The organism is Clostridium sp. BL-8 (genome assembly GCF_002006495.1).
Lineage (GTDB): Bacteria > Bacillota > Clostridia > Clostridiales > Clostridiaceae > Clostridium.
This window is the reverse complement of sequence record NZ_LZZL01000007.1, coordinates 1-57,671: the sequence shown is the minus strand read 5'-3', so window position 1 is coordinate 57,671 and position 57,671 is coordinate 1. Positions and strand designations below refer to the sequence as shown.

The 57,671-nt window shown below is 30.2% G+C and carries 48 protein-coding genes (1 of these 48 running past the window's edge); 13 read left to right on the top strand and 35 right to left on the bottom strand.

What is annotated here, in order from left to right; all coding sequences use genetic code 11:
• The 12 genes from CLOBL_RS03135 to CLOBL_RS03080 form a co-directional block, all read right to left on the bottom strand.
• Positions 1-697 carry the start of a cellobiose phosphorylase gene (locus CLOBL_RS03135; RefSeq protein ID WP_077857680.1) on the bottom strand. 2,006 nt of this gene lie to the left of the window's left edge, so 697 of the gene's 2,703 nt are visible here — the first part of the coding sequence; it begins with the start codon at positions 695-697; its stop codon lies beyond the left edge, outside the window.
• A gap of 36 nt (positions 698-733) precedes the next feature.
• Entirely contained in the window at positions 734-1,771 is a 1,038-nt protein-coding gene (locus tag CLOBL_RS03130) for a LacI family DNA-binding transcriptional regulator (protein ID WP_077857679.1), read from the bottom strand.
• A gap of 62 nt (positions 1,772-1,833) precedes the next feature.
• Complete coding sequence (locus CLOBL_RS03125; protein WP_077857678.1) at positions 1,834-4,992, bottom strand: hypothetical protein; 3,159 nt, start codon at positions 4,990-4,992, stop codon at positions 1,834-1,836.
• A 75-nt stretch (positions 4,993-5,067) separates the two neighbouring features.
• A complete protein-coding gene (locus CLOBL_RS03120; protein ID WP_077857677.1) occupies positions 5,068-8,037 on the bottom strand; it encodes an amylo-alpha-1,6-glucosidase in 2,970 nt (989 codons plus the stop codon).
• 65 nt (positions 8,038-8,102) lie between these two features.
• The gene (locus CLOBL_RS03115) at positions 8,103-8,813 is read right to left on the bottom strand and encodes a DUF624 domain-containing protein (protein ID WP_077857676.1); all 711 of its coding nucleotides are present in this window, start codon (positions 8,811-8,813) and stop codon (positions 8,103-8,105) included.
• A gap of 136 nt (positions 8,814-8,949) precedes the next feature.
• Complete coding sequence (locus CLOBL_RS03110) at positions 8,950-9,801, bottom strand: carbohydrate ABC transporter permease (RefSeq protein WP_077857675.1); 852 nt, start codon at positions 9,799-9,801, stop codon at positions 8,950-8,952.
• Between the two features lie 12 nt (positions 9,802-9,813).
• Positions 9,814-10,719, bottom strand: coding sequence for a sugar ABC transporter permease (locus CLOBL_RS03105; protein ID WP_077857674.1), 906 nt, complete (start codon positions 10,717-10,719; stop codon positions 9,814-9,816).
• A gap of 73 nt (positions 10,720-10,792) precedes the next feature.
• On the bottom strand, positions 10,793-12,145 hold the full coding sequence (locus CLOBL_RS03100) for an extracellular solute-binding protein (protein ID WP_077857673.1): 1,353 nt from the start codon (positions 12,143-12,145) through the stop codon (positions 10,793-10,795).
• Positions 12,146-12,492: 347 nt separating this feature from the next.
• A complete protein-coding gene (locus CLOBL_RS03095; RefSeq protein ID WP_077857672.1) occupies positions 12,493-14,094 on the bottom strand; it encodes a response regulator in 1,602 nt (533 codons plus the stop codon).
• A 46-nt stretch (positions 14,095-14,140) separates the two neighbouring features.
• Entirely contained in the window at positions 14,141-15,982 is a 1,842-nt protein-coding gene (locus CLOBL_RS03090) for a histidine kinase (RefSeq protein ID WP_077857671.1), read from the bottom strand.
• Positions 15,983-16,003: 21 nt separating this feature from the next.
• The gene (locus tag CLOBL_RS03085) at positions 16,004-17,638 is read right to left on the bottom strand and encodes an extracellular solute-binding protein (protein ID WP_077857670.1); all 1,635 of its coding nucleotides are present in this window, start codon (positions 17,636-17,638) and stop codon (positions 16,004-16,006) included.
• 332 nt (positions 17,639-17,970) lie between these two features.
• Complete coding sequence (locus tag CLOBL_RS03080; protein ID WP_077857669.1) at positions 17,971-19,629, bottom strand: nucleoside kinase; 1,659 nt, start codon at positions 19,627-19,629, stop codon at positions 17,971-17,973.
• A gap of 378 nt (positions 19,630-20,007) precedes the next feature.
• On the opposite strand from CLOBL_RS03080, the gene CLOBL_RS03075 reads away from it, so the two are divergent.
• From CLOBL_RS03075 to argF, 9 genes are all read left to right on the top strand, one after another.
• The gene (locus CLOBL_RS03075) at positions 20,008-20,712 is read left to right on the top strand and encodes a DUF421 domain-containing protein (protein WP_077857668.1); all 705 of its coding nucleotides are present in this window, start codon (positions 20,008-20,010) and stop codon (positions 20,710-20,712) included.
• Positions 20,709-21,089, top strand: coding sequence for a DUF4363 family protein (locus CLOBL_RS03070; protein WP_077857667.1), 381 nt, complete (start codon positions 20,709-20,711; stop codon positions 21,087-21,089). The genes CLOBL_RS03075 and CLOBL_RS03070 overlap by 4 nt, the downstream gene beginning before the upstream one ends.
• A 289-nt stretch (positions 21,090-21,378) precedes the next feature.
• Positions 21,379-22,602 carry an argininosuccinate synthase gene (locus CLOBL_RS03065; protein ID WP_077857666.1) on the top strand — a complete coding sequence of 408 codons (1,224 nt, stop codon included), beginning with the start codon at positions 21,379-21,381 and terminating at the stop codon, positions 22,600-22,602.
• Entirely contained in the window at positions 22,602-23,993 is a 1,392-nt protein-coding gene (gene argH, locus CLOBL_RS03060) for an argininosuccinate lyase (protein WP_077857665.1), read from the top strand. The genes CLOBL_RS03065 and argH overlap by 1 nt, the downstream gene beginning before the upstream one ends.
• 70 nt (positions 23,994-24,063) lie before the next feature.
• On the top strand, positions 24,064-25,098 hold the full coding sequence (gene argC, locus CLOBL_RS03055; RefSeq protein ID WP_077857664.1) for an N-acetyl-gamma-glutamyl-phosphate reductase: 1,035 nt from the start codon (positions 24,064-24,066) through the stop codon (positions 25,096-25,098).
• 23 nt (positions 25,099-25,121) lie between these two features.
• Complete coding sequence (gene argJ, locus CLOBL_RS03050; protein ID WP_077857663.1) at positions 25,122-26,345, top strand: bifunctional glutamate N-acetyltransferase/amino-acid acetyltransferase ArgJ; 1,224 nt, start codon at positions 25,122-25,124, stop codon at positions 26,343-26,345.
• 15 nt (positions 26,346-26,360) lie between these two features.
• Positions 26,361-27,218: an acetylglutamate kinase gene (argB, locus tag CLOBL_RS03045; RefSeq protein WP_179117672.1), complete on the top strand. Its 858-nt coding sequence runs from the start codon at positions 26,361-26,363 to the stop codon at positions 27,216-27,218.
• A 220-nt stretch (positions 27,219-27,438) separates the two neighbouring features.
• Complete coding sequence (locus CLOBL_RS03040; protein ID WP_077857662.1) at positions 27,439-28,623, top strand: aspartate aminotransferase family protein; 1,185 nt, start codon at positions 27,439-27,441, stop codon at positions 28,621-28,623.
• 129 nt (positions 28,624-28,752) lie between these two features.
• Positions 28,753-29,673, top strand: a complete 921-nt coding sequence (gene argF / locus CLOBL_RS03035) for an ornithine carbamoyltransferase (RefSeq protein ID WP_077857661.1) — start codon at positions 28,753-28,755, stop codon at positions 29,671-29,673.
• 145 nt (positions 29,674-29,818) lie between these two features.
• Here the strand turns inward: argF and lepB are convergent, their stop codons facing one another.
• Genes lepB through CLOBL_RS03020 form a run of 3 tightly spaced genes read right to left on the bottom strand, consistent with a single transcriptional unit; the run spans position 29,819 to position 30,996 of the window.
• On the bottom strand, positions 29,819-30,415 hold the full coding sequence (lepB, locus tag CLOBL_RS03030) for a signal peptidase I (protein ID WP_077857660.1): 597 nt from the start codon (positions 30,413-30,415) through the stop codon (positions 29,819-29,821).
• A 39-nt stretch (positions 30,416-30,454) separates the two neighbouring features.
• Positions 30,455-30,664 carry a helix-turn-helix transcriptional regulator gene (locus tag CLOBL_RS03025; protein WP_077857659.1) on the bottom strand — a complete coding sequence of 70 codons (210 nt, stop codon included), beginning with the start codon at positions 30,662-30,664 and terminating at the stop codon, positions 30,455-30,457.
• Between the two features lie 11 nt (positions 30,665-30,675).
• Positions 30,676-30,996 carry a DUF6442 family protein gene (locus tag CLOBL_RS03020; RefSeq protein ID WP_077857658.1) on the bottom strand — a complete coding sequence of 107 codons (321 nt, stop codon included), beginning with the start codon at positions 30,994-30,996 and terminating at the stop codon, positions 30,676-30,678.
• Positions 30,997-31,268: 272 nt separating this feature from the next.
• Here CLOBL_RS03020 and CLOBL_RS03015 point away from each other — a divergent pair, with 272 nt between their 5' ends.
• Complete coding sequence (locus CLOBL_RS03015; RefSeq protein ID WP_077857657.1) at positions 31,269-32,354, top strand: GIY-YIG nuclease family protein; 1,086 nt, start codon at positions 31,269-31,271, stop codon at positions 32,352-32,354.
• A gap of 147 nt (positions 32,355-32,501) precedes the next feature.
• On the opposite strand, the gene hypF is transcribed toward CLOBL_RS03015, so the two are convergent.
• From hypF to CLOBL_RS02955, 12 genes are all read right to left on the bottom strand, one after another.
• Positions 32,502-34,799 (bottom strand): carbamoyltransferase HypF, encoded by a 2,298-nt coding sequence (hypF, locus tag CLOBL_RS03010; RefSeq protein ID WP_242953776.1) that lies wholly within the window; start codon positions 34,797-34,799, stop codon positions 32,502-32,504.
• 210 nt (positions 34,800-35,009) lie between these two features.
• The gene (gene hypE, locus CLOBL_RS03005) at positions 35,010-36,017 is read right to left on the bottom strand and encodes a hydrogenase expression/formation protein HypE (RefSeq protein WP_077857656.1); all 1,008 of its coding nucleotides are present in this window, start codon (positions 36,015-36,017) and stop codon (positions 35,010-35,012) included.
• Positions 36,018-36,049: 32 nt separating this feature from the next.
• Positions 36,050-37,132 carry a hydrogenase formation protein HypD gene (gene hypD, locus CLOBL_RS03000; RefSeq protein ID WP_077857655.1) on the bottom strand — a complete coding sequence of 361 codons (1,083 nt, stop codon included), beginning with the start codon at positions 37,130-37,132 and terminating at the stop codon, positions 36,050-36,052.
• The gene (locus CLOBL_RS02995) at positions 37,119-37,343 is read right to left on the bottom strand and encodes a HypC/HybG/HupF family hydrogenase formation chaperone (protein WP_077857654.1); all 225 of its coding nucleotides are present in this window, start codon (positions 37,341-37,343) and stop codon (positions 37,119-37,121) included. Before CLOBL_RS02995 ends, hypD begins: the two co-directional genes overlap by 14 nt.
• 59 nt (positions 37,344-37,402) lie before the next feature.
• Positions 37,403-38,134, bottom strand: coding sequence for a twin-arginine translocase subunit TatC (gene tatC / locus CLOBL_RS02990; protein ID WP_077857653.1), 732 nt, complete (start codon positions 38,132-38,134; stop codon positions 37,403-37,405).
• A gap of 37 nt (positions 38,135-38,171) precedes the next feature.
• On the bottom strand, positions 38,172-38,906 hold the full coding sequence (locus CLOBL_RS02985; protein WP_077857652.1) for a twin-arginine translocase subunit TatC: 735 nt from the start codon (positions 38,904-38,906) through the stop codon (positions 38,172-38,174).
• 6 nt (positions 38,907-38,912) lie between these two features.
• Complete coding sequence (tatA, locus tag CLOBL_RS02980) at positions 38,913-39,116, bottom strand: twin-arginine translocase TatA/TatE family subunit (RefSeq protein ID WP_077857651.1); 204 nt, start codon at positions 39,114-39,116, stop codon at positions 38,913-38,915.
• A gap of 103 nt (positions 39,117-39,219) precedes the next feature.
• Positions 39,220-39,882, bottom strand: coding sequence for a hydrogenase nickel incorporation protein HypB (gene hypB / locus CLOBL_RS02975; RefSeq protein ID WP_077857650.1), 663 nt, complete (start codon positions 39,880-39,882; stop codon positions 39,220-39,222).
• A 6-nt stretch (positions 39,883-39,888) separates the two neighbouring features.
• The gene (gene hypA, locus CLOBL_RS02970; RefSeq protein ID WP_077857649.1) at positions 39,889-40,230 is read right to left on the bottom strand and encodes a hydrogenase maturation nickel metallochaperone HypA; all 342 of its coding nucleotides are present in this window, start codon (positions 40,228-40,230) and stop codon (positions 39,889-39,891) included.
• A gap of 20 nt (positions 40,231-40,250) precedes the next feature.
• Complete coding sequence (locus CLOBL_RS02965) at positions 40,251-40,709, bottom strand: HyaD/HybD family hydrogenase maturation endopeptidase (RefSeq protein ID WP_077857648.1); 459 nt, start codon at positions 40,707-40,709, stop codon at positions 40,251-40,253.
• A 3-nt stretch (positions 40,710-40,712) separates the two neighbouring features.
• Positions 40,713-42,131 (bottom strand): nickel-dependent hydrogenase large subunit, encoded by a 1,419-nt coding sequence (locus CLOBL_RS02960; protein WP_077857647.1) that lies wholly within the window; start codon positions 42,129-42,131, stop codon positions 40,713-40,715.
• Between the two features lie 107 nt (positions 42,132-42,238).
• Entirely contained in the window at positions 42,239-43,213 is a 975-nt protein-coding gene (locus CLOBL_RS02955; protein WP_077857646.1) for a hydrogenase small subunit, read from the bottom strand.
• Between the two features lie 574 nt (positions 43,214-43,787).
• Here CLOBL_RS02955 and CLOBL_RS02950 point away from each other — a divergent pair.
• Positions 43,788-44,417: a flavodoxin family protein gene (locus tag CLOBL_RS02950; RefSeq protein ID WP_077857645.1), complete on the top strand. Its 630-nt coding sequence runs from the start codon at positions 43,788-43,790 to the stop codon at positions 44,415-44,417.
• A 415-nt stretch (positions 44,418-44,832) separates the two neighbouring features.
• Here the strand turns inward: CLOBL_RS02950 and CLOBL_RS02945 are convergent, their stop codons facing one another.
• The gene (locus CLOBL_RS02945) at positions 44,833-46,203 is read right to left on the bottom strand and encodes a glycoside hydrolase family 1 protein (protein WP_077857644.1); all 1,371 of its coding nucleotides are present in this window, start codon (positions 46,201-46,203) and stop codon (positions 44,833-44,835) included.
• Between the two features lie 147 nt (positions 46,204-46,350).
• Between CLOBL_RS02945 and CLOBL_RS02940 the strand changes: the two genes are divergently transcribed.
• Complete coding sequence (locus CLOBL_RS02940; RefSeq protein ID WP_077857643.1) at positions 46,351-47,040, top strand: GntR family transcriptional regulator; 690 nt, start codon at positions 46,351-46,353, stop codon at positions 47,038-47,040.
• A gap of 235 nt (positions 47,041-47,275) precedes the next feature.
• Here the strand turns inward: CLOBL_RS02940 and CLOBL_RS02935 are convergent, their stop codons facing one another.
• The 4 genes from CLOBL_RS02935 to nagE form a co-directional block, all read right to left on the bottom strand.
• On the bottom strand, positions 47,276-48,748 hold the full coding sequence (locus CLOBL_RS02935; RefSeq protein WP_077857642.1) for an amino acid permease: 1,473 nt from the start codon (positions 48,746-48,748) through the stop codon (positions 47,276-47,278).
• A 194-nt stretch (positions 48,749-48,942) separates the two neighbouring features.
• Positions 48,943-49,980, bottom strand: coding sequence for a nucleoid-associated protein (locus tag CLOBL_RS02930; protein ID WP_077857641.1), 1,038 nt, complete (start codon positions 49,978-49,980; stop codon positions 48,943-48,945).
• 84 nt (positions 49,981-50,064) lie between these two features.
• Positions 50,065-51,048, bottom strand: coding sequence for a 2-keto-3-deoxygluconate permease (locus tag CLOBL_RS02925; protein ID WP_077857640.1), 984 nt, complete (start codon positions 51,046-51,048; stop codon positions 50,065-50,067).
• Between the two features lie 242 nt (positions 51,049-51,290).
• Positions 51,291-52,733 carry an N-acetylglucosamine-specific PTS transporter subunit IIBC gene (gene nagE, locus CLOBL_RS02920; RefSeq protein WP_077857639.1) on the bottom strand — a complete coding sequence of 481 codons (1,443 nt, stop codon included), beginning with the start codon at positions 52,731-52,733 and terminating at the stop codon, positions 51,291-51,293.
• Positions 52,734-53,212: 479 nt separating this feature from the next.
• On the opposite strand from nagE, the gene CLOBL_RS02915 reads away from it, so the two are divergent.
• Positions 53,213-53,701, top strand: coding sequence for a PTS glucose transporter subunit IIA (locus tag CLOBL_RS02915; protein WP_077857638.1), 489 nt, complete (start codon positions 53,213-53,215; stop codon positions 53,699-53,701).
• A gap of 37 nt (positions 53,702-53,738) precedes the next feature.
• Here CLOBL_RS02915 and CLOBL_RS02910 read toward each other — a convergent pair whose 3' ends face one another.
• The 3 genes from CLOBL_RS02910 to CLOBL_RS02900 all read right to left on the bottom strand — a co-directional run bounded on the left by CLOBL_RS02910 (position 53,739) and on the right by CLOBL_RS02900 (position 57,541).
• Positions 53,739-54,593 (bottom strand): PRD domain-containing protein, encoded by an 855-nt coding sequence (locus CLOBL_RS02910; protein WP_077857637.1) that lies wholly within the window; start codon positions 54,591-54,593, stop codon positions 53,739-53,741.
• Between the two features lie 539 nt (positions 54,594-55,132).
• The gene (locus CLOBL_RS02905; protein ID WP_077857636.1) at positions 55,133-56,422 is read right to left on the bottom strand and encodes a PTS sugar transporter subunit IIC; all 1,290 of its coding nucleotides are present in this window, start codon (positions 56,420-56,422) and stop codon (positions 55,133-55,135) included.
• 30 nt (positions 56,423-56,452) lie between these two features.
• Positions 56,453-57,541 (bottom strand): MupG family TIM beta-alpha barrel fold protein, encoded by a 1,089-nt coding sequence (locus CLOBL_RS02900; RefSeq protein WP_077857635.1) that lies wholly within the window; start codon positions 57,539-57,541, stop codon positions 56,453-56,455.
• Between the last annotated feature and the right edge of the window lie 130 nt (positions 57,542-57,671).

The window sequence follows — 57,671 nt, the reverse complement described above, 5'->3', positions numbered from 1 at the left end:
ATTCTTCTACTATTGGACAAAAACTTACTGGCTTTTCTCTATCACCTGTTGCTGCAACAACGCCATAAACAACAGTATTTTTCTTATGTCCTCTTTCATCAAATGTCAATGTTGGATTCACTATAATTCCATCTTCTGTGGTTTCTATTCTATTTAAAAGAGATGTCACATGTCTGTGATCTCTAATATTATCTGCAGAACGGCAATATAATGGTATTGCTACAGTTGGTGTTACTTTTTTAGAATTATCACTTGTATTAGTAATTGTTACCTTCATTAATTCTATTTTCTCATCATTAGAAGGTACAAAAGATATTATTTCACTTTTTATACCATATTTCTTTGACTTCCTAGTCATCTTATGCCACATAATTCCTGCTTCTAATTCTGTTTCTTCTTTATCCTCACTAAAAGCTTCTGCTTGCTGAGCTGCTGAAATTCCTGTAGCTGACCATGCACCTATACCTTCAACATATATCCAAAAATTTCTCGATGATTTATTATTATGAAGCTCTTCACTACTTACTGGTGCAAGTAAAAATGTGTTTTGCCCCATCTTACAATCTCCATTTAAAGTTGGAGTTATACTAGACATAACTCCAGCCTCATTTGCAAGTGGAAAATACAAATAGCTATTATTTTCTGGATTTTTAAGCTTAAATGTTCCTTTATTATTTACAAATTTACAATTTGCCATACCGCGAAAACCACCTTTACAATGTTTTATTAAATATTATTTTTTATTTGTTTCTACTAAATCTAATTTCTTACAAGAATCTCTTTCAATAAGCTGCACTGGTATAATTTTATTAATTTTGAGTTTAGCTTTTTCATTAATTTGCTTTACTAATAAATCAACTGCAGTTTTTCCAATTTCTTTACGATCTTGTCTTATAGTTGTTAATTTAGGTGTGATATATCTCGCTAACTCTATATCATCATACCCTATTATTGAAATATCATCTGGCACACTTAAACCTTCCTCTTTTAATGCATCTATTGCTCCAATTGCTATCTTATCTGCTGATGCAAAAACTGCTGTTGGTATTTCTTTAAGCTTTAGTAAACCTTTCATTGCACTATAACCACCACTAACATCAAAATTTACTCCATCTGCAATATATCCATCAAGTATTTCTAAATTAAATTTCTTCATAGCTTTTTCATAGCCTTTTCTTCTTATTATGCTTGGCCAGTTATCTAATTTATTTGCACCCGTTATATGTGCAATTCTTCTATGTCCCAAATCATATAAATGCTTAATAGCCAAATAACAACCTTCTAAGTTATCTGAAGTTACTGTTGATGTATTTTTATTAATTATATCTATTACTACAATAGGGAAATCACTTTCTATAAGCTCTAAAGTTTCTTTATCATATGGGTCCGTGCAAATTATAGCGATTCCATCTACGCATCTATATTTGAAATATTCTAAAAAAGTATCATTCTTTAATCTATCGTTTTTAGAGCCAAATAATAATGAATATCCGTGCTTATCTGCTTGATTTTTAAAAGCTTCTATTACTCCTGAAAAGAAAGGATGATTAAGTCCAACTCCAAGATTTTCAAAATATACAATACCTAATGTCCATGTTTTCTTGGTTGATAAGAACTGAGCTTGTGCATTTGGCAAAAATTTTTCCTCATTAAGAATTTTTTGTATTTTAGCTCTGGTTTTATTACTTACATCAGGATAATTATTTATTACTTTTGAAACTGTAGTTGGAGAAACTCCTGCTATTTTTGCTATTTCATAAATTGTACTCATGCTGTATATCTTCCCTTCTATAAGCTTTACATTATCAATTTATTAATTATTTTCCTACTCTCTTATAAAATAGTAGCTTGAATTTCTGCTATTTCACCATTTCTAATCTTTTCAGCTAACTCTCCACATACTTCATTTCCTTTAAATTTACTCATATTATTGTCTGCATCAACTAAAATAATTTCTTCTATTATTCCTTTTTCAGATCCAAAAGTGTCCTTATTATTTTTATTTAAATAAACAAGCTTAGTATTTCCTAATATTGTAGTAATCAAAGCACTATCTTTAAAGAAATCTTTTGTTAAAATAGGATTTAGCCTAAATTTCAAAATTCCATCTTCATATACAAATAAATTTTCTCCAACCATCATTAATTTCCAAATATTAAGCATTTCTACAGTTGTACCACTTAATCTTGCTACAAATCCTCTTCCATGAATTCTTTCATCTGGATTGCTGCTACTTGCAATAAACGATGAATTTTCTAGTATACTCCTTCCATATATTTTGGGATTCATAAACGGCGGTATTGCAGTTCTTATATCCTCAAAGAATTCTTCGTATAATCCATTTTTTATTAATTCTAAAATGTACTTAAATTCCATGTGCATAAATACTGATTCTCTTTCAAGCCAACCAGCTGTAAAGCTTCTTGCTCTCCCAATTTCAAAAGATACATCTTCTAAGGATTCTGAAGTTTTGTACATTTTTAATTTTTTATCATAGACATTACTTTTCTTAATAGATTTATATAATCCGTGCCTTTCAACATAATCTAATTTGGTCTTAAAATATCTGGTAGGACCTTCTAAAAATAGTGGTAAGAAATTAATTTTAAACTCTAATGGTTTTATTACTCCTTTATTATCTATTTCATATTTAGCTACATCATAATACATAAATGTAGGAATGTTACCTTCATTCATGTCCTTTAATTTCTCAATTCCCAAATCAATCTTAGAAAGCATTTTGTTAATTATACTTTCAATAGCTGTGACTTCTAAACATGAATTATTTCCACTTATTGAATATTTGATTTTTTCTCTATATTCTTCTCTTATTGTAGAAACCTTGTCCCAATATTCTAATTGAGTTAATTCCTCATTTAAATTTAATAAAAGAACTTTTTCTACTTCACATATAGATTCATAAAATTCTTCTGGCAATTTTATTGAATCTTCTACAACGTCTAAATTTTCTTTTATAAATAACAATAATCTTTTTAACTCTGCAGTTTCCGAAAAATTTGATCCAAGTAATCCGGGAAGTCCATTCATAGCATCATTCCAACCTGGTTTTCCAGCTTCCATCTCTATTCCAAATCCCATAGGATCTAAAGTCATAAATTTAATTCCTGCAAGAATTAATACCTTTGCAAATAAATTTGTTTTATATAAATTGCCATGACAATCAAAAATCCAATTATCGTATATATTATCTTTTTTTGCTAAAGATGCATATTGCCTAACTTTTCCCTCTTCAATACTATATTTATCTTTTCTAGGTAATACGTATTCTGGAGAATTATAAAATTTATAATTTTCATCCTTAATTAATAATTCTTTTACCTTATCTGGATAAATATTTAAGTACTCTTCTATCAAATCGAGATTATAAGTCCAGTGGTCACTCCAGAATCCTTCTCCAAATTCTATTTCTACAGTTTCACTACACATTTCTATAATATCGTTCATGATTTCATTGATTTTTTTACTTTCAATTCCGTTTATATTTCTTAATGAAGAATACAATTCCCCTATAGTAAATTTATCAACTAAAGTTTTTACCAATTCTTCACTTTCATATACATTAACCAAATTTAATATATTTTCTCTTTTGCTTTCATCTACATAGAATTTTTTCCCCTTAATGACCAAAGGATTATAACCATCAAGCTGTATCAAATCACTAAATAATTTAATATTTTCTACTCCTGTAAATGAGTGAATATATACATCCATTCTTCTATTTTGATTTACATCTCTAAAGTTTCCATTTCCCTGAGAATAGAAATTAGGCTCTATACTAAAAAAATTATAGTCTCTTTCTAAATCTCCATGTTTTCTAGAATATACATAATATATCTTTTTATCTCTATTCCCAAACTCTAATGGATATCCGCCTCTTAAAACATTATCTATATAGCATTGCTTTACATATTCATCAAATAGAGGGTATGCGGTTTTAGTATCCACATGCTTACTAATATTATCTATTAGTTCATTACTTTCACTTATTTTTAAATCAAAGTAACTTTTTTTGCATATTTTCTTTAATGATTTATTAACATCATCGCTATTATTCATATATCCTATATAGCTATATATACATGTTATATTATTTCCTTCTAAGAATGTTGATTTTCCTGTAAACGCGCAAGGAACTTTATTGTAAGAAATATTATTAGTATTTAGTAATGCTCCAATAGTATTATTTTTAAATTCTACTGGTTCTTTTAAGGATGTATCGTATCCAAATATATTTTCCGAATCAACTATTGGTTTTAATATATCTTCATTTTCATCAAAGGCTACATAAAAATAACTATTTTCTACTGTCCCAACTTGAGTTGTATCTTCAGTAGAAGATCTTAACTTATACACAGCAGTTCTATCTTCTTTAATTTCTCCCTGCATATAACTTCTTAACGTATTTCCAATTGCTTTGTAGGTTGCATTATCAGATCCATAAGGTAATATAGCAGATAATCCATCTAATATTTCTATTTCTGTTTTTATATTAGATGGATTTACAACTTCTACTTTTCTTCCAAGTGCTGAAAATTCTTCATTAGGAATTGTAAAGTAAGTTATTTCAGTATTTAAATTTAGTTTGCTGTTTATTTCAACTAATCTTAATTCATTATTTTTAATTTTTATTATTCTTCTTATATTCTCATTTGTAGTCATAGAAAATGGTTCAAATACAAATTCTTCTTCATTGCTTTTAACCTTTATGAAAGTTCTAAATCCGTTGCTATACACCATTTTATAAGCTTCATTGGCTGAAAAAAACTCCATTATACAATTACTTTTATCCCTTATTCCAATACTACTTATAGCTTGTCCTCTGTTAACATAAAATGACCACATTGGTATTCCTTCTACACCTGCAATAGCTGAGAGAAAGCTAGCAAAAGGAGCTTTTTTATCATAATTTTCTATAACGTAAAATCCTAGTTCATCTATATAATCATATTTTTGTTCATTTTCTTCCTTCATAAAACACCTCTTTTCTATAGGTCACTTCATTAATATATAAAATCTAATAAACATTATTCATTAAACTTATATATATTAGAAGATTATCTCTACATTATGCTCCTTACCATCCTCAAAATTCTTTAGAATATTACCTTCAATTTTTTCGCCATCAACTTTTATAGAATATGAAGAATCTTTAATTCTATAGAAACCTTCAGGTTTTGAAATTCTAATATTGAAGGTAGCCTTACCAGTATTAAGAATCAAGTTTATTGATCTTTGTTCTTCTGCAAGTATTGGATCTATTTCTATACCTTTTGCTGTATATTCAACACCAAAAGCATCAAATAATGATAGTGTAAGCCAAGTAGAAGTACCACTAAGTGTAGGTCCTATATTTTCTCCAGTATCGCTATTGTTATATTGGGTACAGAATCTTGGGTTTCCACATGTTTCATATGGATGTTTCATTGTGTTATATGGTAAAACTAGATTCATCATCCAATATGCTGTATTAGTCAGCTTTCTAGCTAATTCATCGCTATTAACCATCTTAGCAGCTTTTAGCATAGCACTAGTAGCCATCATTGTAGCATGCTTAAATATTCCACCATTTTCTCTATCTCCAGGGAAATATTCTCCTGTTGCAGTTCCAGTTGCAACCTTCTCTAAATCTGTTGGACTAATAAGCTTTAATCCATAAGGAGTTTTTAAATGAGCCTCTATAGATTCAATCATTATTTTAATTTGTTCTTCTGTTGCAGAATTAGATAAAACTGCCCAGCTGAAGGAATTTAGGAAATATGTGCCATCTTTATTTGGATCTGCTGAAAGATTATCACCTTTAGCTCCAAGATAAGTAAACTCTCCATCTTTGTATCTATTAAATAGAACTCTTGCAAAGAAATCATCTTTCCAAGCATATTTTTGCAAATTATCATAAAGTTTATTAGAAGCCTTTTCAAGGTTATTGTAATATAATGTATCTTCTTTCTGTTTTCCGATTTCAATCATTTCATCCAGAGCAACCTTTAATAAGAAACCATTCATAACACTTTCAGAATAATCACTTTCAAATGGCTCTCCATCTCTTCCTGTTATAGCTATCTGTTCCTTGTATCTTTTTTCTTTTTCAACACCATTTATATAATTAGTATCAAGTTTTAAACAGTCATTCCAATCTGCAAAATCAAGTAGAGGTATTCCATGTTTTCCTATTGAAATTTCTCCTGAATATCTTAAAATAGCTTTCATTGTATCATATAAGCTTCTTTTCTTTATTGGATTACTTCCACCAATAACGAACTGTTCATCCAAGAAGCCAACATCGCCAGTAACATTTACATATCTACATACAGCTTGGATTAGCCACAATCCATCATCTGACCATTTTCCTGGCTCTTTACCAATCCAAAAGAAATTATGGTATGCATAACCAAATTCAAATACCTTTTCAGCCCATTCCTTTATTAAATTTTTAGCTAAATCTTTTTTACCCATTCCTATAAAGTAATACATTGATGCGTAAATATCTTGAATTTCTCTAAAACCTATTTCTCTATAGCCTTTTTGTGTTTGGTCAAATGAACGTGATACAAAAGTTTGATATAAAACTTGGAAAGGTAGATTTTTATTAACATAAGTATCGAATTGCTTATCACCAGAATTAACTTGTAGGTAACTACTATATTCATTTATAAAGCTCATGCTATTATTAAAAGCATTTTGAACTTCTTTTTCATTACTATATTTAACAATTAAATTTTGCACTTCAGTTTTAAAAGTATTTTCATTAAAATTATCATTTGTCTTATTTGAAACTAATCCTGTTAAGTTATCAATAGAGATTTCAGCTACTGGTTGTATTGTAATCTCGCTGCTAACAGCAAAGAAACCTGGTCCTTTTCTGTTCAAATTACTGCTAAGTTTGTATAACCCCTCTGGTCTTTCTAATGAACCACTTCCAACGAATTCACTATAGCTTGTACAAAATTCTTTAGGAAGAACTGCTCCTTTTTCATTATGTGTAATCATTGTATGAAATCTGTAGTCGCCACTTGTATACATTGGATAATAATCTGAAGATATAGCCATTACAGAACCTTCATCATCAAGTAATACCTTTGCCTGCATAATTACATTGCTGTATAAAACATCCTCCATCAATGCACTTGGCGCAGCACTTCCAAACATACCAGTGCAAACTATTTTTATATTCCTTGCACTATTTGTATTATTCTTTATTTTAATTTGTTGTGCCTCAACAGCTATAGGCATATTTTCTTCTTGAGGAAGTAGGAAAATTAATCTTTCAATTTCTAATCCACACTTAGTCTTATAAATAATTTTAGTATGATTTTGAGAATGAATACATTTCCCTGATTCTATATTTTTGTCTTTAACATTTGCTGAATAGAATATTTGCTTTCCATCCTCCACCAAATAGAACTGACGGCTTGCAGGAAAACCATTTTCTTCTTGAAGCATATCCCATCTTGTAGCCAATACCTGAGTAGCTGCATGAGATCTAAAGCTTCCTCTTCCTAGTTTATCCACTACGCTCTTCGGGGTAGTCTGTAAAGGATGAGAAAAATCAATTCTATTTCCTAACAGTAAATTAGTATAAAAGTGTGGACCAGGAGATGGAGCCAATAAGTCTATTTCATGTTCTCCCTCTTCATTGATGCTTCCCACACCATAAGTTATCTTTTCTACTATTGTGTTTATCTTATTACTAATCTCAAGGTCTAACTTTATTTCAGTAATTAATCCCTTGTTATATGATAATAAAATAGTGTCATCTACATTTTTAGTAAGTTTAATGATCACAGATTCATTGTCTTTTAAAATCGTATCTAATAGTAGAGATATTTCTCTATTTTTAAATATCTCTAAAGTAACAGGAATTTTGATTGGTAAATTAGCAACTCCAACTGACTTACTATATGTGCTATCGTAGAAGATACCATCTATAACAGCTTGCTTTTCAAGCCTTTCATTAAATATTTCTCTTAATTTCTGCTCTGCAGACTGTTCAACTTTTCTAGCTACAACTTCTCTCATTATTTGCCTCCCCAATATATATTAATTTTTATACTTTTATTTTCATCATTTAAATATGTCTATTTTTATTGAACTTCAACGTCCTTATTATTGTATTTTTCTTCAATATCCAGGAGCATATTTTTTTCCATAAGCATCACTAAGTAACATACAATACTTACAAAAAACAATGGAAGTATCACTATAAATTTTATTTTAATGAATATATTCCATAATATAAAAGCTGCTGCAATTGATATTATACAAACATAAATTTTCTTAATTAGGTACATTAATGATAATGCAAAAATCTCTTTCTTCTTCAAATAAAACCTTGATAATATAGGAAATATATGAAACCATATAGAAACAAATATAAATATCAAAATCACAGGTATAATTTTCACTAGAGTCAAACTAAAATTATTATTAAAGTATAATAATTCAATCCAAGCTAAAGTTAAAATAATTATCCCTAATGTCCAAAAAAATACTGAATCGAGAAAATTTACCTTATAAGATTCAAAAAAGTCTTTTGTAACATCAATATCTCCCTCTCTCGTTAACTTGCCCATTACACTTAACAATGCTGTTAATGCAGGTCCAATAGGTATTGATGACAACATTAAAATAATAATCATATACACATCGATAGTCCCATAATAGGTCATTCCTAATGCTACAAATATAAAAGGAATATTTAAAATCCAAAAATAAAAATTTGCTAATAAAAACCACCATACATAATTAAAAAATTTAACAATAACCCCATCATTGAATTCTCTTTTTTTACTCATAATTTTTTCCTATCTCTATCAACAACTTTAATTAATATAGCAATACTCCTAATTTCATCGCTTAATTTAGAAAAAGTATTATTTCTTTTTTATTTTCAACTACACACAAGGAATTAATCCTATGTCACTCTTACCTTTAACCTTTTACTCCTCCAATTGTCAATCCACCAATTATCTTCTTTGACAAGAATGCAAATGCTATCATTATTGGAACAACAGAAATTGCAATACATGTATATATTGCACCAAATTCAGTTTTGTAAACACCTTTTGCAACAACTTGCATAATTGGAAGTGTATACTTATCCATATCTGATATTAGAATAAGAGGTGTTAGATAATTATTCCAAGTTCCTATAAATGTAAATATAGACATAGTTGCAACAGAAGGCATAATAAGAGGTAATCCTATTTTGTTAAATATAGCAAATTCACCAGAACCATCTATTCTTGCTGCTTCAATCAAGGATTCATGAACTGCACCATCTGTATAACCTTTAATAAAGAAAACAGAACTCGCATTAGCTATTGAAGGAATTATTAAAGGAATATAACTGTTAAGCAAATGCATTTTGCTTATTAATTGATAAAATCCTATGAATCCTAACTGCATAGGAATCATCATTGAACCTAATACAATTGCATAAAGCATTTTATTACCCTTAAATTTATATCTTGAAAATCCATATGCAGTAAGTGCACTAAAATATCCACTTACTACTGTAACAGCAACTGCAATGAATAAGCTGTTGGCAAATCCTCTCCATATAGGTACACTTTCCACTAACCTATGGTAATTATCTAATAATGCTGTACCTGGTAAAAGCCATAATTTTGATGCTATTTCTCCATTGGTATGGGTACAATCTATGAGCATTATATAAAAGGGAACTAAACATATTATAGTAAGTAATATTAAAAAGATATACCTAACTATTGTTTTACTACTTGTCCTCATATTATTAGTTCTTTTAACTTTTGTTTCCATTAATATCCCTCCCTAATCATTCTCAGCATTTCTATTAATAAACTTGAAAGTTATTATAGAAAATATGAGTATCAATATAAATAAACCATATCCTATAGCAGAACCATATCCATAGTTTGAATTTTGGAAAGCAGTGTTATATAAATACATAACTACTGTTAAAGTCTTATTATTAGGATTTCCTTGTCCACCAGTCATAACATAAGGAATATCAAATGTCTGCATACCACCAATAAGTGATGTTACAGCAGCAAATAATAAAGTTGGTTTTAAAAGTGGCATTGTTATACACTTAAAACTCTCCCAAGGAGTTGCTCCATCTATGCTTGCAGATTCATACAATTCTGCAGGTATATTATTCAAACCAGCTCCAAAAATTATCGTACTATATCCAAACCACATCCACCATGATATAAGTGACATTATTCCTCTAGAAGAAAATTCACTCAAAAACCAGTTAATAGGTTCTTTAATCAAATGTAAATTTAAAAGAACCTTATTAACCGCACCAGTTTGCCAGTCAAATAGAAATACAAATAACACGGCTACAGCTGCTGGTGTAACAAGGTTAGGAAGATACATAGCTGCTCTAAAAAATTCTTTTCCCCTAATCTTTTTTGCACTATTAAACAATACTGCAAGTAGAAGTGCAAAAATCATCTGTGGAATTACAGCGCAAATCCACATTATCAATGTATTTGCAATAGCCTGATAAAATAAAGAATCATGTATAAGAGTAACATAGTTCTTAAGTCCTACAAAAGTTTGGCTTAGTGACATCCCATCCCACTTTTCAAGACTTATAATTAAAGTATATATAATCGGATATAATGAAAATAATAAGAATACAACAAAATATGGAATAATGAAGTATATTCCATATCTCCCTTTATCTACTCTGTTTTTTTTCTTTGGCATCAAACCGCCTCCTAATTTAAATTCCTTATTAGCTGCTTAAAATATAATAAACAGCTAATAAGTTCTTATGAAGTTATTCTACAGCTATATCTGGGAATGCAGCCTTAATATCTGCTTTAAATTGTTGTAAAAATTCTTCTTTTGTTTTTTGTCCAGTTACATATAAGTCTAAATCAGCTTGGAATTTACTGTTGATAGTTTCATCGTACTTAGTAACTAACTTACCAGAAATAGATGGAATTATCTCATTATATGTCTTAGCTAAATTTTGTCCATCGCAAAAATCATTTTTTCCATCATCAGTAGTTGCAAACTGCTTACTTACGTCTGGCATAGATGAGAAATCACCATTTGTTTTCATATCCCATGTTTGGAATTCCTTAGAATTGAAGAACTTAACAAACTGCCATGCTAGTTCCTTATTTTCACTCTTACTGTAGATGCCTAACCAAGTACCACCATTGTAGTAAGCTGCTGGTGCCTTAGCGAGTCCCCAATCTCCCTTTGAGTCTTTAGCATTAGTAGCTATTACGTATGGTAATCCCCAAGTTGGAAGTGCATAAGCTAATACGTTTGTCCCATCTACTGCACCAGCCATTGATGCTGACCATGGTGCTGACCATGTATTAAACTTAGCATCTATACCTGCATCTCTGATTTTCTTTGCATTATCAACATATTCCATCATCTTATCATCTATAACTAATTTATTGTCTTCTACCCAGCCATGTGATCTACTTCCAGATGCAATAACAAATCCTTCAGAATAATTTGGAAGTAACTTTACTGTACCGCCACTTTTTTCGTTTAATTCTTTACCAGTTTCAATTAACGAATCCCATGAACTAAATTTCTTAGAAATTTCGTCTGGATCATCTGTTCCAAGATATTGTTTAGCTAAACTTTTTTTGTAGAATAATCCACCTGGAGTTGCTTGCCAAGATAGTGCTCTAATGCTATTATCTTGTACATTTCTTCCAAGATCTACAACATATTGAGCCTCAGTTTTTCCAATGTCTTCTGCATTATATGGAGCCTTAGAAAGATTTTCATAGTAATCAGTATTAACATATTTGTTTACATTTGCAACTTCTGAAGTGAAAACATCAGGTACACCTGATCCTGAAGCTAATACTGATGAAAGTTTTGTTGAGTATGCATTGTTATCAGTCGGTATAACTGTTAACTTAACCTGAATGTTTGGGTATACTTCATTAAATTTTTCGATAAAATGTGATGATTGAAATTCATCTGTAAATGACCACATGTTGATTGTTCCTTTGTAATCCTTTGGATCCTTCTCTGTAAAAGCGGTTGGTTTTGATTCATTTTCACTTTTTGAGCTACCACAACCTGTGAAAACAGATCCCACTATTGCAACTGACATTGCAAATATCAATACTTTTTTTAAATAATTTTTTTTCATAATTACAATTTCCCCCCTATAATTAATTTCTATTAATATATATGTCCTAAAAAAATTAGTTCAGCTTTTGAAATTTTTTAAAACTCATTTCCAGAAACCCCTTTCGATAATTTATAAAAAAAATATTTATTAATATTTTTTATAATTCAGTATTTCAAAACCAGTTTCGAAAGTTGATAAATTTAAATTTATTTAAGCTTTTTCCTCCTCAATCCTTATCACATCTTTATGATACATAAAAAAAACGTTTACTAGAATGGTATAAAATTACGATATAGTATTAAAAAATTACTCAATTCAAACATTTACATAAAAAAAGAGACTCTTTGCAGAATCTCCTTTAGTTTTTAAATATTGCTTTTTTTATATTCGGCTGGAGTAAAGCCAGTAAACTTTTTAAATAATTTACTAAAATACGCTTTCTCCTTATAGCCAAGCATATCACTAACTTCATAAACTTTATAGTCATACCTCTTTAATAATACTTTTGCTCTTTCCATCTTTGCTTTTGTTGCATATTCTAAAAAGTTTTCCCCTGTTTTCTGCTTAAATATTGAACATAAATAGTTCTTACTTATATTTAAACTGTTAGCTATAGACATTAATGTAATATCCTCATCTATATGGTTAAGTACATATTCACAAGCTTTTTGAACAATATTATCACTCTTATTTAGATTGTATTCCTTTATAATGTTTATAAGCTTCTCTATATTTCCAATAAGTTGTTCCTCGATATTGTCAAGAGTTTCAACTCCTACAAAACCAATCTTAATTATTTGGCTTAAATCATATACTGCTTGTAAAAAACTATATTTTTTGAGCACATTATTGTAAATATTATATATTAACTCTGTAAACGCAATATTAATACTAAAGATATTAAAATTCAATATATTTGCTATTTCTTTTACTAGATCTTTAAGCATAATTACTGAATCATCTTTACCTATAAGTATTGAATTTATTAATGCTTTTTCTTTCTCAATCGGATAAACAAAATTCTTCTGCCTAAGCTCTGTCAATTCGTTTACATGAATTAACTTATTTGTGCCTAACACATATTTGTATTTTAGTGCTTCTTTAGCATTCAAATAACTTTTGTAAATACTATATACTTGATTATAGGCATTTCCAACCCCAATATTTAATTTTGTTTGCAAGCCTTCGCTGCCATTTGCAAGTATTCTTTTTAATACTGTAAGAAAACTTTGATCAAAATCCAATATTTCACTATCATCGCTAGCTTGTACAATGATAACTTTTTTTCCAAAGTCTCCTTCTAATACAGAGAAATATTTTATAACACTATCTTTTAATTCTTTTTTTATTAAATCATTAACCTTGTTATTCAAATGGTTCCATTCATCATTTTCAGTTAAATCCTGACTACTAATAACAATTTCATTGATTTCAATAATCGCCACTTGAACTTTTCCTTTAATAAGAGGAAGATTATACTGGGAAATATATTCATCCATCATCATTAGATTTTTTCCTCTTAATAAGTCATACAGTATCTTCTCACCAGATATAACTTTATTTACATTGTATTCATAATCTTTTTTTTCTTTCCTAGTTAGTTTATTGTAAGCACTTATTAATATGTTTTTTAGTTTTTGAGAATCTAACGGCTTTAATATGTAATCAAAGGCTCCTAGTCTTATGCCCTCCTGCGCATATGAAAATTCATCATATCCACTTAATAATAGCACTAACGTATCTAATTCCTTTTCCCTAATTGCCCTTAGTAGCTCAATTCCAGTCATTTTGTGCATCTTAATATCTGATACAATGAAATCTATACTATGCTCCTTAAATAATTCAAGCGCTTCTTCCCCATTACGGGCTTCGCAGACTATATTAAAACCGTATTCTTCCCAATTAATTATTTTCTTTAGCCCCATTCTAATAATTGGTTCATCATCTACAATCATTACTGAATACAAATTTCTCCCCCCTTAATAGTTCTTATTTTATTAATTTAATTTTTTACTAATTGTTTAATGCATTAGGCAGCTTAAGTGTTATTTGAGTATAACACCTTTCTTTCGATTCAATCATAATACCATATTGTTTTCCATAGAAAAGTTTTATTCTGTCGCTGACATTTTTAAGACCAAGGCCATATCTTTTATCTGTCTTTCCATTTATGTGGTTCTGCAGTTCATTCACTTTACCTATATCCATTCCTTTTCCATTATCCTTCACATTTAAATATAGATATGTTTCGTCAATATCAAGAGATATAGAAACTATACCATTTTCACTCATTAATTTCTCTGAAAGACCATGCTTCACTGCATTTTCTACTAAAGGCTGAATAGTTAATTTTAATATTTCTTTATCAAGAAATTCAGAATCAATATCAATCTTTAAAATTATTTCAAAATCATATCTAAGAGTCATTAATGATATATAATTCTTAATATGGCTTATTTCTTCACTTAGTGGAACAAACTCATTGTTCCATTTCATGTTATACCTCATCATATCACCTAAAGATGCCAAACAATCCGATACCATATAATTCTCTTCAACAAGTGCCATCATCCTAATATTTTCAAGAGTATTATATAAAAAATGTGAATCTATTTGAGTTTTTAATGCTTTCAACTCTGCTTCCTTGGTTATTATTTCTTTATTTATACTATCCTTAATCAGTGTATCTATAGTTTTCATCATCTGCCTAAAGTTATGAGCAAGTACTCCTACTTCATCATTACCATATACCTCTATACTCGGCATTAAATCTCCAGTTCTAACTTGCTTAACTGCAGCAATTATCTTATATAATCTTTTGAGAATAGTTTTAGTTGCATAATATACAACTACAGATAAAAGTAGCAGTAAAAAAACAGAGCCCCAAATAACCACGTGTCTAGAGTTTTTGATTTCCTGTGAAATATTATTTAATGGTATAACATTTACCAAATAATTGTTTGGAATCGGCGACTCTTTGTATAATATGATATAGCCTTCATTCCCTTGATTATAATTCACTTCTCCTTTTTCATATTCTAACTTATCTTTAATAAATTCCCGAAAAATTTTTTTATCAAAATTAAAACTTCTAAGTAGTGCACTATTTTCATCTGTTTCTATGTCCATGTTTTCCTTATTTACTAACAATATTTGTCCACTTTTCAAATCATCATCTTCATACATTTTGGGAAAGAAGTCTTTAGATCGCATAGTAACTCTACTTATGCCTAAATATTTATCACTCGGATAATTAATTTTCTTATTAAGTGAGACTACTATATCTTTTGATTCATCATTTAAGGTTGATTTAACTACAATATCATTGTCATAGTGACTAACATTCCAATATTCCCCACCATTTTTTTCAATAACTTTTTTATACCAGTCATTATCGATGATTCTATCTATTTTATAAAACGTAGGCCAAATCTCATTAACTTCTGAATTGCTAGTAAATATGTTTATTTGCTTAATTGTTGGATTATTATTTTGCAGATTAATTAGCTGTTTATAAGTTGTTTCTCTAAAATCAATTAGTTCCTTTGCTTCTTGATTATTATTACCTTGTAAATATTCCATTACTTTATTATCGGATTCTATAGCGTTAATTATATTTCGCATTATGTACACATTCTTTTCAACGCTATCATATTCAGTACTAAGATCATAATTAGCTCTACTTATTGCATTATGCTTCGCATTATCTGAAAGTGAATGAAATATATATATGGAAAATATTAGTATTGGAATACCGATAATGAATATATACGTAGTGATTAATTTTTTTATTAAACTTTCATTATTTAGTACTTGCTTAATTTTCCCCCACAAAATTACAATATTATTTTTCATTTAAGCAGCTCCTATTTTCATTCATTTAACTACATTTAGCTTTTTCTTATTTTCTTCATATTTTTGCTGAATATATTTTTGTATCTTATCCCAACCCTGTTCTTTTCTATATGCAATAAATTCATTTAATATTCTATCAAATTCATCCTCATTCTTAGCTATAAGTAAATTTTTCAAAGTGCTTCCCCACCTTATATTTATTCTAGAGAACGCTACTCCTTCCTCGCTATCTCCATATGGATAAATGTTATCAAATAAAGAATAATTATATGTCTTTCCCTTTGCCCAATCACTTATCATCTTTATCGCTTCTTCACTGGGCGGTGTCCATTTCTGTACCAAATCCCCGTCTTCCAGCATCCAATAAGTGCTTGCCGCACCATATTTGTTATCAAAAGCTATTCTATCCTTATTTAGTAAATCTACAACTTCAGGTTTAAACTGTTCTTTTCCATTAACTTCATCCCAGGCAAAACCTTTTATTCCTAAATATAAATCTTTATTGCCCTCTTCACTAATTAAATAACTTAAAAAACTTATAGCTCGCTTTGGGTCTTTGCATGTTTTTGAAATCAGAGTAACTGTCCATCCCGAAATACTGTCTCCTGCGAGTTTAGGTGTGTCACCTTTAGAGTTTGAAGGTCCATCAATTGCCATATATATTTTATTTTTATCCTTAGAATATAATTCTAGTTGCTGAGCAGACATATCAGAACTTTGATAAAGCATTGCAAAATATCTTCCTTCTGTAAGATTTTCTTCTATCTGAGCTCTTTTATCTACAAATATTTCCTTTGAAAGCAATCCTTTCTCATTAGCTGTTCGTAATGTTTTTAACCATCTTATGTAGTCTTTATCTGTAATTTTATCATATACTTTACCATTTTCTTCTCGTGGAACTGCTAAAAAATTTGGTAAAATGCTATCTAACGAAAGATTTCCATCGTCATTAAACTCATGAAATCCTAATGGTATCAATTCTTTACCATCAACGATTGGAAATTGCTTTTTTGCTCTTTCAAGCGCACTCAAAAATGCCTCTGGTGTACTCATATCTGGTTTTCCTAAAGCTTCATAAATATCTTTCCTTACTAAAAATGTTTGATTTGATGGTTTTTCTTCTTTATAATTATTAAAATCAGTCACTGGACTAGAAAAATTTGGATAGCAATAAACATGTCCATCACTTTGCCTATACCAGTCCAATTTTTTTTTATCTGCCACTTTAATAAAGTATGCATCGTATTGTTCTGATAATTTGTCAAGAGGTAGTGCTAAACCGTTTTCTATAACTCTTTTATATCCATCATCTTGGGAACTTAGTGTAATAAAATCCGGCAATTTACCTGTTTCAATCATAGAATTTAGTTTTTCTGCCTCATCACCGCTTGGAGTTATTAAATTTAAGCTAACACCTGTTTTATCAGTAACATATTTCGAAACAGGATTAGTGCCCCATTTAGTTTGAAACCATGAAAAATCAATGTACCAATCAAATGTTATTGGTGTAGTATCTGACTTCCACCCTTCTTCGCCACAGTTATTTTTAATCACATTATCAGTCTTCTTTCCAATTGTACCGCATGTCGTAAAGACCACAGAAATTAAAATTAAAGTCATTACTCCTCCGCAAACCTTTACAAATAGATTTTTCATAGGCACTCCTCCATTTTAAGACTAAAAAGTTCAAAATAATAACGAACAAGCTTTTAATTACTTATATTCTATAATTTATACTAATATCCAAATAAAAACAAGTATACATAATAATAGTGTAGCATATGCTGAATATGACTGTAAACACTATATAGTTATTCAAAGTATTCTCAATAAGTAATAAAAATGAAAAATAGAACAGTTAAAAAATTATTTTTATCAATTGAAAATAAAGCAAGAAATCATGGCTATTATTTCCATGATTTCTTGCTAACATTTCTCTTCGCTATTTAAACTTTCACCAATCATTATGGCTTATACATTGTGATAAATTAATACTCATAAAAAATAGATCCTCCAATGAATTCTCTTAATAATGAATTCTTAGGCACTTCAGCCATTTCTATTTCTTTAAAAAAACCTAAAAAAGATTTTAATCTTAGAGCTTCTGAATAAACTGAACTTTCTTCCGTTATTTTATCTAACTCCTGTAATGCATATGGCTTTAATACTCCAAGTTCATAAACTAGTGTAGAATTAAACGCCACATCAGCTTCTTCCTGATAAACAAATATATTCTTTTTCTCTCCTTTTTTTATGGAAGGCCACATTTTTAAAGTATCTTCTGCCTTATATCCCCTCGATAATGAATCCCTGACGATTCTCCTTACTTTTCTCACATCTGTTGTGGAAATTCTATTATGGTTATCTATATTTAGTTGGGTTAATGCTGAAATATAAATTTTAAAAGCATTACTATTTAAATTATTTGAGATTAAACTTGGATTTAGTCCATGAATTCCTTCAATTACTAGCACTCCATTTTTAGGTAATTTAACCTTATAATCCTTCCATTCCTTTTCACCTGTTTTAAAATTATAAATCGGAAGTTCAACTTCTTCTCCACTCATTAATTTTTCTAAATCTTTATTTAACAATTCTAAATCTAAGGCATTAATCGACTCATAATCATAATCACCATTTTCGTCTTTAGGTGTATTTATGCGATTCACAAAGTAATTATCTAACGATAATGGTATAGGGATTAATCCATTTACTCTTAATTGTATACTCAGCCTATTTGCAAAAGTAGTTTTTCCTGAAGAAGATGGACCTGCAATTAGAATAATTTTAATATCTTTTCTATCTAGAATTTCATCAGCAATATTGGCAATTTTCTTTTCATGAAGCCCTTCTGCAACCATGATTATATTTTTTAATTCATTATTAACTATTCTTTCATTTAATGTTCCAACATCCTCTAACCCCAATATATTTAACCATCTCTGTGTTTCTATAAAAATCTTAGTTAAGCCCTTTTGCTCCATGAACTCAGCAAGTTCATCCATATTTTGTTCTTGAGGCCTTTGCAATATAAACCCTGTTTCATACTTAAATACATCAAATTTTTTTAGTACTCCAGTAGAATATCCCATACATCCATAGAAATAATCATATCTTCCATCAAGTTCGTAAAGATGGACATATTTTATATCATAGTATGTTAAAAGTTTAACTTTATCTTTCATCTTATAACTTTTAAAAATGTCCATAGCATCCTTTTTAGTTGTTCTGATACTTTTTATAGGTATGTCTTTACTTATTATTTCTTGCATTTTTACTTTAATTTTGTCAATGTCTCCTTTGCTTAGAGGAACATCTTTATGCACTTCACCATATATAGCATCGCTTATAGCATGGTCAATTGTTATCTTTGCTTCTGGAAATAAATCTAAAGCAGCTTTTATAAAAACAAACTGTAATGTTCTAGCATAAATTTTCATTCCTAGCTCAGTATTAAAGCCAATAAGTTCGACCTCTCCATCATCCTCTATTACTTCAGTCAATTCACAGTATTTTCCATTAAGCTTACATATAGCAACATCTTTAATTATGTCTTTGCAATTGTCAATAATTAATTCATAAAATGTCAACCCCTTTTTAGCTTTAATAATACTTTTTTCTAATTCAAACCCATTCTTACTCCTCATACAATTAACCCTTTCCTTCCAATAATATTTCACTAGGCTTTAAACTCATCCGCCCCCAAAAGCATGAATTCTTTCAAAATACTCAATTATTTTAATTTTTTGCACTCTGTATAGGTAGTATCAACTATATTATATACATTTTTCCTAAAAAAGATAAAAGTATTTTTATTAGACATATTAAATACAATAACAAGTCTGAATTTGTCATATATATTTTCATAAACTAAGAACTGAACTTACCTATAGATTATTGATAAAACAATCTTATATAGAATAAATATTTAAAATAAACTAATTCGTTATTCTGTTACTTTTTAAATCTCCCTTAGTATATTAAATTTTATTTTTGCAAATATTACTCTCGAGGTGATTTTTTATATGTTTGTGGTGTCAATTAGAACTGCTATTTTATATTTACTAGTTGTATTAACAATGAGATTAATGGGAAAAAGACAAATAGGTGAACTTCAACCTTACGAGTTTGTAATAACAATTATGATTTCAGATTTGGCATCTTTGCCAATGCAAGACACAAGATTACCATTACTCCTTGGAATTATTCCTATAATAACCTTATTATTTTTAAAGACAATTCTAACTCAAATAGGTTTAAAATTTCAATCTACAAGAAAAATTGTTGACGGTGAACCATGTATACTAGTTCACAATGGAAAAATCAATTATCCAACTTTAAAAAAGCAGCAATTAAATATAGATGAATTATTGGAAGAGTTACGTCTAGCAAATTATTTCAATCTTGATGAAATTCAATATGCAATATTAGAGAATGATGGACAAATATCTATACTACCTGTAGATTATAATTCTTCAAAAAAATCCAATTCAAGTTCTGATAATACATCTAAAAATATTGAAGCTAAATTGCCTAAAGTTCTAATTTCTGACGGTAAGATAAATAACAATTCGTTAACCTCAATTAATAAAGATGAAAAGTGGATAACTGATTTATTAGGTAAGCATGATATTTCATCAATAAAACAGGTATTGATTGCCTTATATGATACTGAAGGAAAGTTTAAATATCAACTTTTTGATGAATATGAAAGGAAGAATACAAAATGAGAAACGCAATATTATCAATATTTCTATTTATGTTAACTATGATATGCGTATATTTTCTAAACAATTCTATTCTAAATTTATGTGATAACATCAAAGCACAAACAGAAGATATAGAATTAAAAATTAATGATGGAAAACTTGAAGATGCATATTCTGAATCCCTTGAATTATTAAACTCAATTGAAGAAAAAAATCTCATAACTTCCTTGTATCTCAGCCATCAAGAATTTGATAACTTGTTAAATGAGGCTGTGAAATTATCTACTTACTTAATTCATGATGATGAAACAGAAGCTCACGCCTCTTTACACTTAGTTAAATATAATAGTGATCATCTAAAAAAATTACAGCTTCCAAGCATTGAAAATATATTTTAATATTTTATAATTATGCATTATTTTATATCTTTATACTTAGACATATTTTATGCATAAATTTTAATATACCATGCATAAAATATTATATTTTTCTTATTTTTTTATTAAATTATGTATATTTAATATATTTTTATGAATATTTTTGCATTTATCACTTGATTATTTTTGTATGTAGTTGTATAATTATAAACATAAATTAAGTTAGAAAATATTTAATTATAAGGCATCTTTTAACTAGCATTTTATCTTATGTGTCTTATATTTCTATTATACAAGGAGGGCTTTTAAAATGACAAAATACAACAAGGTAGTTTTAGCTTATTCTGGGGGGTTAGATACATCAATTATTATTCCATGGCTTAAGGAAAACTATGGCTGTGAAGTTATAGCTGTATGTGCTAATGTAGGTCAAAAGGATGAACTAGACGGTTTAGAAGAAAAGGCAATAAAAACAGGCGCATCAAAATTATATATAGAAGATTTAACTCAAGAGTTTGTTGATGATTACATCTTCCCTACTATTCAAGCTGGTGCTATATATGAAGGTAAATATCTTCTTGGAACTTCATTTGCTAGACCAATAATCGGAAAAAGATTAGTTGAGATTGCAAAAAAAGAAGGTGCAGATGCAATCTGCCACGGATGTACAGGTAAAGGAAATGATCAAGTAAGATTTGAAATGGCTGTTAAAGCATTTGCTCCTGGTATGCCAATAATTGCTCCATGGAGAATATGGGATATAAAATCAAGAGAAGATGAGATAGATTATGCTGAAGCAAACAATATTCCATTAAAGATCAATCGTGAAACAAACTACAGTAAAGATAAAAATATTTGGCATTTAAGTCACGAAGGTTTAGATTTAGAATTTCCTGAAAATGAACCACAATATGCTAAAATCTTAGAACTTTCAAAAACTTTAGAAGCTGCTCCAAATGAGCCAACTTATATTACTTTAAATTTTGAAAAAGGAATTGCAGTTAGCTTAAATGGAAAGAAAATGAACAGCGTTGAGCTTCTAGATGAATTAAATAAAATTGGCGGAGAAAATGCTGTAGGAATTACTGATATGGTTGAAAACAGACTTGTTGGTATGAAATCTAGAGGAGTTTATGAAACTCCAGGCGGAACTATTCTTTACAAGGCTCATAAGGATTTAGAAGAACTTTGCCTCGATCGCGAAACAGCTCATTATAAAGAACAAATAGCTTTAAAATTTGCTGATTTAGTATATAACGGACAATGGTTTACTCCACTTAGAGAAGCATTATCTGAATTTGTTACTAAAACTCAAGAAACAGTTACAGGAGAAATTAAATTAAAATTATATAAAGGAAATGTTGTCAATGCCGGTATGACTAGTCCATACTCACTATACAGTGAAGAATATGCAACCTTTGGAGAAGATGGAGTATACGATCAAAAGGATTCTGCAGGATTCATTAATCTATACGGTCTTCCAACTGTTGTAAGAGCTAAGATGCTAGAAAAAGTCAAGAAAGAGGAAATGTAATGAAGCTTTGGGGCGGACGATTCAAAAAAGGCACTGACAAATTAGTTAATGATTTTAACTCCTCTATAAATGTTGACCAGAGAATGTATAAAGAAGATATCGAAGGAAGTCTAGCTCACGCTTCAATGCTTGGAAAACAAAATATAATTCCAAAGGAAGCCAGCGACAGAATTACTTCCGGTCTTTTTGAAATATTAAAGAGAATTGATAGTGGAGCTATTGAGATCGATCAAACTTCTGAAGATATTCATAGCTTTGTTGAAGGTACCCTAACCTATTATATAGGTGAATATGGAAAAATGCTTCACACTGGAAGAAGCAGAAATGACCAAGTAACTTTAGATTTAAGATTACATTTAAAGAAAGCAATCATATCTTTAAACGAAGATATCATAGCTTTGGAAGAAGTACTTCTAGATAAAGCTAAAGAGAATATAAATACTATAATGCCCGGATATACTCATTTGCAAAAAGCTCAGCCAATAACCTTTGCGCATCATATTTTAGCTTATGCTGAAATGCTTAAGAGAGATATTGGAAGACTTACTGACTGCTATAACAGAATGGATGAAATGCCTTTAGGTGCTGGAGCATTAGCTACTTCTACTTATCCAATTGATAGAGAATCGGTTGCACGTGATCTTGGTTTTTCAAAAGTTACCTTAAACAGTTTAGATTCTGTTTCTGATAGGGACTATGTAATTGAGACATTATCCTGTCTTTCAATTATAATGATGCACTTATCAAGATTCTCTGAAGAAATAATTCTTTGGTGTACTAATGAATTCAGCTTCATTGAACTCGATGATGGCTATAGTACTGGAAGCAGTATCATGCCTCAAAAGAAAAATCCTGATGTTGCAGAACTAGTTCGAGGCAAAACAGGAAGAGTTTATGGTGATCTTATTACCTTATTAACTGTTATGAAGGGAATTCCACTTGCTTATAATAAGGATATGCAAGAAGACAAGGAAGCTCTTTTTGATGGAATAGATACTGCTACCCTTTCACTTAAAACTTTTTGTGGAATGATTAAGACTATGAGAGTAAAGAAAGATAACATGAGAAAAGGTGCAGCTCTTGGTTTTACTAATGCCACTGATGTAGCTGATTATTTAGTAAAAAAAGGAATGCCATTTAGAAATGCTCATGAGGTAGTTGGAGAAATAGTTCTTGCATGTATAAAAGAAAATAAAATGATTGAAGAATTATCTCTCGAAGAGTTTAAAGTCTTCTCTCCTATTTTCGAAGACGATATTTACCACGCAATAGATTTATTGACTTGTGTAGAGGAACGTAAAGTTATTGGCGGTCCTTCCACAGAATCAGTAAAAATGCAGATTTCTGCATTAGAAAACTTTATTAATGAATTTAAATCAGTTGACGATTAAATACTATTAAAGTATTATATGACAATTCTATTTCTAACTGTTAACTGTGTCATATCGGGGGTAATTTACAATGGTTAAGATCGGAATAATCGGTGCTACTGGATATGTTGGTGCTGAACTTTTAAGATTACTGTTATCTCATCCTAAAGTTGAAGTTGCAGCTTTAAGCTCAGTTTCTTTTGAAGGTCAGGAAATTAGTAATGTATATAAAACTTTTTTTAATAAAACAAATTTGATTTGCAAAACTGCAGAGGATGTAATTGAAAAATCAGATGTTATCTTCACTGCTCTGCCTCATGGCTTAAGTGAAGATATTGCGAAAAAGGCTATTGACAATAATAAAATCTGCATTGATATGGGTGCTGATTTCAGATTATCTAGTGAAGATGAATATGAAGAGTGGTACGGCAAGAAATTTGCTGAGCCTGCTCTCCACTCAGAAAGTATTTATGGACTTCCAGAATTGAATAGGGAAAAAATTAAAAACTGTTCCCTAATTGCGAATCCTGGCTGTTATCCGACAACTATTGAACTTGGCTTAATGCCGCTTTTAAAAAATTCATTGATAAAATTAGATAACATCATTTGTGATTCAAAATCGGGAACTACTGGTTCTGGAAGAGGTTTAACTTTAAATACTCACTTTCCAGAAGAAAATGAAACTTTCGCACCATATAAAGTTGGTGCCCATAGGCATACGCCTGAAATTGAAGAAACATTATCTGCTATGGCAGAAGATAAAGTAAGTGTAACTTTTACGCCTCACTTACTTCCAATTAATAGAGGAATTCTTTCTACAATTTATTGTATTCCAAAAGATACAGTTAACCTTGAAGAAATTCATAAATTATATGTAGATTTTTATAAAGATGAACCATTTGTTAATATATTACCTCTTGGGGAAACTGCTTCAATTAAAAATGTAAGATTAACGAATGATTGCTTTATTTCATTACACTTAAATCATAGAAAAGACCAAATTATTGTTGTAAGCACAATAGATAATATGGTTAAAGGTGCTGCCGGACAAGCAATTCAAAACATGAATATAATTCTAGGTTTTGATGAAACTGATGGATTAAATCTAATTGCACCAGCATTTTAAAGAGTTAAAAGGGGGTTATTAATTTGAATATAAATTATATAGATGGTGGAGTTACAGCTCCCAACGGTTTTTTAGCTTCTGGTGTACACTGCGGATTAAAACAAGGCAGTCTGAAGAAGGACCTAGCTTTGATTTATTCTGAAGTTCCTGCAGCTGCTGCAGGAATGTATACCAAAAACAAAGTTAAAGGTGCTCCTATTTATGTTACAAAAGAGCATCTAACTAATAAAAATGCACAAGCAATAATCATAAACAGCGGTAATGCAAATACCTGCAATGGCGATGATGGGTTACAAAAAGCAAAAAAAATGACCAGTCTTCAGGCTAAGGAGTTAAATTTAAAAACTGACGATGTTTTAGTTGCATCTACAGGAGTTATTGGGGTTCCTTTAAACATAGATGCTATTAAAAATGGCATTCCACTGCTTACTGAGAAATTGTCTAAAGAAGGTTTTGACGATGCATCTTCTGCCATAATGACCACAGATACCTTCAAAAAGCAATTGGCTTTAGAATTTTATATAGGCGATAAGAAAATAACAATTGGATCAATGGCAAAAGGCTCTGGAATGATTGAACCTAATATGGGAACAATGCTTTCTTTCCTCACAACTGACTTATCCATTTCTCCAGAATTATTAAATGAAGCTCTAAAATCAAGCGTTAGTGTAACATATAACAGAGTCAGTGTTGATGGAGACACAAGCACTAATGATATGATATTAATTTTAGCTAACGGTTTGGCTGAGAATCCTACTATAACAGAAAAAGATGATAACTATGATACTTTTGTTAAAGTTCTTACTGAATTAAATACACATATGGCTAAGAATATTGCTAAAGATGGTGAAGGTGCTACAAAATTATTAGAATGCCAAATAATAGGTGCAAAAAGTGAAAAAGATGCAGTTACTTTAGGTAAAAGTGTTATTAATTCTAGTTTAGTTAAAACAGCAATGTTTGGTAGTGATGCAAATTGGGGACGAATTCTTTGTGCACTTGGCTATGCAAATATTGACTTTGATCCTGAAAAAGTTGATGTTTCCTTCGAAAGTGCTGCTGGTTCTATAAAGGTTTGTGAATCTGGTAGTTCCTTACCTTTCGATGAAGATATAGCAAAAAAAGTTTTAAGTGAAAATGAAATTATCATCAAGGTCGATTTATTCTTAGGTGATCATAGTGCCTATGTTTGGGGCTGCGATCTAAGCTATGAATACGTAAAAATAAATGGAGACTACAGAAGCTAAATAAATGGGGGTTTTATTTTGAATTATACAGAAAGAGCTGAAGTCTTAGTTCATGCACTTCCCTATATTCAACGCTATTATGGAAAAATTATAGTAGTAAAATATGGTGGAAATGCAATGGTGAGCGATGAACTTCGTGAAACAGTTATAAATGATATTATTTTAATGAAATGCGTTGGAATTCAGCCTGTTGTAGTCCATGGAGGCGGACCAGATATTTCAGACTTTTTAAATAGATTAGGCGAAAAAAGTCAATTTATTAATGGCTTAAGATATACAGATGAAACTACTATTGATGTAGTTCAAATGGTTCTTGGTGGAAAAGTAAATAAAGATTTAGTCTCTTTAATAGAGAAATTTGGAGGAAAAGCTATTGGTTTATGTGGAATGGATGGTTCTCTTCTGAAAGCTAAAAAATTAGAATCTGAGGTTGATTTAGGATATGTAGGCGAGATAACTCAAGTAAATACTGAGATTTTAAAGATTGCTATGGATTCAGGTTATATTCCTGTTGTTGGAAGCGTAGCTTTAGGTGAACATGACAATAAGCCGTATAACATAAATGCTGATATTTGTGCTTCAAAAATCGCAGCTGCACTTAAAGCTGAAAGATTAATACTACTTACTGATGTGCCTGGAGTTATGAAAGATCCAAAAGATATTTCTAGTCTGATTAGTGTATTAAGATTACATCAAATACCTAAATTATGCCTTGAAGGTGTAATTAAGGGCGGTATGATTCCAAAAATTGATTGTTGTGTGGAAGCAATTCGAATGGGCGTTGAAAAGTCGACTATTCTCGATGGTCGTGTACCTCACTCTCTCCTTTTAGAATTATTCTCCCCTGAGGGAATTGGAACTATAATTTACTAAATTTATTTTACAGTTAAGGCCGAAATTCTTAAGGAATTTCTTAAATACATTTTTGAATTTCCTTAAGACTCTTTATGCAAATTGTTAACTTTGAATACTTGTTAAATTAAGATACAATGAAAATATAACATAATATAATTTCCAGAAATTCTGAAGGAGTTTCTAGCAAAGACAGTTAACTGCAAATCGTTAACTGTAAACTAAAAAAAGGGGTGATTTCATGTCATATAATTATGATGAAGCAAAAGAGCATGTTGTAAACAGTTATGGTCGTCTAGGTCTTACAATTACTCACGGTGAAGGTGTATATCTTTATGACCAAGATGAAAACAAATATCTGGATTTTACAAGCGGTATTGGTGTTAGCAGTTTAGGATATGGACATGAAGCATGGGTTAAAGCTACAAGTAAGCAGATAAAAACTCTTGCTCATGTCTCAAACATATTTTTTACTGAATCAAGCTTAAAGCTTGCTAAAGAATTAACTGAAAAAGCAAATATGAGTAAAGTATTTTTTGCTAACTCTGGTGCAGAAGCTAATGAAGGCTCAATTAAACTAGCTAGGAAGTACAGTTATGACAAATATGGCAATGGACGAAATAAAATTCTTACACTAATAAATTCTTTCCATGGCAGAACAGTAACTACACTAAAAGCAACTGGGCAAGAAAAGTTTCATAAGTATTTCTACCCTTTCACTGAAGGTTTTGATTATGTAAAAGCAAATGACTTAGAAGATTTCAAAGAAAAACTTTCAGATGATGTCTGTGCTATAATGCTTGAAGCAATTCAAGGAGAAGGCGGAGTTATTCCTCTTGATAAAGAATTTGTTCAGGAAGTAGTTAAAATCTGCAATGAAAAAGATGTGCTTGTAATATTTGACGAAGTTCAATGCGGTATAGGCAGAACCGGAAAAATGTTTGGTTATAACAACTTTGATGTAGAAGCTGATATAGTTTCTGTAGCTAAAGGTCTTGGTGCAGGGCTTCCTATTGGGGGTATACTTTGCTCATCTAAAGTAGCAGATGTATTCAAACCTGGTGATCATGGCTCAACTTTTGGAGCAAATCCTGTTGTATGCGCTGGTGCTTTAGTGGTTCTTGATGAAATTTGCAATGAAAAATACCTTGAGAAAATAACCAAAAGAGGTGCTTATGTAAAAGAGCTTATTGAAGAAGCTAAAAATCCTCAAGTAGAAGATGTACGTGGCATAGGCTTAATGATTGGAATAAAAGTAAAATGTGATCCAGCCCTAGTTCAAAAAGAAGCCATAAAAAAAGGTTTATTGGTATTAACAGCTGGAAAAGATGCAGTAAGACTTCTTCCACCACTTGTTATAACTAAAAAAGAATTAAAGGCTGGTATAGATATTATTCTTGAAGTTTTATCCAATATAAAAGAATAATTAATAATTTAAGAATTAGCAATTGACAATTAGAACTTGATTTCTTACATTTAATAAGTTTCTTTAAGATTTCTTCCATAATTCTATATTGTTAATTGTCTATTGTACATTAGCTTGGAGGCATTTATTATGAAAAAAGATTTATTAAAAATGGATGATCTTTCTAAAGAAGAAATCTTAGATATATTGAACTTAGCAGATCAACTAAAATATGAACAAAAACATGGTATAGAACATCATCATTTAAAAGGTAAGAGTTTAGGAATGATATTTGAAAAATCATCTACTAGGACTAGAGTTTCTTTCGAAACTGGGATGTATCAACTAGGTGGTAATTCGTTATTCTTGACTGATAAAGATCTTCAAATTGGACGTGGTGAACCAATTGAAGATACTGCAAGATCTCTTTCAAGATTCATACAAGGCATAATGATTAGAACTTTTTCTCAAGAAGAAGCTGAAAAACTTGCTAAATATGCATCGATTCCTGTTATAAATGGCTTAACAGATGATGAACATCCATGTCAGGTATTAGCAGACCTAATGACAATAAGAGAAAATAAAAATATCCTAGAAGGACTAAAAGTCGCTTTTATAGGGGATGGAAACAATATGGCAAATTCTTTAATGATTGGCTGCTTAAAGGTTGGAATGAATTTTGCAATTGCTTCTCCAAAAGAATATATGGCATCTGATAAATATTTAAATAGAGCAAAGGAAATTGCTAAAATTGAAGGAGTAAACTTCACAGTAACTACTTCTCCATATGAGGCTGCTAAAGATGCTGATGTATTAATTACAGATGTCTGGGCAAGCATGGGACATGAAAAAGAAATTGCTGAAAGAACTAAGGCTTTTAAGGATTTTCAAATTAATAAAGAATTATTAGAAGCTGCTGATAAAAACGTAATGGTGCTTCATTGCCTTCCAGCCCACAGAGGTGAAGAAATCACTGCTGAAGTTTTAGAAGAACATGCTGATTCAATTTTTGATGAATCCGAAAATAGATTACATGCTCAAAAAGCTGTACTTGTTAAATTAATGAAATAAACTCATTAGACTTTTAGAGTAATTATATATATACATGTAAAAAACAAGTAATCAAAATTTTAGGCACATGAAAAAACAGATAAGTATGCTTGTCTATTTTTCATGTGCCTAAGTACTTTTTACAAAGTCATATATTTTATTAATTTTACTTTACGGTTCCCAAATCCTTTAATGGATAATATCTAAATTGAACTTTTCCTTCAATATCAGCTGCATCCACATAAGGATTCTTCCAAAGTCTTGAATCTGCAGAATCTGGCCGATTATCTCCTAAGAAAAAATACTTTCCTTGTGGCACTTCATATGTTCCATTAAATGCATCTTTATTCTTTACATAGTCTTCATTGAGTTTTTCGCCATTTCTAAATACGACTCCTTCTTTTATATCTATTTTATCTCCTGGAAGTCCTATTAATCTCTTTACTAATCTCTCATTAAATTCATTAGAATGAAAGACTATGATATCACCAACCTTAAGATTTTCTTTATTGTATACTTTAGTTACAATAAATTTATCATTAATATTTATAGTTGGCACCATTGAAGGGGTTGGTACATATACATTAAAAAATAAGAACTTATTTACTAATAGTGCTACTGCTATTGCTGATATTACTGGTATAATCCATTCTTTAAAGAAATTCATATTATTTTTTTTAGCTATTCGCACTTTAGTATTTTTTCTTGAATTATTAATTGTGATTTTCTTTGAATTCAATACTTTATTATCGTTTCTAATCATCTCTTAATACCTCCATATTAACCATTACTTGAATAATTTTTATTCAAAATAAAATATCTCTTCGAATTTTTTATCTAATGCTATACATATTAATAATGCCAATTTAGCACTCGGACAAAATTGTCCTGTTTCTATAGAACTTATTGTCTGCCTAGATACGTTAACCATTTCTGCTAAATCTCCTTGAGATAAACTTTTTTCTGCTCTAGCTACCTTTAATCGATTCTGTAAAATTAATTTTTCCTCCATAAATGCCCTTTCTATTTACAAGTTATAGTAAGAAATTGAAATAAAAAAAACATACCGCTAATACTAAAAAAACTTCCTAATATCAATAGTTTTTTATATCTCAAATAATAATATTTGTAAAATGATTCAGTTGCAACATAAGCCATAAAAATTGTCCATATATCCCCTGTTGGAAGATGCTTATAACATTTAAAGATTGCTAAAGCTAAAATTATTAAGCTAAAGATAAATTTTGCACTTAATCCCGCTTTTCCATTAATATATTGTTCCATTTCATCCTCATTATCTATATTACTTTTCTTGTTTCTTTCCAATATCTCCTCTTTATTCATAAAATCAACTCCATTCCTATTAATGATTATTATACCTTAATTTTACACGTTGTCAAGTTTACTTGTCATCATGACAAGGATGCTTGTCTACGACTTCATATAAAGTATAGGGAGGGTTAATTGAAAGACCAGATGCCACTTTGTGAAATAAAAAGTCATATTCGCAGTTCCAAACTTAATTGTTAAAAATCCACATATCATAAAATTATTAATTAAGGCACATGATAGAATCATAATAGTAAAATAATTAATCATCTTATGGAGGAGATTACGTGGACATAAAAGAAAAAGTTAAAATATTACCTTCCTGCCCTGGTATATATCTCATGAAAGATTCTCTCAAAAATGTCATTTATGTTGGGAAATCTAAAAACTTAAAAAACAGAGTTAGTTCTTACTTTCAAAATTCAAAATCTCGCTCTCCAAAAGTTATAAAACTAGTTCAAAATCTTAAGGACTTTGAATATATAATTACTGATACAGAATTTGAAGCATTTTTACTTGAATGTGAGTTAATAAAAAAAATAAAACCTGCATATAACAAACAAATGAAAAGCCCTAAATCTTATTGCTACATAAAAATAAACCTTAACGAAAAAAATCCTGATATATTGATATGCAATGAACATAAAAGTAGCGATGAATGTATTTATTTCGGACCATATACCAATAAAAATACGTTAAGAAAGGCTATTCAAAACATAAGAGAATACTTTAAAATAATCTGCAATAATAATTTACAAAAAACTTCATCCTGTATTAATTATTCCTTGGGATTATGTATAGGAATGTGTTTAAATGATACTTTAAAAAAACAGTATATTGATATATTAAAAAGATTGGTCTATTTATTTAACGGAACTGATAAAAGTATTCTTAAAGAATTGGAACTAAAAATGCTTGATGCATCAGAAAAATTTAACTTTGAAGCAGCTGCTAAATATAGAGATTATATACAGGCAGTAAATTATTTAATTAATAATATGAAAGTTCTAAAATTTGTAAAAGAAAATAAAAATATTGTTTTGCTTGAATCTTTAAACGATAGCGTAATTAAACTTTTTCTTATTAACGGCAATAAAATACTCTTTAGTGAAAAATATTCGATGAATGATTTGAATTTGGAAAAGTTAAAACTAATTATTAGAAATAATATTTCATTTTACTTTAATAATGAGGATTTAAAGAATCCAATAGAAATTGGCTGTGAAGAAATAGATGAGTCTCAAATAATTTATACATATTTAAAAAATAAGTCTAATAATTGTAAATATTTTATAATTCCGGAGAGATGGTTAAACACTCCAGATGGTTACATGAATATATTAAACGAGCTTGATAAACTAATATCTATTTAGGGATATAGTCATAAAAATTGATATCCCTAAATAGATATCAATTTTTATGATAAATACAATATACTTATTTCTTAACATGCTCTTTTCAGCTTTATACTTATTTATACTAACTCATAATACATTTTCTATAGATTACTATCTTTATAATTATATATTTCTTAAAGTTTCATTTGCTATAACAATTTGTCCTAATGCTACGCCACTATCATTAGTTGGTATTAATTTATTTGTATACACACTAAAATTTTCATTTTCTAGTTCGTTTATTAGGCCTTTAAGCAAAATACAGTTTTGAAATACTCCTCCGCTTAATGCTACTTCATTAATACCTGTATCTTTTCTAATTAGTTTGCACATATCTTTTGCTAACCTAATTATTGTATTATGAAATTTATCTGACATAACAGAAGCTTGTTCACCTGACAATCTATCTTTTATAATACCTAAAATAATTTTTTCTGGTTTTATAACATAGAACTCTTCCTTGACTATATCATAATCATAAGTACTTAAACTATTATTTAGCTCAATTGCTTCAAGTTCTATGGCTGCCTGCCCCTCATAAGTGACATTATCTCTAACTCCAATTAGACTGGCTGCTGCATCAAAAAAACGTCCCATACTTGAAGTTTCTGGACAGTTAATATCTGCTTCAAGCACAGCTATAATATTAGCTGCTTTATCACCATATAATTTAATTAATATTTCTCCAATTGATAGGTCTGTGTTGTATTCACTCCACATCTTTGACTCAAACATCTTATATATATATGATACAGCCATCCTCCAAGGTTCCTTAACAGCTTTTTCACCACCTGGCATTTTTACATAATCTAAATATCCAAGTCGTGTGAATTCTTTATTATCACAGATTAAAAATTCACCACCCCATATTTTTTTATCAGTTCCATAGCCCGTTCCATCAAAAGCAATCCCAATAACTTTTTTATTTATATTATTTTCTACTAAGCAGCTTACAATATGTGCATGATGATGTTGAACCTCAATTTTGGGTATTACTGAATTATAGGCATATTGTGTTGAAGCATAGCTTGGGTGCATATCACAAGCTACATACTTTGGGACGAAATTAAATATATTCTTAAAATATTCTATATTATTTTCATAATGTTCAAAGGTCTCCAGATTTTCTAAATCTCCATTATACTGACTTAAAAATAAATTATTTTCTTTTCCTACACAAAAAGTATTTTTCATATTGGAACCACAAGCTAAAATCTCTTTTGTATTCTCCATTTTTATAGGTTCTGGTACATATCCTCTTGCTCTTCTTATCATATGGACTTCATTATTAATTACCCTTACTACTGAATCATCTACTGACATATGAATATCTCTATTATGTAGTAGAAAATAATCTGCAATCTCAGTTAACTTCTTAACTGCACTTTCATTTTTATATTCTAAAGGTAATCCATTAATATTTGCACTTGTCATAACTAAAACCTTTACGCTATCCTCAAACAATAAATAATGCAAAGGCGTATATGGAAGCATTACACCTAAAGTTTTTTGATTTGGTGCTATGTACTGTGATAAATTGTAGTTATCAATCTGTTCTAGTATTACTATAGGCTTTTTTGAACCTGTAAGGATTTTTTCTTCTTTTTCATCTACATGGCAGTATTTTTTTACTGTCTTTATATTCCTTACCATAACCGCAAAGGCTTTGTCTGGCCTTTTTTTTCTACTTCTTAGCAGTCTCACTGCTTCCTCATTTTCAGCATCGCAAACTAAATGAAATCCTCCAAGACCTTTAATAGCAAAAATTTTACCTTCTTTAAGCTTTTGTCTTGTCCATTTCAATACATCATCAACTTTAATCTCCACTCCACAAGAATCTTCAATCCAAAGCTTAGGTCCACACTCCTTGCAGACATTAGGCTGGGCATGAAATCTTCTATTAACTGGATCTATGTATTCCTCCTGGCATTCCCTGCACATAACAAATTTTTTCATGGTTGTATTTGCTCTATCATATGGAATAGCTTTTATTATTGAAAATCTTGGACCACAATTTGTACAGTTAGTAAAAGGATATTTATATCTTCTATTGGATGGATCGTTAATATCCTTAATACATTCTTCACAAACAGATATATCTGGAGAAATTAAAGTAAACTTTTCTTTTTTGCTTTCGCTTTCTCTTATTTCAAAATTTTCATAATTAAAAAGCTCTTTTTCATTTACAATTATGTTGTCTATTTTAGCTAAGGGAGGCTTTTTGCACTTAAGATTATGAATAAATATGTTTAAATTATCTTCTTGTCCTTCAATATCGATATATACTCCTTCTGAATTGTTATTAATCCATCCTTTCAGTTCTAGAGAAATTGCCTGCTTATAAACAAAAGGCCTAAATCCGACACCTTGTACAATTCCTTCAACTTTTAAAAATAATCTCTTAATAATAACACCTTCCATCAATAAAAATTCAGAGATTTTCCTTTTAGCCTTCCAATAGATTTTTCATATTTCTGTAAAATATGAGTATAGTTCATACCTCGAGATATACACTTGTTTTTTTAATTTTATACATTACTTAATCCATTATCTGTCTATTAAATCTGCTTAGGCACAATCAAATAAATAGCAAGTTCATGTGCCTTACATTATATATTATTCGTCAATATCTTAACAAATTCTAGGCAATTGCTCTCCTGAAGGCATATCTACTATTCTTTTTCCACCTATAATAGTTTTTAAATAAACCTTTTGTGATGATTGTTCTACTACTTTCCCAATAATCGCTGCATTAACACCAAGTGAATGCTTTCTCATTGCTTCAAGCACATAACTTGCATATGCTTCTGGAACAAAACAACACAGCTTGCCTTCATTTGCAACATATAAAGGATCTAAACCTAAAAGCTCACAGCTTCCTTTCACTGCTTCACTTATAGGAATTGAATTTTCATCTAATTCAATAGATACTTTGCTTGCCTCTGCAATTTCATTTAATACCGCTGCAACACCGCCTCTTGTAGCATCTCTTAACACATGGATATCAGAACATACTTCAAGCATGGAATCTACAAGAGAATTTAAAGGTGCGCAATCGCTTTTTAAATCTCCTTGTATGTCTATTCCACTTCGCTGGCACATAATAGTCATTCCGTGATCTCCTAATGTTCCATTTACAATAACTACATCGCCAGCCTTGGCATTGCTTGCTTTAATGTTTGTATTTTCATAAATTGCTCCTATTCCTGAAGTATTGATAAATACTCCATCCACACCGCCTTTTTCAACTACTTTAGTGTCTCCCGCAATAATTTGAACTCCTGCTTCTTTTGCTGCTTCCGCCATAGATTTCACAATGAGTTCTAGTTTTTCTACTTCAAAGCCTTCTTCTATCATAAATGCACTTGTTAAATACAAAGGCTTAGCTCCACTCATCGCCAAATCATTTACTGTACCGCAAATTGCAAGCTTTCCAATATTTCCACCATTAAAAAACATAGGTTTAACTACGAAAGAATCAGTGGTAAAAGCAACTTTACTGCTATTTAAGGCAAACTGCGCTGAATCATTCATTTCATTTATTATTTCATTATTAAAATACCTTAAAAACAAATCATTAATTAAATTGTTTGTTTGTTTTCCTCCGCTGCCATGACTTAATGATATTTTATTATCCATTATTTATACACCCCCAAGAGTAAATTAATCATTTAAGAACTATACCTATAGTAAGCTGCACAGGTACCTTCTGAGGATACCATACAGGAACCTACAGGATTCTCCGGCGTACAGGCTTTCCTAAACAATGGACATTCAAAGGGAGTTATTTTCCCTTTAAGTATATCACCACACCTACAGCCTGGACTTCCATCATAATCCTTATAGTTTATGTCAAAATGCTTTATAGCATCAAAATCTTCGTATTCATTATTAAGTTTATACCCACTATTAGGAATAGTGCCTATTCCCCTCCATGTACTTTCAGTTATTTCAAAAACTTTATCTAAATATTCTAAAGCCTTTGAATTTCCATCATCTCTTACTATTCTTTTATACTCATTCACTATTTTATAATCTCTTTTATCTATCATATTTATAAGTGTATTTAAACTCTTAAGTATATCTAAAGGCTCAAAACCAGTTATTACTCCAGGAATATTATATTCATTGCTTAAAAATTCATATGGCCTTTTACCTATAACAGCACTGACATGCCCTGGAAGTAAAAATCCATCTATATTAATTTCTTTATCCTCTACAAGAGCTCTCATTGCAGGAGGAACAATCTTATGAGCTGTCAAGAAAAATAAGTTTTTTATTCCTTTTTTCCTTGCCTCTATGGCAGTTATCGCTGTCATTGGCGTTGTTGTTTCAAATCCAACTGAAAGAAATACTACTTTTTTTGATGAGCTGTTTTCTGCGAGCGCTAATGCATCCATTGGTGAATATACAATTCTGATATCAGCACCTTCTGCTTTTCTTTTCATTAAAGAAGTCTTTCTTCCTGGCACTCTTATCATATCTCCAAAGGTCGCAATTATGACATCTTTATTTAAAGTCAGTCCTAAAGCAGTATCAATATAACTTTGAGGAGTAACACATACCGGGCATCCTGGTCCAGATATTACCTTTATATTTCCTGGTAGTATGTCTCTTATACCATATCTAAATATAGCCATAGTATGTGTACCACAGACTTCCATGATATTTATCTTTTCGTCTGTTATATTTTGCAGTAATTTTACGAGGCTTTTAGCATATTCTCCATTTCTAAACTCGTCAACAAATTTCATTGTCTGACAACTCCTTTATTAATTCTAGAGTTTTTTCTGCTTCTTCCTCATCAATTGTTTCTATTGCACAACCTGCATGAATAAGAACATATTGTCCAATTTTTGCATCTGGAATTAAATGCATGAAAACTTCTCTTTTCATACTGCCTATTTCTATAACTCCTTTAAATCCATCTAAACTTAAAACTTTCCCTGGAACTGCTAAGCACATAGTACCCCTCCTATAATTATTGTCTCTTTCTTGGTACGTAGAGTTTTATATTTCAACCTCTACTTCTCCTCATTTTTTCTTTCCACAAAATAAACAATCCATATACTTATTTCATATAATATAATTATTGGTAAAATTGAAATTACACACGTAAATAAACCAGCATTAGATATAAATATCCCCTCAAGAGTTAACGTTGATAAAATAATATATTTTCTCCACTTTTTAAGTCTTTTAGAACTTAATAATGACATTTTTCCTAAAAGGACAATTACATAAGGAATTAAAAACACAATTCCTATAAAGAAACAGAAGATACCTATAAAATTGAAATACGTACTTCCAGAAAATAATGGAGTCATATAGGCTTCTCCATAAGATATAAGAAAATTTAAAACAAGTGGTATAATTAATATATATCCAAAAAACATCCCGGAAAGAAATAAAATACCTATAAAAAATAAATTTTTATATAACAAACTTTTTTCTTTGCCAGTAAGTCCAGGATTGATAAAAGCTGCAATCTCATATAATATTATTGGACTTACAATTATAGCTCCAGCAAATATTGATACTTCCATTCTAGTTATAAAACCGTCTGTTATAGAAAAATAAACAAGATTTAAATTAAACCTGGATATAGGATACATCAATATCTTGATTAAATAATAAACTTTATCATATATTATTCCTGCTACTACAGCTATTGATATAATAATAATTATTAATCTTTTTCTTAGCTCACTGAGGTGATCTACTACAGACATTTCCTTTATTTTTTCATTAGCCATACAATTACCTCTAAAATTAATATTTAAATAAACTTCTTTATTGTATTTCAGCTGCCTTATCTTTTTTTTCTAGTAAACAAATACACCAAATACTGATTTCATATAAAGCAATTATAGGCATAGTCACTAATATAAAAGTCATAGCGTCTAAAGAAGGGGCAATAAAAGCTACAGTTATTAGTGCAGCCATTATCGCAAATTTTCTCTTACTTTTTAGCATTCTAGAGTTGACTATTTTTATTCTTGATAAAGCAATAAGAATAAGAGGAAGTTCAAAAAGCAAGCCTATAGTAAGCAATAATGTTCCAATAAACGAAAAATAATCATTACCAGACAAATTTGCCTGCATAAATTCATTACCACAATCTAATAAAAATCTTATAGTTGACGGCAATAAAAGCTTATATCCAAATAAAATTCCTCCTATAAATAGTGCTACTGCAAATGGAATTATGACAAAGTAAAGCAGTCTTCTGATCTTTTTATTTATTTTTGAAGCACCTATATATACTAATAAATAAGTTATTATGGGAGAGGAAACGACAACCCCTCCTAAAAATGCAACTTTCATTTTTGCCATAAATCCATCAGTAGGAGTTATGAAATATAGATTATTTCCATCAAGCGGCTTAACTAACATACTAATAATATAATCAGCCCTAAAATACATAACTCCTGTAGCAATAGCTATAATCACAATTATTGCTATTATTACTTTTCTGATTTTTTCTAAAACATGTACTATCTGAACAATCTGTTCACTCTTTATCATACATTTTTACTCCTGCTTTTCTTCTTTCTTCTCTTCAGTTTTATCAGCAGTAACAATAGCTTCCCCCTTTGTAAGATCACTTGAAGCTTTCTTAAATTCTTTAATAGCTTCTCCAACAGACTTACCTACTGATGGTAGCTTTCCTGGTCCAAAGATCACTAAAGCAATCACTAATATTATTATTAATTCTGGAAATCCTATTCTTGGCATATTCCTCTCCTCCTAAAAATATATTCGCCGCCAGATTTTTTCTCACCTACATTCGAAGATCAGATGTGTAAAAATCTGCAGCTGAATGGTTTCTATAATTTTTTTATTTGTTTCGCTTTTCAGCAACCTTTCCTTTTAACCATGAGCAAAATTCGTCAATGCCTTCATCTTTGATGCAATTTGTTTCAAAGGTTTCAGCATTGGCATTTAAAGAATTTATGTCTTTATAAAATTCTTCCTTATTGAAATTAGTAAATGGAAGCAAGTCTATTTTATTCAAAATAACTGCACTGCTTTTTTCAAACATTAAAGGATATTTAAGAGGCTTATCATTTCCTTCTGTTGTGCTTAATACACAAATTTTTATGTCTTCACCTATTTCAAATTCAGCAGGACATACAAGATTCCCAACATTCTCTATTACAAGAAGATCAATACCTTCAAGATTCAATGAATCTAATGAATTTTTAATCATATCACCATCTAAATGGCATGCTCCTCCAGTATTTATCTGCACAACTTGTACTCCCTGTGCTTCAATTCTTTCAGCATCTTTAGTCGTATAAATATCGCCTTCAATTACGGCAATTTTTAATTCAGCTTTTAACTTTGTAATAACTTTTTCAAGTATTGAAGTCTTTCCTGATCCAGGAGAACTCATTAAGTTAATAACATAAATTCCTTTTTCATCTAACACTTTTTTATTTTTTGCTGTTATTTCATCATTGGTTTGAAGTATATTAGTTACTACTTTAATTTCACTCATTCTTTTTTACTCTCCTTCAATTGTATTTATATAAAGTTCATATCCACTTAAAATATTAGTGCAGAATTTATTACATTTAGGGCATAATTTATTAAAATGATCTATTTCAAATGTAATTTTGCAATCATCACATTTAGCCGTTGCATTAACTTTTTCTATTAAAAACTGTGCACCTTCAGCCATTGTTCCTTTTGATAAGCCTTGAAATGCAAACTCTAAAGCTTCTGGCATTACTCCAGAAAGTTTTCCGACCTTTATAGTTATTTTAGATATATTCTTTAAATTGTTTTCTTTTGCTTTCTCTTGAACAATTTTTATTGCATTTTCCATAATTGAAACTTCATGCATAGCACTCACCTAACTTATAATTAATCATCTTTATTATTTAGCTCAACTTTAATATGTTTTATAATTTCTGGTATTTTATTTTTTATATTGTCAGTCATTTCTGTATCTAAACATATTTCTTCAGGTTCTACTCCGAATATTACAACTTTGGGAAATTTAGCTAGCATATTTGCCATCTTAACTACATCTAATATCTGAACATCATGTATTGACAAGTTTTCTTGTTTATAGTCTTTAATCTCTTCTGGATTAATCTTATAAATAGTGCCAGGTTTATGCCCTGCCCTTAAGCAATCTACAACTATTACTTTGTTATATTCTAAAAAATAACTTAATGTATCTAATGTAGAGGTACCTCCATCTACTAATTCAACAGTAGCTGGAAGCTTTTCATCTTCTAATTTCCTTATAACATAAACTCCTACACCATCATCCTTTAAAAGTATATTTCCTATTCCAATGATGGCAGTATCCTTCATAAATTAAACTCCTAAAGTTTCTACTATGAATTTAGACATTTCAACTCCATCTGGTGACATTACATGTACTGAACATCCTGTGCATGGATCAAAAGAATGAACAATTCTTAATAATTCTACAGGTTGAGTTGTATCTGCTACATGAGTTCCTATTAAAGCTTTTTCAATTGGTCCAGCATTACCATTATCATCCATTGGTGATGCATTCCAACATGTTGGAGTAATAATTTGATATTTCGATATCTTTGATCCTGATACTGACACCCAATGTCCAAGTGCTCCTCTTGGTGCTTCGGTTAGACCTACTCCGTTTCCTAAAGACGGAGTTCCTATATCTGTATATCCACTTGTACCTGTTTCTACTTGATCAATCCATGCACTCATATTACTTGCAATTTTAGCTGTTTCAATGTATCTTGCCATGTGTCTATCCATAACTGATACACCATTCTTATAATCACCGCTTATCCATGTTCTTGCTAAAGGACCTGCTTCATAAGGTTGTCCCTCATATCTTGGAGCCTTAAGCCAAGTATATGCTCCTGATTTTCCATAATCCGGTATCGTATCTTCTGCAGCAGGATTTACTCCAGATTTCGATGAATACCATGAATGTCCTACATATTCTTGAATGTTAGATTGATCAAAGCTTTCTATATTTCCATTGCTTACAATACCTTGCGGAAATAATTTGTTTCCATTTGTGTCTATATCAAAAACACCATAAGTTATTAGACTACCATAACCTTTTCCAACATTATAATAATCACCATAAGTTGATGCTAACTTATTAACATCTGCTTGATATGTATTTGTAATAAAAGTTGTTACTTCATTTAAGCAATTTTTGAAATTATCTATATCTGTTGTTGAAGGTATTGCGGTTACTCCTCCTGGAACAACATTTGCAACGTGTGGAAGCTTTCCACCAAATATCGCTCCCATCTCATGTGCTTGTCTTCTAATTGATAATGCTTTTATATAATTATCAACTAATGCTTGATTATCACTTGAATTAAATCTATGATCTTGACTATATCCTGGAGTCCATGGTTGAACTTGCGGTCCTTGAATATAATCCATTAATGTCAAATGATAGAACTGTAATATATGATCTGAAAGATAATTTGACCCTTGTATAAGATTTCTAAGAAGTAAGGCCTGTAAACTTGGAGTAAAGTTAGCTGCCTGTTCTATTGCCTTGGATGACGCTACTGCGTGTGAAACAGGACATAATCCACATATTCTTTGTGTTAAAAATGCTGCATCCTTTGGCACTCTATTTAAAAGAAGATTTTCAAAATCTCTATAAAGCCCTCCTGTCGCTTGAGCTGCAGTTACAGTATTATTTGAATCAAGTGTTACACTAACTTTTAAATGTCCTTCCAATCTTGTTATTGGATCTAATACTAATGTACTCATTTATATCATCCCTTTCGTACTAAATTACTAATTTTATAACTGATTTATAGATAATCATTCCTTTAAGAAAGTGATTTAACCTATTAGCTTGATTACACTATTTCCGGTTATCTTCTTGTAGCACTAGAAACAGTATCTACTTCATTGTTTTGTTTATCTTCTTTTTTATCATTTTCTTTTTTGCCATCTCCTACTGCTTGCGGAGAAATCAATGGATTTGTTGGGAAAGTTGGATTTGCACAACCTATACATGGATAATTTGAGGTAACACAAAAATTAACTCCATTATTCCATTTCATACTAGGACATACATTATCACATTGAGGTCCCAAGCACCCTATTTTCTCATAACATCCAAATACACCTGGCTGATTTACCTTAGTTTCTGGTCTTCTTGGACATTGATGATGAACTGTGACTCCATAATATTTAGTTGGTCTATTGTTAGAATCTAAAGTTGGCATTCCTGTTAAAATAAGATCAAGTAATGTTTGTACCATAACAGTTGGATGAACTGGGCATCCTGAAAGATTTATTATAGGATTAGCTGTTTTTCCACTTAATATTGTTGCCACTGGCTCACAAGTTGTATTAGTGCTTGTAGCTGACACTCCACCAAAGGACGCGCAAGTTCCTGCGGCAACTACATATTTTGCCATAGGCCCATATTTTAGTATTGCCTGCTGCATTGTTAATGGCGCTCCATTTTGTTCACCAATTATACAATAATTCCCACTTTCACCTGTAGGTATTGCACCTTCAACTACAAGTATGAATTGTCCATTGTAGTTATTGGCACATTCATCAAGACTCTGCATTGCTAAATCTCCTGATGCTGTCATAAGAGTAGTATCATACTTTATACTTATCTTGTTCAAAAGTACATCATCAATTGTTGTAGGATCTGTAACATTAAGAGTAGATATTGTACATCCAGAACAGCCTGCTCCATTTAACCAGATTACAGGCGGATCAGTATCAGCTGCAAGCACTGTATTTACTCTATCAATATCGAAGTCAATTTTTAGAGCTACTGCAGCAACCACAGACCATTTTAGAAAATCTCTTCTGCTAATTTTCATAGTAACACTCCTCTTTTTTGATATTTTTATATAATATCATGTATTATTTTATGGTAATTATATTCTTTTGAAGTTTAACCCACCAATTCCACTTTTATTAATATAAATCCACAAAAAACCAGAACTATGAATTAAATTATATAAATCAAACCTTAATAAATCATTAGAATTTACTGAGAGTTTGCTGAGAAAACATATTTTAAAATTTTTTAAATAAATTTCCTCCATATTTTAAGAACAAGTAATTTTTTTAAGGTAGCCATTACACTCTTTAAAAACTATATCTTTTTCTATTGGATTACTGTATATTAGTAGTAACAAGGATTTAAGGCAAAATCAAATAAATAACAAGTCAATTTGCCAGTCTATTTTTCATAATAAAGGAAGCTCGACTTGCATATGCTACCTGAGTGCTAACAGAGTAAGTGACCATAATCAAATCATATATCTGAGGGGTCTGCTATAAGGGCCATTTATCTCCTTACCTGATGAAAATATCCATGGCAATTTTAGACTTGTTATTTATTTTCATGTGCCTATAAAAATCTTAGATTATAATGAGGTGAGATTTTAAATGAAAGTATTACTTATTAATGGTAGTCCAAAAGCTCAAGGATGCACTTATACTGCTTTGAGTGAAATAACTAATGAATTAGAAAAAGAAAATATTGAAACAGAAATTTTCCATCTTGGAAATAAACCTATACGTGGATGTACAGCTTGCGGCGGCTGTCATAAAAATGGAGATGGTAAATGTGTGTTTAACGATGATGTTGTAAATGCTTTTTTAGAAAAGGCTAAAGAAGCTGATGGCTTTATATTTGGTTCACCTGTCCATTATGCAGCTCCATCTGGTGCAATCACATCATTTTTAGATAGAGCATTCTTTGCTGGAGGAAGTATATTCGGGCTAAAACCTGGTGCTGCAATCGTAAGCTGCCGTCGTGGTGGATCAACTGCTGCTTTTGATCAATTAAATAAATATTTCACAATTTCTAATATGCCAGTTGTATCTTCACAATACTGGAATATGGTTCATGGAAATACTCCTGAAGAAGTGAAGCAAGATTTAGAGGGGATGCAAACCATGAGAGTTTTAGGCAAAAACATGGCATGGCTTCTAAAATCTATAGAAGCAGGAAAACAGGCTGGAATCTCATTACCAGAAAAAGAACCTAGAGTTGCTACTAACTTTATACGTTAAGAAAAAACTATGGTTATCCAGTTTGGAAACTTAGACTTATGTTGTAGCTTATCAAAATAACATACATTTTTATGAAATAGGCATTTTAAATTAAGCTGATGAAAGTTCTTAATGGGAGCCTGTTCGAATTATTGCTTGTCACGAACTTGTTTCTGGAACATGCAGAAATGGGTACACGCTCACACTTAGAACTTTCCATCGAAAATTTCATAAGTCCTGTGGAATAAAATGTATGTTATTTCTAGTATATATACAAAAAAAGTTTAGTTTAATTAGATAATTATAATATAACATAAGCTAAATTTATGAGTTATTTATTTATAAAGAACTCTATATAGTTATCACTATCCAATCCTCTGCTTTAATATATCAAAATATCGGTTACAAGTTATAAATCTATTTTATATGTGTATACCTATAAAATTTCTCCATTGGTTGAAATTACATTTTTAAACCAGTCAAAGCTTTTTTTCTTATATCTTTTTAAATCTCTCATATCGGTTTCATCACGATTGACAAATATAAATCCATATCTTTTTTTCATTTCGCCTTGAGAGCTTAAAATATCGGTACATCCCCAGGTTAAATATCCTATGACATCTACACCTTCTTCCATTGCAAGCTTCATTTGCTCAATATGTGCTTTTAGATACTCTATTCTATAATCATCTTCTACCGTATTATTTTCATTTAATTCCTCTTTTACACCGATTCCATTTTCTGTTACAAAAATTGGCATTTTATATTTTGCATATATATCTTTTAAGGCTATTCTAAAACCTATGGGGTCAACAGCCCATCCCCATTCATTTTTCTTTAGCAATGGATTAGGACTAACGTCTTTCATAATATCATTATCTTCTTCTCCATAGTTTTCTACAATTGCACTTTGATAATAACTGAAACTCAAATAATCAACTGTATTTTCTTTTAAGAGTTCTGCATCCCCATCTTCAAATACTGGCTTTATATTTTTCCTTTCCCAATCACTTGTTACATACGATGGATATTCTCCATAAGTAAATACATCAAAGTATAAATCATTGAAAAATTCTTTAAATTTTAAATTTGCTAATGCATCCTCCGGTTTACAGGTTGCTGGATATGTTGTCATATAAGTAACCATTCCACCCATTTTACCATCGGGAATTATTTCATGTAAAAGCTTCGAAGCTTTAGCATGAGCTATAAAAACATTGTGACATACCTGATAAGATAGTGCTTCTCTATCCACTGCATTTGTTATTGTCACACCCCATAATTGTGGACGAACAAGTACTAAATTCTGCTCATTAAAGGTTATCCAATATTTAACTTTATCCTTAAAACTTTCAAATACAACTTTTACATATCTTTCAAACAAATCTACAACTTTTCTTGATGCAAATCCATTATATTTTTCAGCTAAAGCTTGTGGTAAGTCAAAATGATAAAGAGTAATAACTGGCTCTATTCCATTAGCTATTAATTCATCAAATAAATCGTGATAAAATTTTAAACCTTCTTCATTTACTTCCCCTTCACCATCAGGGATAATTCTGGTCCATGAAATACTTGTGCGATAACTATTAATACCTAATTCTTTAAATAATGCAATATCTTCTTTATACCTATGATAAAAATCAACAGCTATTTCCCAATTAGAAAAACCTTCTTTTATTTCTCTCTTATCAACTATAGAAATTCCTTTGCCTCCTTCTTTTGAAGCTCCTTCGCTCTGAAATGACGTAACTGCACTTCCCCATAGAAATCCTCTTGGAATTATTTTAGCTTTTTCTTCCTTCACAGTAATTCCTCCTCTTATTCACAAAATCTAAGTCTTATATTAATTGTAAACTCACTAAATTCAACTTTCATTACCTGTCTATACAAGAAATTTTGAACCTATGTTATAATGTTTTTAATTATTAAGCTTATTATTTGGAGGTTAAAATTGAAAAGCGATTATATTATTAATGACTTAATAGAAAAGATTACATCAGAAAAAATTGCAATAGCCTCTCGTATTCCTTCTGAAACACAATTGGCAATCAAATATGAATGTAATAGACACACCGTAAGGAAGGCAATTGGACACTTAATTGAGCGAGGATATTTATTTAAAACTGATGATGGTTCAACCTTTGTCAGTGATATTACTCATTATAATAATAGTATTCTTTTTTTATCTTCTCTATCAGATTATTTTAATTCAGAAAATATTAAATCAGAGGTTAAAGAATTTGAATTAACTAAAGCTTCGGCTAAACTTAGTGAATTACTCCAAATAGAACAAGCTTCGAAGGTTTGGCTTATAAAGAGAGTCCGCTATATAGACTCACGTCCTATTCATATGGAGGAAATTTATATGCCTTATTCTCTATTTCCTAATCTTACTGCTATGGATTGTACGGCAAGTCTTCTTTCTTATATTGAATCTCAATATGATTATAAAATAAGCCATGGTATTAGAACTGTGAGTCCCGTTAAATTAAATGAATATAAAAGTAACTTATTAGATTTACCTAATGAATCTGTTGTTATGCAAATTGAAAACATAGGTTATTTAACTAATAAACGAATATATGAGTATTCTATAAGTACAACGCGAGAGAACAAACTCCAATATTACTGCAAACGATAAAATTTAAACTTTGCTATATTTCAATAATATTATTTTCTAAAAATTAATATACTTCTTACTTATGTAAGAAAAATGGGACTATCATACAAAGAAGAAAAACTACAATACATTTAATTAGATTTTCAAATTTTAATTAAATGTATTATTACTGATTTTCTTAATTCGACAGTCCCATTTTTAAGCATTTATAACTTTAAAAATATAATACTTTCTAAATTTAGCTTTTTATTTGAAATTACTTCTTATTGCAGGTATCACATTGTTCTTTACATGTTTTGCTACCCTTTTCTTCATATTCATCATCCATTAACTCTTCTGAAAATTCTGTTGAAAATTTAGATTTATATTTTCTGTTATTTATCTTCATATATGCATTTTTAGTCGAATTATTTAAGAAGTTCATTCCCATATAAATTAATGAAAAAAATGCTACCATTAACAATCCCACTATAAGCGCTGGAGCCTGATCAGGAATAAGAGGCATACTAAAAATAACAACTATCATGCTTATTAGACCTATCCAAGATGTGTATGGATACCCAGGCATTTGACACTTTCCATCTGGTGGGCATCCATTTTTTTTACGGAATTTTATATGAGTAGCCATAATTACTGCATAAGTAAACAATAATGCAAATCCGCTAGAGCTTATTAAAAATAAATAAATTCTAGGAAATAATAATCCAAAGCCTAATCCTAAAAGCATAGAAAAGCCTGAGAATAATATCGCCTTATAAGGAATATCCCCTTTATCTTTCAACCAACTTGGTGCATCACCTTCATCTGCAAGAGATCTTAACATTCTCGCAATTCCAAACATAGATGCAAGAGATGCAGAAAGTATAGCTGTGATAAGTACAAAATTTATAATATTACCTACCCATGTAATTCCCCATCTATTAAGTGCCGCTACCATTGGGCTTATATCTTCATTAAGTTCAGCTGTAGGAATTAATGGTAGTAATGCAATAACATAAAGTATATATAAACCGACAAGAGCTACAACTGTATAATTAATTGCCTTTGGAATAGTTTCTTTGGGATTATTTGCTTCCGAAGCCGCAAGTCCAATTATTTCAAACCCTGCATAGGCAAAAATAACTATAAGCATGCTTCCTGCAATCCCACCTATTCCTCCTGATATTAACGGCTCACGCATTAACTCTCCTGCACCTACTGCTGTTTTTCCTGGAATTATTCCTATTACTAATAATACTGAAATAATTATAAATGAAACTATAGTTAGCAATTTTATTGCAGAAAGCCCGCTAGTAAGCTTACTTAATTTATCAGCTCCTAAAAGATTAAGCAGTGTTACGCCTGTTATTATTATAGTTCCGCCAATAGCTATTGATATATTTGGAATCCAATCCTGCAGCAAAATAGATACAGCGGTAGCCTCACTAGACATTGAAAGGATCATTCCAACCCAATAAACCCAACCAACAACAAATCCCATCCCTGGTCCAAAGGCTTGCGTCGCAAATGTTCTAAAAGATCCCGAATCAGGATTGGCCACAGTCATTTCCGATAAAGCATAAAGTATAAAATATACCATGAACCCTCCTAATACGTAAGATATCACAATAGAAGGCCCTGCTGCGTTAATAGCAACCGACGAACCTAGAAAAAACGATCCCCCTATTATACTCCCAAGTGCCATCATAGTAAGATGTCCTGCAGATAATCCATTATATTTTTTCTTCATAATATTCTCCTCCATTTTATATATATCTTAATTCAAGTTTTCATATTATTTTTCAAGATGCTATAAATAGTCTCTAGAATATTATTCCGCAAAATTATAATTACATTCTCCTAAAGTATATTTAATTTAATATACATAAATAAAACTCTAGCCTCACTAAATAGACTAAAGTTTTATTATTATGTAACATATAATTATTTTTCAATATAATTAATTACATTTTTCACTATTAAATTTATTGTTCCATCGCCATTTCTTTGTATTTCAAATTTACTTGAATCATGGTAAGTGTTTTCATTTATGTACAAATCAATTTGCTTATCAATATTAAGTCTGACTCTTTTTAATTTTTTCTCAACCCAAGCCTTATCGACTGCTACTTCTTCATTTAGCCCTTGCTGCTTTATATAACTTGAAAATCCCTCTTTTACTTCTGGCTGCTCATTAAATAACTCTGCTGAAAAATCATCAATATTTATTGTGTCTTCTCCTTTAAGCTTAGTTTTAATGGCTGTTCTAATCTCTTCTGCCTTTCCTGCATCTTCTGTAATATTTTTTCTAGTCCAGTTTTCAGCCGCCTTTACAAAAGTTCTGGTCATATCTCTTTCATTTGTAACTATATTGGCACCTAAAAATGTATTTATAAAATAGTTTGCTCCATATTCATCTTCTTTACCGCTTCTTTGTTTATCTAAAATCATCAGGTTGTATCTATCTGTATCTTTAATTGGCTTAATAAATGCAGCTTTTTGAATCTTTTGCCCACTACCTGGAAGACCTGCTACCTGTGGCACTATTCCTATTCCTATTTTTTCATCAATAAACTGAACTTCATGAGTAAAATTTTTAACATAATCCATTTTAAGTATTCCAACCATTGGACCTTGATCAGTGGTTATTGATGTTATGATTAAATCCCCAGATGGAATATTCACATTAGTCTTCATTATCAAAAATAATTGTCTCGCCAATTCTTTTGATACATTAACTAAATCATTATCTATACCCTTTAAATAATTTTGTGCAACTTCTTTTACTATATTTCTTTCATAATTAAATCTTCCATATTTAAGCTCATCATCTTTTAAACACTTTTCTACATGCTTATATAAAAATGCATATATGTCTTCATCTAATTCCAAACTATATTCGTTTAAAATAGGTTCTTCCCCATTACTATCTAATATGTGAATTATTGCTTCATTTATATTAATTTCATTTATGTATTCCATATGTATCTCACCATCCAAAAATATTTGTACATTAGATATTATAAACTTTAATTAAAATAAAAAAAAGTTTTTCAATATTTTCTTTTAATGTGCTGGTATTTCTTGATTTTTTCCAAATGCTTTTTCATATTTAGGGCATCCAAAGTGCTTTGCAAACCACTGCACAACAAAAGGACATAAAACTGCAGATAAAATGGCTGCACAGGATATCTGTATAGTTGCCACCTTTACATATGGAAGAAAAGCAGGTACTATTTGTCCAATCATCGCTGGTACTGCAATAGTGTTTCCTGCAACAGATACGGTTGCCATTCCACCATATCCCGGCCTTTTTAATATAAAACGATCTACAATAAACGCAACTGGCCCGGTTACAAGCATTACTATAATAAAAAGTAAAATCCCGCTAAATCCAGCTGTTATAACTTTCTCAAGATCAATATTAGCGCCTAATATAAATCCCATTATTGGTAATATTAATGCATTACCTGTTTTTGTAGCTACTCTAATTTCTTCGTCAATACTTGATAGTAAAATCCCTATACATATTGGCAGCAAAATAGTCGCATATTCCTGCCAACTGATGAAACTAGCACCTGAAACCCCTATAGTCATTAGTGATAACATAGGCCCTGAATTTAAATTAAACATGGATCTTGCTACAATGTCAGCATGATCTCCATAATTCTCCATGAGCCCCATATATAAGCTGCCATTATTGTTTGTTAAAGCACATAATAATGATAAGCTGCATACTCCTAAAATACCTTCATATCCAAAGAAATGAAATACAAGAATATATGCACCTGCTCCTGCTAAATATTTAAATAGAACATGACTACCTCCACGTTTTAACGCTTCTGGAATGTCTTTTACTTTCATCTGAGTTCCTGTAAATAATAAAGTTAAAAACATTATAATTCTTAATCCATCATCAGAAAGCAGCGCTTGGCTATAACTACCTATCCTTAAAATCCATGGACAAAGTGTATTTAAAATAGCTGCCACAAATAATGGTATAATCATTGTTCCAGCTGGCACCTTATTTACTGAATTTAATAACTTCATTGCTCTCTCCCCTCTTTATCTAATCGTTTTATTTCTTATTAATACCCATTTAAAACGCCTCTTACTTTTATGTACTAACTCTACTTTAAATACTTTTCTTATACTTTTCAAGTATAAACTCAAAAATAAAAAAAGTGAAAAAGAGAACATTTTTTACGAATCCATTATGATTCACAAACTTCTCTTTTTCACTCTCTGATACTTTTACTTAAGATATGTTTTATAAATTATGATATAATTTTTTATTTACATAGCTTTCTAAATTCATCTGCAACAAATTGTACTTGTGTTCCTACAACGACTTGTACACTTGTTTTTCCTGGCCTAATTACGCCTGATATTCCTGCAGATTTAATAACCTTTTCATCTACTAATGATTGATCTTTAACTTCTAAACGCAATCTAGTTACACAGTTATCAATAGAAGTTATATTTTCCTTTCCACCAACACCTCTTAATATGACAGCTGCTACTTCTGTGAAGTTATCATTTGAAAGTTTTACATTAACTTCATCTGCATCATCATCTTCTCTACCTGGTGTCTTTAAGTTAAACTTTGTGATTACTATACGGAATACAACATAGTAAATTACACCAACAACTAAACCAATTGGAATTAACATAAGTGGATTTTCAGCCATTGGAGCTTGGAAACTTAAGAACCAATCTACAAATCCAGCACTAAAGTTAAATCCAGCTCTTACTGGTAATAATGTACATACGAATGCTGAAAGTCCTGTTAAACCTGCATGAACTACGTATAATCCTGGAGCTAAGAACATAAATGCAAATTCTAATGGTTCTGTAACACCAGTGAAGAATGAAGATAATGCTGCTGCCAATAATAAACCATAAACTACTTTTTTCTTTTTATCTTTAGCTGTATGATACATAGCTAAAGCACCTGCTGGCAAACCAAACATCATTACTGGGAAGAATCCAGTCATATACATACCTGTTTGACCTTTTACTCCTCCGCCAGTAGTTCCCCAGAACTTACCAATATCATTAATTCCAGCTACATCAAACCAGAATACAGAGTTAAGTGCATGGTGAAGACCGAATGGTATTAATAATCTATTAAAGAATGCATAAATACCTGCTCCAACTGCACCTGTAGATATAATAGCTTCACCAAAAGCTACTAATCCTCCAAATATAATAGGCCATGCGAAAAATAATATTATTGATGCAACAATTGAATATAATGCTGTTACAATAGCAACACATCTTTTTCCACTAAAGAAACCTAATGCATCTGGCAATTTAACCCCCTTAAATCTGTTATAGCAAGATGCACCAATTAAACCTGATAAAATACCAATAAATTGTGTTTGAATCTTTCCAAAAGCAGCTGGTACTTCCTTAACATCAATATGTCTAAACATTCCAACAGATGCTGGTGATAATAAAGTTGTAATCATAAGCCATGCAACAAGACCTGCTAGAGCTGCTGTACCATCACCGTCATCTGCCATTCCGATTGCTACACCAATTGCAAATAAAATTCCCATGTTATTAATTAGTGCACCACCCGCTGTAATTAAAAAGGCTGAAACTACGTTGTTTGCTCCCCAGCCTGTAGGATCAAGCCAGTAACCAATACCCATTAATATACTAGCAACAGGTAAACAAGCTACTGGAAGCATTAGTGATTTCCCTAGTTTTTGTAAATACTTCATCATAATAATATAATTCCCCTTTCATCATATATGATATATAAAATTTTATTTTAAGGATTTTATATCCTAAAATACATAATTAAGAACAAAATCACAAGTGGATATAAAGCTTAATATAACTTCTTAAAGAATAAAAAAAGACTTTTTTATTTACTATAATTATAGAAAATAAAAAAGCCGAAAAGGATAATTAAAAATTTATCCTTTTCAGCTAATGCCCACTTTAATCGGTTACACGCCTACACATTTTTCTTATACATATCTTACCTTAATTTTTCTATATAATCAATACCTTTTTGATTTTTTTTATTATTGACACTAATAATTTAAAATAATATAATTATCAATATAGATGTGTTACTGTTAAATCAGGCATAAGTTTACGTTTTTTCGGGAAGCTTATGCTTTTTTTTATTACTAATACACATGAAATAACAAAGGAAAGGAAGTGACTATTCCTAGTAACTATAGGAATATAAAATATGTTTAATTTTTTCAAAAAGAATACAACAAATGAAACAACATTATTAGCTCCTGTAACTGGTAAAACAATAGATTTATCACAGGTACCTGACCAAGTTTTTGCAGAAAGAATGGCTGGGGATGGAGTTGCTATAGATCCTACTGGTGATGTCATAGTCGCACCTGCTGATGGACATCTAGCTCTTGTATTTAATACTAAACATGCATTTGCCTTAGCATTAGATAATGGCGTTGAATTGCTAGTTCATATAGGAATTGATACTGTTTCCTTAAATGGTGAGGGCTTTGAACAATTAGTTGAAGCTGGAACTAAAGTTAAAGCTGGAACACCAATTATAAAAATAGATAGAGATTTTATATTAAGCAAAGGTTTTTCTTTGATAACTCCTGTTTTAGTTACAAATATGGATGTAGTAAAAGATTTAAAAGCTGATGTTAATAAAGATGTAGTTGCAGGTAAAAGTGAAGTAGTTACTTTTAGTTTATAAAAAACAGCTAACATATTTTTTATATGTTAGCTATTTTTTATACCTCTATAGTAGCCCTTCTAAATCTTTCTATATGCATTGCCAAATATGCTATCTCATCTTCAGCAATATCTTTTTCCAATCTATCTATCAGTATATTGGATACTCCCTTTGCTATTTTATATGATAATTTATACTTGGACTTTATTTCTTTTATAAAATCATTTTTGATTGATATATCTGCTGCTATTCTCTTTATTGCAAATTTCAAGTGGGTTAAGAACCTTGCATAATCCAAAGACGTTTTATCTATTTGTATTCCTATCTTCTCTTCTATAAAGCCAATTATAGAATTTATTAAATATGTATTTTTTATTGTATTTGATACTTTTCCAGAATTTCTAGCTGAGTGTATATGCAATGCTATAAACCCAATTTCACCAATTGGAATACTTACCTTCGTTTCATTTTGTAAAATTTCTGCAACTTTTTCTCCTAATGTATATTCTTTAGGATATAAAGCTTTAATTTCTACTATGAAAGGATTTTCTATTTCTTCGTTATTTGACAGTCTTTTTAGTGCAAAATTTAGATGATCTACTAATGCAATGTGTATTCTTTCATCCAAATTTTCTTTTAATTCAGCTTCTATATAAGATATCATTTTTTCACATAAAATTAAAAATTCTTCATCAACATTTTCAATTACCTGCTTGAAATTTCTTAAATTATCCTCATCTTCAATAACAAATATTTTCTCAACTTCAGTACCTTTTTCAATAACATCTCCAAGCTTCTTTCCAAATCCAATGCCCTTGCCAAAAAGTACTCGTTCCTTCTCATTCATTTTTACAGAAACTATATTGTTATTGTAAGACTTTATTATGACTGCTGAATCAATAATTGTACTCATGCTCCCACCCTTTTTATTAATTATTATAATACACTTAATTTTAATATATTATGTATCTGGCAACCTCATTCTTCACTAAATTAAAATACCTTTTATTTATTCTAAATCATAAGGTTATTACCACTTAATATTTATATAAATTTAAATTGTTACGTTTAAAATTTCTAGCATCACATTTATTAAAACATATTTCATTATAAAAGTCTCAATCTTTTCTTTTATGTTCTTTGAATTAAAAATTTAATTTATAATTCCTTACCTTGTAAAATATATTATTTTTATGTTAAATAATTCTACTTTTTTATATTCATTTTAACGTAATATATATTTTATTGTAAAGTAGAGATTGAAAAATATTTTACCATGCAAATTTCAAAAATTTTACATAAAATTAAAAGGCAGATTCAAAAGAATCCGCCCCATTGCGTACATTAATTAGTATAAAACCAAATTATATTTGCTTATTATATCACTAACGATTATGCTTGTCAATTTGTGCAGTTTTACAGTTAATTGTGGAATTTTACACTTAATTAAACTTACATATTAATACTTTTCGAAGCTTCTTCTCCAGCGGTTGCTTGCCTTCCTGCAGCGTATACAAATGGCATATATATTAGTACACTTACAACCAAGCATATTAAAGCTGTAACTCCTCCCATAATTGAATTAGTAGATATTATTGCTCCTAAAACTGGTGGTGTTGTCCATCCTGCCATTAATGATACCTTTGGTACAAATCCTATTGCTGTTAGCATATATGCTATTAATACAGAAGCCATTGGAGCAAGAATAAATGGAAAGAAGTACATAGGATTTAAAACTATTGGAAAACCAAAAATTACGGGTTCATTAATATTAAAGCATCCTGGTCCAATACCTAAATTAGCAATCATTCTTTGTTGAGATCCTGCCCTCTTTCTTAAAATATATACGGCAATTAATAATCCTATAGTAGTTCCTGAACCTCCCATATTCACATAAGAATCCAAAAATTGACTATTTAATATATTTTCTGGCTGCAATCCAGCATTTAGTTTATCTGTATTAGCCAAAAGTAATGGAAGCAATAAAGCATTTATAACCGGTGCAAGTATATTAGCTCCATGCAATCCAAAGAACCATAATAATTGTATTAAGAAAACTATTATGAGAACCCCACCTAAACTTCCTACAATTCCTTGCAATGGTTTTTGTAATGTAAAAAATAAAGCTTGATGTATATCTGCTACATGTATTAACATAAATAATTCCTTAACACCTGCTGCTATTGCTAAAATTATAATTGATGGAAATAAAGCTGCAAATGATTTAGCAACTGCTGGTGGTACCCCCTCAGGCATTTTTATTACTAATCTAGGATTACCTATTAATTTAACAAAGATTTCTGTGCCAACTAATGCTACTATTAATGCAATAAACAAACCTTGTGAACCTAAAAATGTCATTGGAAATGCCCCGTCAGGAGTTGTTGAATACAAAATTATTGAGGCTGCTGTTACTACAATTCCGGCTGCTAGTCCATCTTTATCGTATGATGTTGCTAAATGATATGATATTGTAAATACAATTAATATTGACATAACGCCAAAAGAACCATTCCATATAGCACCACCCCAAGCTGTCCAACCTGTTGGTAATAACCAGTTCATGAAATTTTGATACCCTTTAAATCCTAAGTTATTAAACAATACCGCAAAGGCACCTGCAATTATTAAAGGTGTGATTGTAGCAAAGCCATCACGGATTGCCACTAGATGCCTCTGAGAGCCAATTCTGGATGCTATAGGAACAAAATGTTCTTCCATCCACTCAAAAAATTTGTTCATAAATAAAATTCCCCCTTTATTATAAAAATATTAATTTATCCTAAAGCCAAAGTTTATCCAAGGTTTGATATAATCTAATAAAAATATTTCATCATCCGCTATCCTGCCTATCACATTAGTCTTACCTGAATTCTTCATATCTTTTAAAGCGACTTGAAGCTCACCTGCATACCTAGTGTATAAATCCGAATCAATCAATATATCTCCTCGTCTAATATCAACAGTATTTGCTGCTGGAAAACTTTCTCCTTTGTACTTAACTCTACTTTGTGTAGACCGTATCATGTATTCAGAAACATCTCCTCTGGTAAAATGATATTCTTCCAGAACAATTTTCTTATCTAATTCTGTTGCGCTATCATTAAAGCTTACTTTAAATGTCAATTTTTCTTTATTTAATTTGCTCAATAATTCAAGTTCCTCTTCTGATGCAAAAGAATTTGCTATAATTACATCATCAATTAATCCAGTAGCTAAAAAATGTTTAGCTTGTACATCTATTGCCAGATTTCTATGAATTTCTAATGTACATAGGCCTTCTGAAACTGGCCACGGACCATACTTAGCATCTTTTGAATTTACAAATGCTGCTGTGTTTAACCCGAGTTCTTTAAACTGTTTTGAGCATTTTATAAAATGTTCAAGAGAAATTCCTGTATATTTGTGTGGATAAAAATTATGACATCCATACAAATTATTTGGATTAGCTTGATAAGATAAAATATTATCAATATACTTTGTTCCATTACTCATATTTAATTCTATTTTTAATCCGTATTCATTAAAACTCATAATTGCTTCTTCCTGTCCGCTAAAGCCCATATCTAATCTTATCCCATCTAATCCAATATCTTTAAATACTTTCAAATCATAAATAGAAGCGCCTAATTTTTTAAATATGTTCGGCTCTAAATCTGCAATGATCTCCATATTTTCTTCCTTTGCAGCTTTTGTAATAACTTTAAATTCCGATATTATATCTTCTATATTTCTATCCGCTATAGAGATTAAACATGTAAATATTCTTTTAAATCCATATTTTCCAGCCAAATGAATATAATTTACAATTTGAGTTATATTGCTATGGCTTGGATAAACTGAAATTCCTAGCTTCTTCATTGTTTCACACTCCATTTTCTTCTTTTAATTTGCTTATATATAATCTCTACCTTCTACTTTCTACAAATAAAGTTCTCTCTTTTATAAATTTTTCATGCACATCTATGATCTCAATTGCAAGATATTTTAA

Coding starts and splice junctions, on each gene's coding strand:
- CLOBL_RS03065 (WP_077857666.1), top strand. CDS start 21,379: ATGACAAAATACAACAAGGTAGTTTTAGCTTATTCTGGGGGGTTAGAT.
- CLOBL_RS03080 (WP_077857669.1), bottom strand. CDS start 19,629: ATGAGGAGTAAGAATGGGTTTGAATTAGAAAAAAGTATTATTAAAGCT.
- CLOBL_RS02910 (WP_077857637.1), bottom strand. CDS start 54,593: ATGAGTACAATTATTGATTCAGCAGTCATAATAAAGTCTTACAATAAC.
- CLOBL_RS02935 (WP_077857642.1), bottom strand. CDS start 48,748: ATGAAGAAAAAATATAATGGATTATCTGCAGGACATCTTACTATGATG.
- nagE (WP_077857639.1), bottom strand. CDS start 52,733: ATGATGAAGTATTTACAAAAACTAGGGAAATCACTAATGCTTCCAGTA.
- CLOBL_RS03105 (WP_077857674.1), bottom strand. CDS start 10,719: ATGCCAAAGAAAAAAAACAGAGTAGATAAAGGGAGATATGGAATATAC.
- lepB (WP_077857660.1), bottom strand. CDS start 30,415: ATGATTAGAAACGATAATAAAGTATTGAATTCAAAGAAAATCACAATT.
- CLOBL_RS03085 (WP_077857670.1), bottom strand. CDS start 17,638: ATGAAAAATCTATTTGTAAAGGTTTGCGGAGGAGTAATGACTTTAATT.
- hypD (WP_077857655.1), bottom strand. CDS start 37,132: ATGAAATTTGTTGACGAGTTTAGAAATGGAGAATATGCTAAAAGCCTC.
- CLOBL_RS02915 (WP_077857638.1), top strand. CDS start 53,213: ATGTTTAATTTTTTCAAAAAGAATACAACAAATGAAACAACATTATTA.
- CLOBL_RS02985 (WP_077857652.1), bottom strand. CDS start 38,906: ATGATAAAGAGTGAACAGATTGTTCAGATAGTACATGTTTTAGAAAAA.
- CLOBL_RS03125 (WP_077857678.1), bottom strand. CDS start 4,992: ATGAAGGAAGAAAATGAACAAAAATATGATTATATAGATGAACTAGGA.
- tatC (WP_077857653.1), bottom strand. CDS start 38,134: ATGGCTAATGAAAAAATAAAGGAAATGTCTGTAGTAGATCACCTCAGT.
- CLOBL_RS02930 (WP_077857641.1), bottom strand. CDS start 49,980: ATGGAATACATAAATGAAATTAATATAAATGAAGCAATAATTCACATA.
- tatA (WP_077857651.1), bottom strand. CDS start 39,116: ATGCCAAGAATAGGATTTCCAGAATTAATAATAATATTAGTGATTGCT.
- CLOBL_RS03025 (WP_077857659.1), bottom strand. CDS start 30,664: ATGGAGGAAAAATTAATTTTACAGAATCGATTAAAGGTAGCTAGAGCA.
- CLOBL_RS03100 (WP_077857673.1), bottom strand. CDS start 12,145: ATGAAAAAAAATTATTTAAAAAAAGTATTGATATTTGCAATGTCAGTT.
- CLOBL_RS03110 (WP_077857675.1), bottom strand. CDS start 9,801: ATGGAAACAAAAGTTAAAAGAACTAATAATATGAGGACAAGTAGTAAA.
- hypB (WP_077857650.1), bottom strand. CDS start 39,882: ATGAGTGAAATTAAAGTAGTAACTAATATACTTCAAACCAATGATGAA.
- CLOBL_RS03020 (WP_077857658.1), bottom strand. CDS start 30,996: ATGAATAAAGAGGAGATATTGGAAAGAAACAAGAAAAGTAATATAGAT.
- CLOBL_RS03070 (WP_077857667.1), top strand. CDS start 20,709: ATGAGAAACGCAATATTATCAATATTTCTATTTATGTTAACTATGATA.
- argF (WP_077857661.1), top strand. CDS start 28,753: ATGAAAAAAGATTTATTAAAAATGGATGATCTTTCTAAAGAAGAAATC.
- hypF (WP_242953776.1), bottom strand. CDS start 34,799: ATGGAAGGTGTTATTATTAAGAGATTATTTTTAAAAGTTGAAGGAATT.
- hypA (WP_077857649.1), bottom strand. CDS start 40,230: ATGCATGAAGTTTCAATTATGGAAAATGCAATAAAAATTGTTCAAGAG.
- CLOBL_RS02905 (WP_077857636.1), bottom strand. CDS start 56,422: ATGAACAAATTTTTTGAGTGGATGGAAGAACATTTTGTTCCTATAGCA.
- argH (WP_077857665.1), top strand. CDS start 22,602: ATGAAGCTTTGGGGCGGACGATTCAAAAAAGGCACTGACAAATTAGTT.
- CLOBL_RS02955 (WP_077857646.1), bottom strand. CDS start 43,213: ATGAAAATTAGCAGAAGAGATTTTCTAAAATGGTCTGTGGTTGCTGCA.
- CLOBL_RS02925 (WP_077857640.1), bottom strand. CDS start 51,048: ATGAAGTTATTAAATTCAGTAAATAAGGTGCCAGCTGGAACAATGATT.
- argC (WP_077857664.1), top strand. CDS start 24,064: ATGGTTAAGATCGGAATAATCGGTGCTACTGGATATGTTGGTGCTGAA.
- CLOBL_RS03130 (WP_077857679.1), bottom strand. CDS start 1,771: ATGAGTACAATTTATGAAATAGCAAAAATAGCAGGAGTTTCTCCAACT.
- CLOBL_RS03115 (WP_077857676.1), bottom strand. CDS start 8,813: ATGAGTAAAAAAAGAGAATTCAATGATGGGGTTATTGTTAAATTTTTT.
- CLOBL_RS02965 (WP_077857648.1), bottom strand. CDS start 40,709: ATGAAGGATACTGCCATCATTGGAATAGGAAATATACTTTTAAAGGAT.
- CLOBL_RS03090 (WP_077857671.1), bottom strand. CDS start 15,982: ATGAAAAATAATATTGTAATTTTGTGGGGGAAAATTAAGCAAGTACTA.
- CLOBL_RS02995 (WP_077857654.1), bottom strand. CDS start 37,343: ATGTGCTTAGCAGTTCCAGGGAAAGTTTTAAGTTTAGATGGATTTAAA.
- CLOBL_RS02960 (WP_077857647.1), bottom strand. CDS start 42,131: ATGAGTACATTAGTATTAGATCCAATAACAAGATTGGAAGGACATTTA.
- CLOBL_RS02900 (WP_077857635.1), bottom strand. CDS start 57,541: ATGAAGAAGCTAGGAATTTCAGTTTATCCAAGCCATAGCAATATAACT.
- hypE (WP_077857656.1), bottom strand. CDS start 36,017: ATGGATAATAAAATATCATTAAGTCATGGCAGCGGAGGAAAACAAACA.
- CLOBL_RS03075 (WP_077857668.1), top strand. CDS start 20,008: ATGTTTGTGGTGTCAATTAGAACTGCTATTTTATATTTACTAGTTGTA.
- CLOBL_RS02950 (WP_077857645.1), top strand. CDS start 43,788: ATGAAAGTATTACTTATTAATGGTAGTCCAAAAGCTCAAGGATGCACT.
- CLOBL_RS03040 (WP_077857662.1), top strand. CDS start 27,439: ATGTCATATAATTATGATGAAGCAAAAGAGCATGTTGTAAACAGTTAT.
- CLOBL_RS03120 (WP_077857677.1), bottom strand. CDS start 8,037: ATGAGAGAAGTTGTAGCTAGAAAAGTTGAACAGTCTGCAGAGCAGAAA.